Origin of the sequence: Flavobacterium sp., assembly GCF_044349645.1 — a bacterium.
Taxonomy (GTDB): domain Bacteria; phylum Bacteroidota; class Bacteroidia; order Flavobacteriales; family Flavobacteriaceae; genus Flavobacterium.
On the sequence record NZ_JBIKQP010000009.1, the window covers coordinates 1 to 57,671 of the forward strand.

Annotated in this window: 49 protein-coding genes (1 of these 49 running past the window's edge); 24 read left to right on the plus strand and 25 right to left on the minus strand. The window is 32.6% G+C overall.

Translation table 11 applies throughout. From position 1 onward, the window contains the following. Window positions 1-145: 145 nt before the first annotated feature. The 4 genes from purN (at window position 146) to AC9UFV_RS03125 (ending at window position 4,183) form a co-directional block, all read left to right on the plus strand. Window positions 146-715, plus strand: a complete 570-nt coding sequence (gene purN / locus AC9UFV_RS03110) for a phosphoribosylglycinamide formyltransferase (protein WP_509572665.1) — start codon at window positions 146-148, stop codon at window positions 713-715. A gap of 8 nt (window positions 716-723) precedes the next feature. Beyond that, on the plus strand, window positions 724-1,203 hold the full coding sequence (gene rnhA, locus AC9UFV_RS03115) for a ribonuclease HI (RefSeq protein ID WP_509572667.1): 480 nt from the start codon (window positions 724-726) through the stop codon (window positions 1,201-1,203). Window positions 1,204-1,295: 92 nt separating this feature from the next. Further along, on the plus strand, window positions 1,296-2,222 hold the full coding sequence (locus AC9UFV_RS03120) for a PfkB family carbohydrate kinase (RefSeq protein ID WP_509572670.1): 927 nt from the start codon (window positions 1,296-1,298) through the stop codon (window positions 2,220-2,222). Between the two features lie 62 nt (window positions 2,223-2,284). After that, window positions 2,285-4,183: an amidophosphoribosyltransferase gene (locus AC9UFV_RS03125; protein ID WP_509572672.1), complete on the plus strand. Its 1,899-nt coding sequence runs from the start codon at window positions 2,285-2,287 to the stop codon at window positions 4,181-4,183. 325 nt (window positions 4,184-4,508) lie between these two features. On the opposite strand, the gene AC9UFV_RS03130 is transcribed toward AC9UFV_RS03125, so the two are convergent. Beyond that, complete coding sequence (locus AC9UFV_RS03130; protein WP_509567476.1) at window positions 4,509-5,117, minus strand: superoxide dismutase; 609 nt, start codon at window positions 5,115-5,117, stop codon at window positions 4,509-4,511. A 283-nt stretch (window positions 5,118-5,400) separates the two neighbouring features. Between AC9UFV_RS03130 and AC9UFV_RS03135 the strand changes: the two genes are divergently transcribed. The 6 genes from AC9UFV_RS03135 (at window position 5,401) to AC9UFV_RS03160 (ending at window position 15,177) form a co-directional block, all read left to right on the plus strand. Then, the gene (locus AC9UFV_RS03135) at window positions 5,401-5,928 is read left to right on the plus strand and encodes a GNAT family N-acetyltransferase (RefSeq protein WP_509572674.1); all 528 of its coding nucleotides are present in this window, start codon (window positions 5,401-5,403) and stop codon (window positions 5,926-5,928) included. A 7-nt stretch (window positions 5,929-5,935) separates the two neighbouring features. Further along, entirely contained in the window at window positions 5,936-9,121 is a 3,186-nt protein-coding gene (locus AC9UFV_RS03140) for a UvrD-helicase domain-containing protein (protein ID WP_509572676.1), read from the plus strand. A gap of 25 nt (window positions 9,122-9,146) precedes the next feature. Continuing rightward, window positions 9,147-10,337: a glycine C-acetyltransferase gene (gene kbl, locus AC9UFV_RS03145; RefSeq protein WP_509572678.1), complete on the plus strand. Its 1,191-nt coding sequence runs from the start codon at window positions 9,147-9,149 to the stop codon at window positions 10,335-10,337. Between the two features lie 107 nt (window positions 10,338-10,444). Further along, on the plus strand, window positions 10,445-11,845 hold the full coding sequence (locus tag AC9UFV_RS03150; protein WP_509572680.1) for an OmpA family protein: 1,401 nt from the start codon (window positions 10,445-10,447) through the stop codon (window positions 11,843-11,845). Between the two features lie 62 nt (window positions 11,846-11,907). Next, window positions 11,908-14,679 (plus strand): PD-(D/E)XK nuclease family protein, encoded by a 2,772-nt coding sequence (locus AC9UFV_RS03155; RefSeq protein ID WP_509572682.1) that lies wholly within the window; start codon window positions 11,908-11,910, stop codon window positions 14,677-14,679. An 81-nt stretch (window positions 14,680-14,760) separates the two neighbouring features. Next, window positions 14,761-15,177, plus strand: a complete 417-nt coding sequence (locus tag AC9UFV_RS03160) for a GxxExxY protein (protein ID WP_509572684.1) — start codon at window positions 14,761-14,763, stop codon at window positions 15,175-15,177. A gap of 44 nt (window positions 15,178-15,221) precedes the next feature. On the opposite strand, the gene AC9UFV_RS03165 is transcribed toward AC9UFV_RS03160, so the two are convergent. The 3 genes from AC9UFV_RS03165 to AC9UFV_RS03175 all read right to left on the minus strand — a co-directional run bounded on the left by AC9UFV_RS03165 (window position 15,222) and on the right by AC9UFV_RS03175 (window position 18,789). Then, window positions 15,222-16,004 carry an alpha/beta fold hydrolase gene (locus tag AC9UFV_RS03165; RefSeq protein WP_509572686.1) on the minus strand — a complete coding sequence of 261 codons (783 nt, stop codon included), beginning with the start codon at window positions 16,002-16,004 and terminating at the stop codon, window positions 15,222-15,224. Between the two features lie 106 nt (window positions 16,005-16,110). Next, entirely contained in the window at window positions 16,111-17,403 is a 1,293-nt protein-coding gene (locus tag AC9UFV_RS03170) for an aminopeptidase P family protein (protein WP_509572688.1), read from the minus strand. 24 nt (window positions 17,404-17,427) lie between these two features. Next, a complete protein-coding gene (locus tag AC9UFV_RS03175) occupies window positions 17,428-18,789 on the minus strand; it encodes a hydroxymethylglutaryl-CoA synthase family protein (protein WP_509572691.1) in 1,362 nt (453 codons plus the stop codon). Between the two features lie 198 nt (window positions 18,790-18,987). Between AC9UFV_RS03175 and AC9UFV_RS03180 the strand changes: the two genes are divergently transcribed. The 9 genes from AC9UFV_RS03180 to mgtE all read left to right on the plus strand — a co-directional run bounded on the left by AC9UFV_RS03180 (window position 18,988) and on the right by mgtE (window position 29,714). Beyond that, a complete protein-coding gene (locus AC9UFV_RS03180; RefSeq protein WP_509572693.1) occupies window positions 18,988-19,839 on the plus strand; it encodes a ChaN family lipoprotein in 852 nt (283 codons plus the stop codon). Window positions 19,840-20,030: 191 nt separating this feature from the next. After that, window positions 20,031-20,699, plus strand: coding sequence for a succinate dehydrogenase cytochrome b subunit (locus AC9UFV_RS03185; protein ID WP_509572695.1), 669 nt, complete (start codon window positions 20,031-20,033; stop codon window positions 20,697-20,699). Between the two features lie 11 nt (window positions 20,700-20,710). Then, window positions 20,711-22,711 (plus strand): fumarate reductase/succinate dehydrogenase flavoprotein subunit, encoded by a 2,001-nt coding sequence (locus AC9UFV_RS03190; RefSeq protein ID WP_509572697.1) that lies wholly within the window; start codon window positions 20,711-20,713, stop codon window positions 22,709-22,711. A gap of 69 nt (window positions 22,712-22,780) precedes the next feature. Further along, complete coding sequence (locus tag AC9UFV_RS03195; RefSeq protein WP_509572699.1) at window positions 22,781-23,527, plus strand: succinate dehydrogenase/fumarate reductase iron-sulfur subunit; 747 nt, start codon at window positions 22,781-22,783, stop codon at window positions 23,525-23,527. A gap of 512 nt (window positions 23,528-24,039) precedes the next feature. Beyond that, window positions 24,040-25,311 (plus strand): serine--tRNA ligase, encoded by a 1,272-nt coding sequence (serS, locus tag AC9UFV_RS03200; RefSeq protein WP_509572702.1) that lies wholly within the window; start codon window positions 24,040-24,042, stop codon window positions 25,309-25,311. Window positions 25,312-25,393: 82 nt separating this feature from the next. Then, a complete protein-coding gene (locus AC9UFV_RS03205) occupies window positions 25,394-27,175 on the plus strand; it encodes a tetratricopeptide repeat protein (RefSeq protein WP_509572704.1) in 1,782 nt (593 codons plus the stop codon). A gap of 73 nt (window positions 27,176-27,248) precedes the next feature. Further along, on the plus strand, window positions 27,249-27,560 hold the full coding sequence (locus tag AC9UFV_RS03210; protein WP_509572706.1) for a DUF4286 family protein: 312 nt from the start codon (window positions 27,249-27,251) through the stop codon (window positions 27,558-27,560). A gap of 32 nt (window positions 27,561-27,592) precedes the next feature. Then, window positions 27,593-28,372, plus strand: coding sequence for a 16S rRNA (adenine(1518)-N(6)/adenine(1519)-N(6))-dimethyltransferase RsmA (gene rsmA, locus AC9UFV_RS03215; protein WP_509572708.1), 780 nt, complete (start codon window positions 27,593-27,595; stop codon window positions 28,370-28,372). Beyond that, window positions 28,362-29,714 (plus strand): magnesium transporter, encoded by a 1,353-nt coding sequence (mgtE, locus tag AC9UFV_RS03220; protein WP_509572710.1) that lies wholly within the window; start codon window positions 28,362-28,364, stop codon window positions 29,712-29,714. Before rsmA ends, mgtE begins: the two co-directional genes overlap by 11 nt. Before the next feature lie 63 nt (window positions 29,715-29,777). Here the strand turns inward: mgtE and AC9UFV_RS03225 are convergent, their stop codons facing one another. From AC9UFV_RS03225 to AC9UFV_RS03250, 6 genes are all read right to left on the minus strand, one after another. Next, window positions 29,778-30,533 carry a TlpA family protein disulfide reductase gene (locus AC9UFV_RS03225; protein WP_509572712.1) on the minus strand — a complete coding sequence of 252 codons (756 nt, stop codon included), beginning with the start codon at window positions 30,531-30,533 and terminating at the stop codon, window positions 29,778-29,780. Window positions 30,534-30,614: 81 nt separating this feature from the next. Beyond that, window positions 30,615-31,214 (minus strand): nicotinate (nicotinamide) nucleotide adenylyltransferase, encoded by a 600-nt coding sequence (nadD, locus tag AC9UFV_RS03230; protein WP_509572714.1) that lies wholly within the window; start codon window positions 31,212-31,214, stop codon window positions 30,615-30,617. A gap of 101 nt (window positions 31,215-31,315) precedes the next feature. Next, complete coding sequence (gene gmk, locus AC9UFV_RS03235; RefSeq protein ID WP_509572716.1) at window positions 31,316-31,888, minus strand: guanylate kinase; 573 nt, start codon at window positions 31,886-31,888, stop codon at window positions 31,316-31,318. Between the two features lie 20 nt (window positions 31,889-31,908). Further along, complete coding sequence (locus AC9UFV_RS03240; RefSeq protein ID WP_509572718.1) at window positions 31,909-32,769, minus strand: YicC/YloC family endoribonuclease; 861 nt, start codon at window positions 32,767-32,769, stop codon at window positions 31,909-31,911. Window positions 32,770-32,815: 46 nt separating this feature from the next. Beyond that, complete coding sequence (locus AC9UFV_RS03245; protein WP_509572720.1) at window positions 32,816-33,739, minus strand: DMT family transporter; 924 nt, start codon at window positions 33,737-33,739, stop codon at window positions 32,816-32,818. Further along, complete coding sequence (locus AC9UFV_RS03250) at window positions 33,732-34,091, minus strand: arsenate reductase family protein (protein ID WP_509572722.1); 360 nt, start codon at window positions 34,089-34,091, stop codon at window positions 33,732-33,734. The genes AC9UFV_RS03245 and AC9UFV_RS03250 overlap by 8 nt, the downstream gene beginning before the upstream one ends. A 107-nt stretch (window positions 34,092-34,198) precedes the next feature. Here AC9UFV_RS03250 and AC9UFV_RS03255 point away from each other — a divergent pair, with 107 nt between their 5' ends. The 4 genes from AC9UFV_RS03255 to recO all read left to right on the plus strand — a co-directional run bounded on the left by AC9UFV_RS03255 (window position 34,199) and on the right by recO (window position 40,088). Continuing rightward, window positions 34,199-35,344, plus strand: a complete 1,146-nt coding sequence (locus AC9UFV_RS03255; RefSeq protein ID WP_509572724.1) for a cystathionine gamma-synthase — start codon at window positions 34,199-34,201, stop codon at window positions 35,342-35,344. A gap of 224 nt (window positions 35,345-35,568) precedes the next feature. Continuing rightward, on the plus strand, window positions 35,569-36,912 hold the full coding sequence (gdhA, locus tag AC9UFV_RS03260; protein WP_509572726.1) for an NADP-specific glutamate dehydrogenase: 1,344 nt from the start codon (window positions 35,569-35,571) through the stop codon (window positions 36,910-36,912). Window positions 36,913-37,027: 115 nt separating this feature from the next. Next, window positions 37,028-39,331 carry a type IX secretion system anionic LPS delivery protein PorZ gene (gene porZ / locus AC9UFV_RS03265; RefSeq protein WP_509572728.1) on the plus strand — a complete coding sequence of 768 codons (2,304 nt, stop codon included), beginning with the start codon at window positions 37,028-37,030 and terminating at the stop codon, window positions 39,329-39,331. A 43-nt stretch (window positions 39,332-39,374) separates the two neighbouring features. Further along, window positions 39,375-40,088 carry a DNA repair protein RecO gene (gene recO / locus AC9UFV_RS03270; protein ID WP_509572730.1) on the plus strand — a complete coding sequence of 238 codons (714 nt, stop codon included), beginning with the start codon at window positions 39,375-39,377 and terminating at the stop codon, window positions 40,086-40,088. On the opposite strand, the gene AC9UFV_RS03275 is transcribed toward recO, so the two are convergent. Beyond that, window positions 40,089-42,359, minus strand: a complete 2,271-nt coding sequence (locus AC9UFV_RS03275; protein WP_509572732.1) for a cation:proton antiporter — start codon at window positions 42,357-42,359, stop codon at window positions 40,089-40,091. Between the two features lie 185 nt (window positions 42,360-42,544). On the opposite strand from AC9UFV_RS03275, the gene AC9UFV_RS03280 reads away from it, so the two are divergent. Then, a complete protein-coding gene (locus tag AC9UFV_RS03280) occupies window positions 42,545-44,893 on the plus strand; it encodes an efflux RND transporter permease subunit (RefSeq protein WP_509572734.1) in 2,349 nt (782 codons plus the stop codon). On the opposite strand, the gene AC9UFV_RS03285 is transcribed toward AC9UFV_RS03280, so the two are convergent. The 14 genes from AC9UFV_RS03285 to AC9UFV_RS03350 form a co-directional block, all read right to left on the minus strand. Continuing rightward, window positions 44,894-45,352 (minus strand): DUF1569 domain-containing protein, encoded by a 459-nt coding sequence (locus tag AC9UFV_RS03285; RefSeq protein WP_509572736.1) that lies wholly within the window; start codon window positions 45,350-45,352, stop codon window positions 44,894-44,896. A 1-nt stretch (window position 45,353) separates the two neighbouring features. Next, a complete protein-coding gene (locus AC9UFV_RS03290) occupies window positions 45,354-45,872 on the minus strand; it encodes a GNAT family N-acetyltransferase (RefSeq protein ID WP_509572738.1) in 519 nt (172 codons plus the stop codon). A gap of 97 nt (window positions 45,873-45,969) precedes the next feature. Continuing rightward, complete coding sequence (locus tag AC9UFV_RS03295; RefSeq protein ID WP_509572740.1) at window positions 45,970-47,340, minus strand: NADH-quinone oxidoreductase subunit N; 1,371 nt, start codon at window positions 47,338-47,340, stop codon at window positions 45,970-45,972. A 73-nt stretch (window positions 47,341-47,413) separates the two neighbouring features. Further along, window positions 47,414-48,856 carry a complex I subunit 4 family protein gene (locus AC9UFV_RS03300; RefSeq protein ID WP_509572742.1) on the minus strand — a complete coding sequence of 481 codons (1,443 nt, stop codon included), beginning with the start codon at window positions 48,854-48,856 and terminating at the stop codon, window positions 47,414-47,416. A 7-nt stretch (window positions 48,857-48,863) separates the two neighbouring features. After that, window positions 48,864-50,747, minus strand: a complete 1,884-nt coding sequence (gene nuoL / locus AC9UFV_RS03305; RefSeq protein WP_509572744.1) for an NADH-quinone oxidoreductase subunit L — start codon at window positions 50,745-50,747, stop codon at window positions 48,864-48,866. 4 nt (window positions 50,748-50,751) lie between these two features. Continuing rightward, the gene (gene nuoK, locus AC9UFV_RS03310; RefSeq protein WP_027310278.1) at window positions 50,752-51,072 is read right to left on the minus strand and encodes an NADH-quinone oxidoreductase subunit NuoK; all 321 of its coding nucleotides are present in this window, start codon (window positions 51,070-51,072) and stop codon (window positions 50,752-50,754) included. 1 nt (window position 51,073) lies between these two features. Then, window positions 51,074-51,586: an NADH-quinone oxidoreductase subunit J family protein gene (locus AC9UFV_RS03315; protein WP_509572746.1), complete on the minus strand. Its 513-nt coding sequence runs from the start codon at window positions 51,584-51,586 to the stop codon at window positions 51,074-51,076. Beyond that, window positions 51,586-52,131 (minus strand): NuoI/complex I 23 kDa subunit family protein, encoded by a 546-nt coding sequence (locus AC9UFV_RS03320; protein ID WP_509572748.1) that lies wholly within the window; start codon window positions 52,129-52,131, stop codon window positions 51,586-51,588. Before AC9UFV_RS03320 ends, AC9UFV_RS03315 begins: the two co-directional genes overlap by 1 nt. A gap of 128 nt (window positions 52,132-52,259) precedes the next feature. Further along, window positions 52,260-52,784 (minus strand): ORF6N domain-containing protein, encoded by a 525-nt coding sequence (locus AC9UFV_RS03325; RefSeq protein WP_509572750.1) that lies wholly within the window; start codon window positions 52,782-52,784, stop codon window positions 52,260-52,262. Between the two features lie 63 nt (window positions 52,785-52,847). Continuing rightward, window positions 52,848-53,900 carry an NADH-quinone oxidoreductase subunit NuoH gene (gene nuoH / locus AC9UFV_RS03330; protein ID WP_509572763.1) on the minus strand — a complete coding sequence of 351 codons (1,053 nt, stop codon included), beginning with the start codon at window positions 53,898-53,900 and terminating at the stop codon, window positions 52,848-52,850. Between the two features lie 3 nt (window positions 53,901-53,903). Next, entirely contained in the window at window positions 53,904-54,947 is a 1,044-nt protein-coding gene (locus AC9UFV_RS03335) for an NADH-quinone oxidoreductase subunit G (RefSeq protein ID WP_509572752.1), read from the minus strand. A gap of 77 nt (window positions 54,948-55,024) precedes the next feature. After that, window positions 55,025-56,392, minus strand: a complete 1,368-nt coding sequence (gene nuoF, locus AC9UFV_RS03340; protein WP_509572754.1) for an NADH-quinone oxidoreductase subunit NuoF — start codon at window positions 56,390-56,392, stop codon at window positions 55,025-55,027. A 1-nt stretch (window position 56,393) separates the two neighbouring features. Next, on the minus strand, window positions 56,394-56,924 hold the full coding sequence (locus AC9UFV_RS03345; RefSeq protein ID WP_509572757.1) for a complex I 24 kDa subunit family protein: 531 nt from the start codon (window positions 56,922-56,924) through the stop codon (window positions 56,394-56,396). Window positions 56,925-57,007: 83 nt separating this feature from the next. Beyond that, window positions 57,008-57,671 carry part of the coding region annotated (locus tag AC9UFV_RS03350; protein WP_509572760.1) for an NADH-quinone oxidoreductase subunit D on the minus strand (this coding region is incomplete at its 5' end). Its footprint extends 476 nt past the window's final position, so 664 of the 1,140 annotated nt are shown.

Genomic DNA, 57,671 nt, shown 5'->3' on the forward strand with positions numbered 1-57,671 from the left:
GGCAAAAATAAAAAACTTTATTTTAATTCCACGCATTAGTTAATAAATAAGGGGCGAAATTAAAAAAATATTTTAATAAAGACGCTAATTTTCTATTATTTATCGTTTTTTATTCTTTTTTTTGTGTCAAATTAAACAGTACAACATGAAAAAAATAGTGATTTTTGCATCTGGTTCGGGGACAAATGCCCAAAACATTGTACTTCACTTTAATAACTCCTCAAAATTACATCAATTTCATATTTTTTCAAATAATCCTAATGCAAAAGTCCTGGAAAAAGCTCAAAATTTATCTGTTCCAACAAAAATTATTTCTAAAGACGATTTAAATTCAGATGTTTTACTTAAAAATTTAAAAGAAATTCAACCTGATTTAATCATTTTAGCTGGGTTTTTATTAAAATTTCCAAGTAATTGTGTCGAAGCATTTCCAAATAAAATTATCAATATTCATCCCGCACTTTTACCAAAATATGGAGGAAAAGGAATGTATGGGATGAATGTTCACCGAGCTGTAGTTGAAAATCGAGAATCAGAGACTGGAATTACAATTCACTATGTAAATGAAAATTACGATGAAGGAAATATAATTTTTCAAGAAAGCATAAATTTAACAGGAACCGAATCACCTGAAGACGTAGCCGAAAAAATTCACGAGCTGGAACAAACACATTTCCCATTAATTATCGATAAAATCTTAAATCTTAAATCTTAAATCAAAAATTGGAACACCAAGTACATATTTATACCGATGGTGCCGCGAAAGGCAATCCGGGCCCAGGAGGTTATGGGATTGTAATGGAATGGGTTGGAAAAACTTACCGCAAAGAATTTTTTGAAGGATTTAGACATACTACCAATAATAGAATGGAATTATTAGCGGTAATAGTAGGTCTTGAAAAATTAAAAACAGAAAACACGAAAGTATTAGTGATTTCTGATTCAAAATATGTGGTTGATTCTGTTTTAAAAAAATGGGTTTTTGGATGGGAGAAAAAAGAATACGTTGGCAAGAAAAACCCTGATTTATGGAAACGATTTTTAGTAGTATTTCGAAAACACCATGTCGATTTTAAATGGATTAAAGGACATAATAATCACCCTCAAAATGAAAGATGCGATGAATTGGCCGTTATGGCTTCAAATCAAAATACACTTTCTGTAGACACTTTTTACGAAAAAGAAGACGACAAACTTTTCTAAATATTGCCATTAAATCACTTTGCAACTCTGCAACAAAAAACTTACCTTTGCCTCTTAATTTGAGATTACTTCAAATCTCCTAATGACAAAATATGAATAAATTATTGATTGTTGGAACCGTGGCTTTCGACGCAATTGAGACTCCATTTGGGAAAACAGATAAAATTTTAGGGGGAGCTGGTACGTATATTGGGCTTTCTGCTTCTCATTTTAATTTACAATCTGCTATAGTTTCAGTTGTTGGCGACGATTTTCCACAAGAATATTTAGATTTATTATCAGATAGAAATATCGATATTTCAGGACTTGAAGTAGTAAAAGGTGGAAAAACTTTCTTTTGGAGTGGTCGCTATCATAACGATTTAAATTCAAGAGACACACTTGATACACAGTTAAATGTATTAGCTGATTTCCAACCAAAAGTACCTCAGAATTATAAAAATGCTGACGTAGTTATGTTAGGAAATTTGCATCCATTGGTTCAAAGCAGCGTTTTAGATCAAATGGAAGTAAAACCTAAATTGGTTGTTTTAGACACCATGAATTTCTGGATGGATTGTGCTTTGGAGGAATTATTAAGCGTAATAAAAAGAGTGGATGTAATTACCATTAATGATGAAGAAGCACGTCAATTGTCAGGGGAATATTCATTAGTGAAAGCGGCGGCAAAAATTCATACAATGGGACCTAAATATGTTGTGATTAAAAAAGGAGAACACGGAGCCTTATTGTTTCATAATAAAGACGTTTTCTTTGCGCCAGCATTGCCATTAGAAGAAGTTTTTGATCCTACTGGAGCGGGAGATACATTTGCAGGTGGTTTTGCAGGATTTATTACTCAAAGTGAAAATGTAACTTTTGAAAATATGAAAAGCGCAATTATATACGGTTCTAATTTAGCTTCTTTTTGTGTGGAGAAATTTGGAACTGAAAGAATGCTAGGGCTTAAAAGCGATGAGGTAAATGCCAGATTACAACAATTCAAATCTTTAACACAATTTGATATAGAAATACAATAAAATTATGCCTCGAAATTCCGGGGCTTTTTTTATTTTTACATAACTACAATACAACAACTACAATGAGCGACGCATTACAACACGAATGTGGAATAGCATTTTTAAGACTTTTAAAACCGCTTGAATTTTACAAGGAGAAATACGGAACGGCTTTTTATGGCATTCAAAAAATGTATCTCCTAATGGAAAAACAGCACAATCGTGGACAAGACGGAGCTGGTTTTGCAAGTATAAAATTAGACATGGAGCCTGGTGAAAGATACATCAGCAGGGTACGTTCTAATGATCCTCAAGCCATTCAAGATGTGTTTTCACAAATAAACGATCGCATCAATGATGAAATGACGTCCCATCCAGAATTTACCAATAATGTAGCGCTTCAAAAAAAGAACATTCCTTATATAGGAGAAGTATTTTTAGGTCACGTTCGATACGGAACTTTTGGAAAAAACAGCATAGAAAGCGTTCACCCATTTCTTCGTCAAAATAATTGGATGCACCGTAACTTAATTGTTGCAGGAAATTTCAATATGACCAATGTAAAAGAACTTTTCTCTAGCTTAATTGAATTGGGGCAACACCCAAAAGAAATGGCCGATACCGTAACAATTATGGAAAAAATCGGACATTTTCTGGACGATGAAGTAACCGATTTGTACTTAGAATGTAAAAATAATGGTTTAACAAAAAGAGAGGCTTCTCCTGTAATTGCTGAAAAATTAGAAATTTCAAAAATCCTTCGTCGCGCCTCAAAAGGTTGGGATGGTGGCTATGCAATGGCCGGTTTATTAGGACATGGTGACGCATTTGTATTTAGAGATCCAGCTGGAATCCGACCTGCCTATTTTTATCAAGACGATGAAATAGTAGTGGTTGCCTCTGAACGTCCTGTAATTCAAACCGTTTTTAATGTCGACTTTGATAAAGTTCAAGAATTGACACCTGGCAACGCTTTGATTATTAAGAAAAACGGAAAGGTTACAGAAGAAGAAATTATTGTTCCAACTGTAAAAAAGGCATGTTCATTCGAGAGAATTTATTTTTCAAGAGGGAGCGATGCAGAAATATATCAAGAACGTAAAAACCTTGGAAAATTAATTTTACCAGCTGTTTTAGAAGCCATCGATAACGATACCGATAACACCGTTTTTTCTTACATACCAAATACTGCCGAAACTTCGTTTTACGGAATAGTAGAAGCGGCTCAAGATTTTTTAAATCAAAGAAAAAATAATTTTATTCTTGAAAATAGAAATACATTAACAAAAGAAAGCCTGCAAGAATTACTTTCTGTAAAAATTAGAACCGAAAAAGTAGCTATTAAAGATGCTAAACTTAGAACGTTTATTACTGAAGACAGCAGCCGAAACGATTTGGTTGCACATATATATGACGTTACTTATGGAGTTATAAAACCAACAGATAATTTGGTAATCATTGATGACAGTATCGTTCGAGGAACGACCTTAAAGCTGAGTATCATCAAAATGATGGATCGTTTAAATCCAAAAAGTATTGTGATAGTTTCAGCAGCGCCGCAAATTAGATATCCTGATTGCTATGGAATCGACATGGCAAAACTAGAAGGACTTATTGCTTTCCAAGCGGCATTAGAATTATTAAAAGAAAGAAATTTATATGGAATTGTAGATTCTGTTTATGAAAAATGTAAGGCGCAAGAAAACTTGAAAGACAGCGAAGTCGTAAACTTTGTTACCGAAATTTATGCGCCATTTAAGCCACAAGAAATATCAGATAAAATTGCACAAATGCTAAAAGATTCTTCGGTAAAAGCCGATGTTAAAATTATTTTCCAAACCGTTGAGAACTTACATATTGCGTGTCCTAAAAACCTAGGTGATTGGTATTTCACCGGAGATTATCCAACGCCAGGAGGAAACCGAGTAGTAAATCGTGCCTTTATGAATTTCTACGAAGGCAAAGACGCAAGAGCTTATTAATGATTTTTATTGATAGCTGAAAGTAAATTATTCAATTTAATATTTAGTAACATTGTATTCTGAATAATAATTTTAACGCTTTGATTTTAAACTCTTTAAATTATATTTAGACTTTATTTTTAGTATGTATCTATGAAATAAAAAATTTGCCACAGATTTAACGGATCTAGCTGATTATGACAGATTACATCCTCATAATCCGTTAAATCTGTGATAATCTGTGGCAAAAAACCTAAAGATTTATAATAAAAAATGCAATTCTGATAATTAAATCAAAATTGTATTTTTTTGTTTTATAAGCTAATTCCCTTTTGAGATTAAATGACTATTTCTCTAAAGCGTATCTTCTTGAAACTTCTACCCAGTTAATCACATTAAAGAAAGCTTCAATATAATCCGGTCTTCTGTTTTGATAGTTTAAATAATAAGCATGTTCCCAAACGTCCATTCCTAAAATTGGAGTTCCACCGCAACCCACGCCTGGCATTAAAGTATTGTCCTGATTTGGAGTTCCGCAAACGTCTAACTTTCCTCCTTTGTGAACGCAAAGCCATGCCCATCCTGAACCAAATTGAGTCGCTCCCGCTTTTGCAAACTTCGCTTTAAATTCTTCAAATGTTCCAAAAGCACTTTCAATAGCAGCTAATAAATCTCCAGTTGGAAGTCCACCGCCATTTGGAGACATCACCGTCCAAAACAAATTATGATTGTAAAAACCACCGCCATTATTGCGAACAGCCGCATTTTTCATATCAAGATTTATTAAAATATTTTCAATCGTTTTACCTTCTAAATCTGTTCCAGCAATTGCCGCGTTCAAATTTGTTGTGTAAGCATTATGATGTTTCGAATGGTGAATTTCCATCGTACGAGCATCAATATGTGGTTCCAAAGCGTCATACGCGTAAGGTAATTGTGGTAATTCAAATGCCATAATAGTATAGTTTATTTGTTAATTATATTTATTTCAAAAATAAACAATTAACTTTGGAAATGAAAATTCTATTTTGTTATTTTCCTATCAAATAAATCTATAGTCCAATTGTCATTACAGAAACGGAATTTTTGGAGCTTTTTCCTGCTTTCATTCCAAATCTCGCCAAAAAAAGGCGAGGATTTTCCCTTCAATCAGGGCTAGGAAATTTAGGAAATAATCACTTTTAGATTTAATAATTCCGTTCTTCAGAAACTAGAAAATCAATCAAGCCGCATTACAAATGACGTTCACTATTCAACCAAATAATCTAAAATCAGATTTAATCATCCTAAAACCGTTGCAAGAAACCGATTTTGATAGATTATTTGAAATCGCTTCCGACCCTTTATTATGGGAACAGCATCCCAACAAATTCAGGTATAAAAAAGAAGAATTTACTACTTTCTTTAAAGGAGCAATGCTTTCAAAAGGGGCTTTTATTGTTTTAGACGCCAAAACAAACGAGGTTGTTGGATGCAGTAGGTATTATGATTACAATCAAGAAGACAACTCCATATTAATAGGATATACTTTCATCGGAAGAAAATTTTGGGGCAAGGGGTACAATGAATCTCTAAAAAATACTATGGTCAATTATATTTTTCAATATGTTTCGTGTATCTATTTTCACGTTGGAAATCAAAATTTTCGTTCTCAAAAAGCAATCGAAAAATTTGGCGCTCAAAAAGTAGGAGAACAAGAAGTAGAATATTATGGAGAAACACCAAAAATGAATTACATTTATAAAATTAAAAAATTAGAAAACTAAAATCTAAATGCAAAGACCTTCATTCTCCATATACGACGCATCGGCAGGCTCAGGAAAAACCTATGCACTGGTTAAAGAATACCTGAAAATTATTTTGGTAGCTAAGAAAAACGACGCCTATAGAAACATACTCGCCATAACGTTTACCAATAAAGCGGTTCACGAAATGAAAAGCCGAATTGTTTGGAATTTATCAGAGTTTGCTGAGAAAATTCCCGATCCAAAAGCGGCAGAATTAATGGATATTCTGTCAAATGGTAGAAGAAAAAAAGACAATCCTCAAGAATGGCAAGACGAACCAATTGGGCTTTCAATTATCCAAATACAAACAAAAGCGCAACAAATCATAAAGCATATTATTCATAATTATGCCGCTTTTGATATTTCAACCATCGATAAATTCACGCACAAAGTAATTCGTGCTTTTGCCCACGATTTAAATTTGCCGATGACATTTGAAGTGACTTTGGACACCGAAAACCTTTTAACAGAAGCCGTTGATGCCATAATCGCTCAAGCCGGCGAAGACGATGTATTAACCAAATTACTCATCGATTTCACCATGCAAAAAACCGACGAAGATAAAAGTTGGGATATTTCTCGTGAAATTTTAGATACCGGGCGCCTACTTTTAAATGAGAATAATCGGGAAGAAATAACTCATTTTCAAGATAAATCCATCTCAGAATTCATCGAAATAAAAAATAAAGTTGCCGAAGCTTGTCAGGTTATCAATAAAGAAAATTCAGCATTAGCTAAAAGCTTATTGGCTCTAATTGAAAAAAACGGAATCGATACTAAATCATTTTCTGCAGGACATTTTCCCAATCATTTGAATAATATAGCTGTTGAAAAATTCAATCCAAACAATAAAACGTACCATGAATTTGAGGATATCAAAATCAATAAAACTGCGAAAGACAAATTAGAAATAGAAGCAATTATTCCGGAATTATTAAGTGTTTTAGAAACGATTTATACTAAATTTGAAAAAAGAGAATTTTATAATGCCTTCCTAAAAAATATTACGCCACTTTCGTTGTTAAATACCGTTAGCAACGAATTGGCAAAAATTCAGAAAGAGCAAAATGTACTTTCTATCGCCGAGTTCAATGCGATTATTTATAATGAAATTCAAAACCAACCGGCGCCATTTATTTATGAAAGATTAGGGGAACGTTACCGACATTTTTTTATAGATGAATTTCAAGACACTTCCGAAATGCAATGGCAGAATTTAATTCCGCTAATTGATAATGCCACTTCAAGTGAAATTGAAGGTGAAAAAGGAACTTTGATGATTGTGGGCGATCCAAAACAATCTATTTACAGATGGCGAGGTGGAAAAGCAGAGCAATTTATCGAATTGAGTAAAGATAAAAATCCGTTCAATAATCCTGACAAACAATTATTTACATTAGATACCAATTACAGAAGTTATTCTCAAGTAATCGATTTTAACAATAAGTTATTTTACTATTTGTCATCTGAATTTAACAATGCAGATTACAAAGATTTATACGAAAATCACAGTCGCCAAGAAGAAAATAATAAAAAAGGAGGCTATGTAAATATTTCGTTTATTCCAAAAATGGAAACTTCTTCAGAGGATGAAGAGTCATTGGATAAAATTGAAATGTACTTAAAGGCTACATTAAAGACAATTGAAAAAGTAAAAAACGAAAGATTTGAATACCAAGAAATTGTAATTCTAACCCGAAAAAGAGCACAGGGAATTGCTTTAGCCAATTATCTAATTGAAAATAACATTCCAATTATTTCATCTGAAACGTTGATGATCAAGAATTCAACCGACGTTCAAATGATTATCAATGTATTGAGATATTTACATAATAACTCTGATATAAAAGCTAAAGCAGGATTCTTACTTTATATCGCAAATCAGTTTCAAACCAATATGGCCGTTCATGATTTTATTGCCAAAGGGAAAGAAAAAGTAAAGGAAAATGAGTTTGAATTGTGGTTATCGGAATTTGATATTTCACTTTCATTTCAAGACATTAGAAAAAAATCATTGTATGAAGCGGTAGAAATTATTGTGAGTAAATTCCAATTAAAAAGTCACGCCTATGTTCAATATTTCATCGATATAGTTTTAGAACGAGATATAAGAAATCAAGCTGGAATTGCAGATTTTTTAAGTTATTGGGATAAAAACAACGATAAATTTAGCATACCATCTCCTGAAGGGAAAAACGCAATTCGAATCATGACCATTCATAAATCAAAAGGATTAGAATTTCCGGTTGTAATAATGCCTTTTGCGGATGAAGATTATGTTCGAAAACCAAAAGATAAATTGTGGCTTGATGCCGAAGAAGAAACCTTTGGCTTGCCAAAAGTATTAATAGACAATAGTAGTTCTGTAGAAAATTTTGGAGAGGAAGCTGCAGCGGTATTCCAAGAAAAAAAACAAGAGGAATTGCTTGATAACATTAATGTTTTGTATGTTGCATTGACTCGCGCCGAGGAACAATTGTATGTAATTTCACAATATTTAGAACCAAATAAAGAAGGACAATATCCTTACAATACGGCGTCGTTTTTTATTGAATATTTAATTGCGATTGAAGTTTATAATCCAAGTATTTTAGAATACGAATTTGGAAACAAAGCGAAATTGTCTAAAGTAATTTCATTCAATGATGAAACCAATACTATCCCAACAATTAGTAATGTATTGGACCCTAAAGATATTAAAATTGCTCGACGCGAAGCATTAATGTGGGGAACAAATCAGCAAAAAGCAATTGAATACGGAAACATAATTCATGAAATTTTATCTTTTGTAAAAACGGCATCTGATATTGATTTAGCAATACAAAATGCAATTGAAAATGGATTAATTACCCTAAATCAAAAGGAAGTTGTTTTGAAAAGTATTCAAGAAATTGTAAATAATAAAGAACTTGAAAGTTATTTTTCGAGTGCAAATGAAATCTTAAATGAGCAAGCAATAATCCAAAAAGAAGGAAAAACGATAAAGCCAGACCGAATGGTTTTGACTAAAAATAAAGAAGTATATCTTTTAGATTATAAAACGGGAACTCACAATCAAAAGTACCAACTCCAATTGGAAAATTATCAAAATGCAATTGAAAAAATGGGATTAAAAGTCACGAAAAAAGCGTTAGTTTATATTGGAGAAGAAATTAACGTTGTAAATTTGTAAAAAACTAAAACTAAAATTATAAAAAATGTACGGTAAAATTCAACAATTTCTTCAATCAGAATTAGCTACAATTGAAGAAAACGGGATATTTAAAAAAGAGAGAATTATAACTTCCACGCAAGGAGCAGAAATAACTGTTAATGGAGAAACGGTATTGAATTTTTGTGCCAACAACTATTTGGGACTTTCTTCCCATCCAGAGGTTATTCAAGCCGCAAAGGACACTTTGGATTCTCACGGATTTGGAATGTCATCTGTTAGATTTATCTGTGGAACTCAAGATATTCACAAAACATTAGAAAGAAAAATCGCTGAATTTTATGGAACAGAAGACACGATTTTATATGCTGCTGCATTTGATGCCAATGGTGGAGTTTTTGAACCTTTACTAGGAGAACAAGACTGTATAATTTCTGATAGTTTGAACCACGCTTCTATAATTGATGGTGTTCGATTGTGTAAAGCCGCTCGTTATCGTTATGAAAATAGCAATATGGAAGATTTGGAGGCGCAATTAATTAAAGCTACCGAAGTAGGAACGCGTTTTAAATTAATTGTTACCGATGGCGTTTTCTCAATGGATGGTGTTGTAGCTCCGCTAGATATAATTTGTGATTTAGCTGATAAATATGATGCTATGGTGATGGTTGACGAGTGTCATGCTGCTGGATTTATTGGCGCAACAGGAAAGGGAACGCCAGAAGCAAAAGGCGTTATGGGTCGTGTGGACATCATCACAGGAACTTTAGGAAAAGCCCTTGGAGGAGCAATGGGAGGTTATACAACTGCAAAAAAAGAAATTATTGAAATATTAAGACAACGTTCTCGTCCATATTTATTTTCTAATTCTTTAGCTCCTGCAATAGTTGGGGCCTCAATAAAGGTATTTGAATTATTAGAGAAAGATACTACTTTAAGAGATCAATTGGAAGAAAATACTAATTATTTCAAATCTGGAATGAAAAATGCAGGTTTTGATATTGTTGAAGGCGATTCTGCAATTGTACCAGTAATGTTATATGACGCTAAGTTAGCCCAAGTAATGGCTGATGAGTTATTGAAAAAAGGAATTTATGTAATAGGTTTCTTTTTCCCAGTGGTCCCAAAGGAGAAGGCAAGAATCAGAGTGCAATTATCGGCTGCCCATACTAAAGCTCATTTAGACAAGGCTATAGTAGCTTTTATTGAGGTTGGAAAACAATTAAATGTGATTTAAATGTGTAAATAATGCCCTTTTAATCAGATTTTTAACAAAACCCTTTGTAGTTTAATAATAAGATATTACTTTTGCGATAGATTAATTCAAAATTAAAACAAACAAATATGAAACATCTAAACAAATTAATTACAGCTGTTGTGCTATTAGTGGGATTATTATCTCAAGCTCAAGACGTAAACAACACATGGGCTATATCTTTTGGAACAAATGCTGTTGACACAAGAGTAAGCGCAGCTTCTAGTATCAAAGATCAATTTTCAAATTATTTTAATAAATCGGATAACTGGAATGTTTTACCTTCTTTATCTTATTTAAATGTAACAAAATATGCTGGAGATAATTTCTCATTTGGTCTTACAGGATCTATCAACAAAATGTCAAAATTTGTAAACACTCAAACTCCAACTGGAGATTATTTTGTTACAAATCCTGGAGATTTAAACTATTATGCATTTGATTTAGACATTAAATATAGCTTCATGAAAATGATTGGTTCTAAATCATTCGAGCCAACTGCACACATTGGTGGTGGTTATACTTTCTTAGACAAAGTAAGTTCAGGAACAATGAATACAGGTTTAGGATTAACATATTGGATGACTGAGTTAGTTGGACTTTCTGTTCAATCTACTTACAAACATTCATTTGATGATGCTAGAATACCAGGTGTAGATGTACCATCTCACATGCAACATTTTGCTGGTCTAATATTCAAATTTGGAGGTAAAGATACAGACGGTGACGGAATCTACGATAGAGACGATGCTTGTCCAGAAGTTGCTGGTTTAAAAGAATTCAAAGGATGTCCTGATACTGACGGTGACGGAATTGTTGATGCAAGTGATGCTTGTCCAGATGCCGCAGGAACTGTAGCTATGAATGGTTGTCCTGATACTGACGGTGACGGAGTTGCTGACAAAGAAGATTCTTGTCCAGAAGTTGCTGGTTTAAAAGCATTAAAAGGTTGTCCTGATACTGACGGTGACGGAACTACTGATAAAGATGACAAATGTCCAAACATTAAAGGACCTAAAGAAAATGCAGGTTGTCCTTGGCCAGATACTGATGGTGATTCAGTTTTAGATAAAGATGACAAATGTCCTACTGAAAAAGGAACTGTTGCTAACAATGGTTGCCCAGAAATTTCTCAAGTAGCTATGAATACTTTAGAAGGATATGCTAAAACAATTTTGTTTAATACTGGAAAATCTTCATTCCAAAAACAAACTTTACCAGTATTGAAATCTATTATTGCAATCTTGAAAGAAAACCCAACTGCAAAATTCAATATTGCAGGTCATACAGATTCAACTGGTAATACTGCATCTAACATGGTACTTTCTAACGAAAGAGCCGCAGCTGTTAAAAACTACTTAGTTTCTAATGGTGTTGCTGCTGATAGATTAACTTCTAACGGTTATGGTGATACTCAACCAATCGGTGATAATAACACTGAAGAAGGTAGATCTAGTAACAGAAGAGTAGAAGTGAAATACGTTAAATAATTCACTTAAAATATTTTTAAAAACGCCTCGATTTATCGGGGCGTTTTTTTTATATTTATAAAATGATAGAAGAAACTTTTTTAGATAAAATAGCACAAGTAATAATTAGAGATTATTCCGATAATCTTTCAAATACTGTTGTGATCTTGCCAAATAAAAGAGCAAAAATATTTTTAATTGAAGCTTTAAAGAATCAAATTCAGAATAATATTATTTGCCCTAAAATTATTAGTATAGAGGACTTTATTCAAGAAATTTCAGCAATTAGATCAATCGATTCAATAGAATTGGTATTCGAATTCTATGAAGTATATTTAAAATTAACCGATGTAAAAAGCCAACAATCATTTGATTTATTTGCCAATTGGGCAAAAATGCTTTTACAAGATTTTAATGAAATAGACCGCTATTTACTAGATTCAAATCATGTTCTTTCGTATTTAAAAGATATTGAAGACATAAAAAAATGGGGAATTGAAGTTCAAAACAAAACAAAATTATTAGAAAATTATATCGACTTTTGGAAGTTACTGCCAAATTATTACCAAACGCTTTACAGTCATTTATTAAAAAAAGGAATTGGATATCAAGGATTAATCTATAGAGAAGCGGTTAATAAAATAAATGCATTTTCTAAATCTGTCCCAGACACAAACTATATTATTGCTGGCTTTAATGCCCTAAATGCTGCTGAAGAAAAAATCGTGCAAAGTTTGTTAGCGTCCAATCAAGCAAAAATTTATTGGGATATAGACCAAGCATTTTTAAATGATCCTTATCATGATGCTGGATTATTTATTCGAAAATTTAAAGAAAAGTGGTCCCACTACAAGTCCAATCCCTTTGAATGGATTGCCGATGATTTTCTTAAAGATAAAAAAAACATCAATATTATTGGAACTCCAAAATCCATTGGCCAAGCAAAAATTGCTGGAGGTATAATTGATGATTTGATTGAAAATGATCCAACCATTTCTTTGGAAAAAGTAGCAATAGTTTTAGGTGATGAAAATATGCTGATTCCATTGCTTTATTCTCTTCCATCAAGTGTAAAATCATTAAATATCACTATGGGTTTTTCAAGCAAGAATAACCCTGCACAAATATTAATTTCTAAGTTATTTAAAATGCATACCGCAGCCATGTCAAGAAATGGCAAAAACTATGTATTTTACTATAAAGACGTCCTTGGAATATTAACCCACCCATTAATTGAACCCTACTCAAATACAAATGCATTAGTGAAAACTATAATTGAATTCAATTATACCTTCATTACTCATCAAAAAATAATGGAATTAAATCCTAATCCTAGTGATTTATTCCTTTTGTTGTTTGGTAAATGGGAGAATGGTAGTTTAAGTGCACTCGAAGGGATTTCTCAATTATTGCAAATCATAAAAGGAAATTTAAGTAATGACAATGAAGAAGAAAAAATTACAAAAGCATTTGTTTTTTCGATTTTTAAAGTAATCAATAAACTGATCAGTTATTATTCAAAATACGATCACATCAATACTATTGAAACGCTTTACGCGATTTACAAACAAGTAATCGATCTTGCTGAGGTTTCATTTGAAGGAGAACCATTAAAAGGATTGCAAATTATGGGTGTATTAGAAAGTCGTGTTTTAGACTTTGAAACTGTTATTATTACTTCTTTGAACGAAGGCAAATTGCCAGCAGGAAAGTCGCAAAATTCTTTCATTCCTTATGATGTGAAAAGAGAATTAGAACTACCTACTTTCAAAGAGAAAGATGCAATTTATACGTATCACTTTTATCATTTGTTACAACGTGCAAAAAACGTGTACTTACTTTATAATACTGAAAGTGATGGAATGGATGCTGGCGAAAAAAGCCGATTTATTACACAGTTACAAGTCGAATATAAAGATAAAGATGTCCATAATATAAATCCTTCAATTTATAACGCAGTAGTTCCAGAAAAAGCGAACCAACCAATGGTTATCCCAAAATCGGAATCAGTGATGGCACGTTTAAAAGAAATTGCCGAATCTGGCTTTTCTCCAACCGCTATAACAAGTTACATCCGGAACCCAATACAATTTTACTATGACAAAATTTTATCAATAGGTGGAGTAGATGAAGTAGAAGAGAATATTGCAGTAAAGACATTAGGGATAATAATTCATGAAACTTTGGAAGCTCTTTATTTACCTTTTATAGGAAAATTTATTTCCGAAAGCGACATTCTAAATTGTATTAAGCAAATAGATTCTGAAGTGTTGAACCAATTTAAAAATGTCTATAAAGAAGGAGAAATCAAGAAAGGTAAAAATTTACTCACTTTTGAAGTTGTAAAACGAAATGTATATAACTTCCTAAAAGTAGAATTGGAATCTATTGTTTCAGGTGATTCGGTTAAAATAATTACTCTTGAGCAACGATTTGAACGAACATTTGAGCATCCAAGCTTGCCATATCCTGTTAAAATTGGCGGTTCTGTAGATAGAATTGAATTGCGAAATGGAGTTCTAAGAATTATTGATTATAAAACGGGAAAAGTTGATAAAGGAACGGTGACATTAAGCACTTGGACAGATTTAACTAAGGACATTATCAACGAAAAAATTATACAAATTTTAGCCTATGCCTTTGCATGTGAAGAGCTGGCGATTGATCAACCGATGGAAGCGGGTATTATTTCTTTCAAGAATTTAAAATCTGGATTTTTACCATTCACTTTTAAAGAAGGTAAAGAGCTGAACACAATAATAAGTAAGGAAACTATCGATCAGTATTTAGAACAAATTACTATTTTATTGGTTGAAATTTTAGATGAAAATATTCCTTTTGAGGAGAAAGTTTAGGTTTTTTTCACCACAAAAGAATCAAAAGAATTACAAAAGAATCAAATAATTAATATACAATCCACTCAAAATGAATATAATATGCCAAATATCACCAAAAGTTATTTAACTGACTTGACTTATCAAATAAATGGAGCAGCAATCGAAGTGCATAAATTTCTTGGGCCAGGTTTATTAGAAAGTGTATATCATAAATGCCTAAAAAAAGAACTAAATTTGAGGGGAATCTCTTTCAAATCAGAATTATTAGTTCCAATAGTTTTTAAAGATCTTGAAATTGAAACAGAATTGAGATGCGATTTATTTATTGAAAATTGTATCGTATTAGAATTAAAAGCAATTGAAATTATTTTACCAATTCACCATGCTCAATTAATGACTTACATGAAATTATTAGAGTCACCAAAAGGAATTCTATATAATTTTCACTCGGTTAACTTGTACAAAGACGGTCAAAAAACATTTGTAAACGAATATTTCAGACTTTTAGAGGATTAATTTGTGACTTTTGCCTTTTCTTTATTTCTTTTGTGGTGAAAAGTTTAAAGTCCTTTTAAAAAACCAACTATAACTTTTTCCAATTCCTCTTTGTTTTCAATATGACTCATATGACCATCAGGGAAAGAAATTAATTCGGTATTGGTATTTTTAATTTGGGCCAAATTGTCTTTATATAATAAAACTCCGTCTTTTTCTCCAAGAATTAACATTTTAGGGAAATCAGTTTCTTTAAGAATAAATTGTCTGTCTTTTCTAATTTTCATTCCTTCCAACGATGCAACTATTCCTTGTAAAGGGGTTTTTAAAGCCTCTAATTTTACGTTTTCAATTTCATTTTCTAGTCGGACACGATTGTTTTCACTAAATAAATTAGCAATCGACATCCTAACAAAATTGATGTAATTCTGTTTTACAGCTTTAATCGCTCGATCCCTATTTGTTTTTCGTTCTTCACAATCTTCTTTAGCAGTTGAATTTAACAAAACAAGCCCTTTTATAAATTGTGGAAATAATTCTGCAAAAGCCAGTGCAACATATCCTCCCATAGAATGCCCTACAATTATAGTTTTTCTAATTTTAAGATTAGATAAAATAGCTTTTACAATTTCAGCATTTTCTTCCATTGAATGAACATATCCAAGGCATTCGGATTGCCCGTGACCCAATAAATCAATTGAAATAACTCTATTTTTTTTAGCCAATATTGGGGACAAATCCTTCCACATTGTTTTGTTTTCCAAAAACCCGTGAAGTAAAACCATAGTAGTTCCTGTTCCAATATCGGAATAAGAAATCGCAGTGTTTTTATAGATAAATTGTTTCATTGATATATTTAGTGCAAAAATAAGGCTAAAATTTCTACAAAATAAAAAACGGTTTACATTTCTGCAAACCGTCTTTTATCTATTTGTCTATAGTATTTTAAAAAAATTATGCATTCATAATTGTTTCAATTTCTTCAATTTCAATTGGAATATTCTGCATCAAATTAAATGGATTCCCTTTTTCTTGAATTACAACATTGTCTTCTAATCGAATTCCGAAACCTTCAGCAGGAATATAAATTCCAGGTTCAACTGTAAATACCATATTGGCTTGCATTGGCTCAGTCAAAATTCCATAATCGTGAGTATCTAAGCCCAAGTGGTGTGAAGTTCCATGCATAAAATATTTTTTATATGCTGGCCATTCAGGGTTTTCATTTTGAACATCGGCTTTGTCAATTAATCCTAAACCTAATAATTCTGAAGTCATTATTTTACCAACTTCAACATGATATTGCTTCCAAAGTGTCCCAGGAGTTAACATTTTTGTAGCTTCATTTTTCACATTTAAAACAGCATTATAAACTGCTTTCTGTCTTTCAGAAAAACGACCAGAAACCGGAATCATTCGCGTCATATCACTAGAATAATTAGCATATTCAGCAGCAACATCCAATAATATCAAATCACCCGCTTTGCAAACTTGGTTATTCTCTATATAATGCAAAACATTAGCATTATTTCCTGAAGCAATTATTGGTGTGTAGGCAAAACCTTTTGATCTATTTCGAATAAATTCGTGAATAAATTCGGCTTCAATTTCATATTCAGTAACATTTGGTTTTACAAATGACAATACTCTACGAAATCCTTTTTCGGTAATATTACAAGCATTCTGAATTAATTCAATTTCTTCCTTTTCCTTTACAGATCGAATACGTTGTAAAATCGGATTGCTTTTTGCAACTGCATGAGCTGGATATTTCTCTTTCCACCATTTTACAAAACGGGCCTCGCGAGTTTCTGTTTCCACAGTCGCACGGTAATGCTCATTAGTATTGATATAAATAGTTTCAGAATGGGTCATTAATTCGAATAAAATTTTCTCGAAATCTTGAAGCCAATATACCGTTTTTATACCTGAAACCTCAAATGCACGATCTTTAGAAAGTTTTTCACCTTCCCAAATCGCAATATGATCATTAGTTTCTTTTAAGAATAATATTTCTCTTTGGTGCTCGTAGGGTGCATCTGGGAATAGTAATAAAATACTCTCTTCTTGATCTACTCCCGACAAATAAAAAATGTCGCGGTGTTGTGCGAATGGCAAAGTGCTATCAGCAGAAACTGGGTAGATGTCATTAGAATTAAAAATCGCCACACTTTTAGGCTTCATTTGAGCCGTAAATTTTGATCGATTTTTTACAAATAAATTACTGTTAATTTGATGGTATTTCATAATGCAATAAATTAGATTACAAATCTAATCAATCCATTTGTAATATCTAGCACCTATTAGGTTAGGATTTTCATTTTCTATTTTATCCAATATCCACTCACTTTTTGGCGGCTGAACACTTGATTTTTGCTCTTTTTTGTGTAATTTTTCATACGTTTCAAATCCAATTTCATGACTTTTTTCTAATGTTCCAAACAGATTTACATTTGAAAGTGCAGTTGCCCAATTGGGCTGAATCGTTCCTTCAAATACTTTTGATTTTGAACCACTTCCGTAAGCTAGGAAACCAAATTTTTTATTTGAAATATCTGTTTTTGAATCATAAAAATGAGTCAAAGTGGATAGGAATCCCATAAAAATTGAACCTGTATATAAATTACCAATTAACGAAGAAGCAATTTCTGCAGGTTGTAATTTTTCGTTTACAAAGTTTTTGTATTCCTCCGATTTACTGATTTCTTTCAGTTTGTTTTGGTATTCTGAAGCGTCTTCTTTTCCATTTATTATTTTGTTTTCATGATCCAAACAATAGATTTCTGACAACATTCTTCTTCCTTGAAATGAGTATGGAAGGTGCATAATTATACTTTTCCAAGAATTATAAATTGAACTTTCAGAACCACTTTCTTTTTTGAATGAAAAGTAGGCATTTCGAGTTCTATCCATATAACATTGATTGGAATATTGCCCTTCAAAAACAGGTTGGTCTTTGTGGATTTCAATTTCAGCTTCTAAATTATCGAACCAGATTTCGTTATTCGAATTTCCGGTAATTGCTTCTTTTGATATAGATCGGTAAGGCTTGAAAAAATCAAAAACGCCTTTTGTACTTGTTGCCCAATTGTTTTCAAATGCTATGATTCTAGGATTTTGAGATATCAGTAAAGCAACGGCTCCAGCTCCTTGAGTGTATTCTCCAGTTGAATTTAAATCGTATTTTGCAATGTCAGATGTTACTACAATTGCTTTTTTATTTGGATTTACCCTTACAAAATCAATACAATTTTGCATCGCATCAACACCACCAATACATGCAAAAGTAAAATCGACAACGTCACATTCTGCCAATCGGTTTTCACCAAATTTTTGTTCCATTAGTGAAACCAAAAACGAAGCAATTGGTTTTGAACTGTCAATAGCACTTTCGGTTCCAACATAAATTCGAGAAATTTCTTCTAATTTAATTGAATTATCAACAATCAATTTAGTCAATGCGTTAGCCCCAAAAACCACCGTATCTTGATGAGTATCAGGCAAAGTCATTTTCAGTAATCCCAGTCCTTTTTCCAATTTTTCAGGATCGATATTTCTATTATTTGCCAATGTGTTTATTGGTAAATGTATTTTTGCAACATCAAATGCGATAGCGTCTATTCCGAAGTTCATTGTTATTCTATTTTTGGTAAAATTACAAAGTGAGTTTGATGTTTTATAGAATTTTGCCTTTAAAAATGCTACTAGAATTCATTTTTACGATATTTAAAATAAACGGTAAGTTCTAATAGGAATTCAATAATTATATAATCAATCCTGAGTTATTTTACTTAATTTAGCAGAAATAATAATTTAACAACTGTTTTTTATATGAGATCTATTTTCGTGCTTTTGATGGCTAGTTTTTTTCTTTTTTCAAGTGCTCAAAACAAGCAATCGTATAAGATATTTAATAAAAATGGAAAAAAAGCAAGTTATAAAGACATCATAAACAGTTCTCAAAAATCAGACGTTCTTTTGTTCGGAGAATACCATGATAATTCTGTGGTACATTGGCTTGAATTAGAAGTTTTGAAAGATTTATCAGACAAAAGGAACTTAGTACTAGGGGCTGAAATGTTAGAAGCCGACAATCAAAAACAAATAAACCAATATTTAAATGACGAAATCAATCAGAAAAAGTTAGATAGCACGGCCCGACTTTGGCCAAACTATAAAACAGATTATAAACCACTTGTTGATTATGCCAAAGAATTAAAGATTGATTTTATAGCAACCAATATCCCACGAAGATTCGCAAGTTTAGTATTTAAAAACGGTTTTGAAGCGCTTGATAAATTGTCAAATGAAGAAAAATCCTGGATAGCGCCACTGCCTTTAAAGTACGATGCAGCCTTGCCAGGATATAGTAAAATGATTCAAGAAATGGGCGGTCATGGTGGTGAAAATTTACCAAAAGCTCAAGCTTCCAAAGATGCTACAATGGCTCATTTTATAATTAAAAATCGAAAAGAAAACTCTTTATTTATTCATTTCAACGGTTCCTACCACAGTGATAATTTTGAAGGAATTAATTGGTATTTAAAACAAGAAAATCCTTCGATAAAAATTGTTACCATAGCGACTGTTTCTCAAAATGACATCTCAAAACTAGAGCCTGAATATTTAGGCAAAGCCAATTTTATTATTGTAATAGACGAAGACGTAACCAAAACGTATTAATTGAACAAAATGAAATTTCATATTTTGCATATTATTCAAAATTTCATTGAATTATTTTAATCGGATTCAACAATAATTAAACAATTGTCAAAATCACCTTAAAATCATTATAAATTACAACGAAAAGGTTGTAGTATGTTCTATTAATGATTATTTTTGTGCATTATTAAAAAATAAAAATTGATTTTATCATGGCCAATTCTTCATTTCTAAAGTCTTCAATTGCAAAGAAAGTTGCAATGGCGCTTTCGGGACTTTTTTTAATTTCCTTTTTATCACTACATTTTTTCATCAATTTTACTTCTATTTTTAGTGAAGAGGTATTCAATATGATGTCTCATTTTATGGGTTACAATCCGATAATTCAATTTGTAATGCAGCCAATTTTGGTAGCAGGAGTTGTTTTTCACTTTGTAATGGGAATGGTATTAGAAATAAAAAACAGAAGTTCTAGACCTGTGTCATATGCAAATTATAATGGAGCAGCCAATTCCTCTTGGGTTTCTAGAAATATGATTATTTCTGGATTAGTGGTTCTAGCATTTTTAGGTTTGCACTTTTACGATTTTTGGGTTCATGAAATTAATTATAAATACATCAACGTAAACGAAATTAATCCAACAAGATATTACGAAGAATTAAATCACAAATTTGAGAGTCCAGTTCGAACAGGATTATACGCTTTGTCATTTATTTTATTATCAATGCACTTATGGCACGGTTTCAACTCGTCTTTCCAATCGGTTGGATTTAATAATAAATATTCAAAAGCACTTCACAAATTAGGATATGCATTTGCAATTATTGTCCCATTAGGATTTATAGTTATTGCTTTATTCCATCATTTTAATCAAATTTAATACAATTTATAATGGCATTAGATTCAAAAATACCAGAAGGTTCAATTTCGGACAAATGGACAAATTATAAAGATCATATTAATTTAGTAAACCCTGCAAACAAGCGAAATTTAGATGTTATTATTGTGGGAACTGGATTAGCAGGTGGTTCTGCTGCTGCAACTTTAGCAGAATTAGGCTACAATGTAAAAGCATTTTGTTTTCAAGATTCACCGCGCCGTGCACACTCAATTGCTGCACAAGGTGGAATAAATGCTGCCAAGAATTATCAAGGCGATGGAGATTCAACTTTCCGATTATTCTACGATACTGTAAAAGGGGGAGATTATCGTGCACGTGAAGCAAATGTTTACCGATTGGCAGAAGTTTCAACTAATATAATCGACCAATGTGTGGCTCAAGGGGTGCCTTTTGCTCGTGAATACGGCGGTTTATTAGACAACCGTTCTTTTGGTGGAACTTTAGTTTCTAGAACGTTTTATGCAAAAGGACAAACAGGACAACAATTATTATTAGGGGCGTATTCAGCAATGAACCGCCAAATAGGTCGTGGAAAAATCAAAATGTTCAACCGTCACGAAATGCTAGATTTAGTTATCGTTGATGGAAAAGCAAGAGGAATTATAGCACGTGATTTAGTAACAGGAAAAATTGAAAGACACTCTGCACACGCTGTAGTTATTGCTTCTGGAGGATATGGAAATGTTTTTTTTCTTTCTACCAATGCCATGGGAAGTAACGTAACCGCTGCATGGAAAATTCATAAAAGAGGCGCTTTTTTTGCAAATCCTTGTTACACACAAATTCACCCAACTTGTATTCCAGTTTCTGGAGATCACCAAGCAAAACTGACATTAATGTCGGAATCTTTGCGTAATGATGGACGTATTTGGGTTCCTGCAAAATTAGAAGATGCAAAAGCCATTCGTGAAGGAAAATTAAAACCAACACAAATTGCAGAAGGCGATAGAGATTATTTTTTAGAAAGACGCTACCCAGCTTTTGGAAATTTAGTACCTCGAGATATTGCTTCTCGTGCTGCTAAAGAAAGATGTGATGCTGGATTTGGGGTTAATAAAACTGGCGAAGCAGTTTATCTAGATTTTGCTGCAGCAATTCAAAGATACGGAGTAGATCAAGCAAGATTGAAACACTTAGATGAAAATGATACTGCGATAGTTACCAAATTAGGAACGGAAGTAGTCGCTAATAAATACGGTAACTTATTTCAAATGTATGAGAAAATCGTTGACGAAGATCCATACACAACACCAATGATGATTTACCCAGCGGTTCACTATACAATGGGTGGAACTTGGGTAGATTATAACTTACAAACTACAATTCCAGGTTGTTTCTCAATTGGAGAGTCCAACTTTTCAGACCATGGAGCCAACAGATTAGGAGCTTCAGCACTGATGCAAGGATTAGCTGATGGATATTTTGTTTTACCTTACACAATTGGTGATTATTTAGCTCCAGATATCAAAATGGGTAAAATTTCTACCGATTTACCAGAATTCGAAGAAGCTGAGAAAAATGTAATTGCCCAAATAGATCGATTAATGAATAATGGCGGTTCTAAACCAGCAGATTATTTCCATAAGAAATTAGGAAAAATTATGTGGGATAAAGTTGGAATGGCACGAAATGAAAAAGGGTTAATTGAAGCGCAAGCCGAAATTGCACAAATCAGAGAAGAATTCTATAAAGAAGTAAAAATCCCTGGAACTGCGGATAGTTTCAACCCTGAATTAGCAAAAGCACTTCGTGTTGCCGACTTCCTAGAATTAGGAGAATTATTCGCAAAAGATGCATTACATAGAAACGAATCTTGTGGTGGGCACTTCCGTGAAGAATACCAAACTCCAGAAGGAGAAGCACAACGTGACGACGAAAACTTCGCATACGTAGCTGCCTGGGAATACAAAGGAAATCCGAGTGATGCAGTGCTTCACAAAGAAGAGTTGAAATTTGAAAACGTTAAATTAGTTCAAAGAAGTTATAAATAATAATTTGTCAAATGTCCAAAGTCCAAATGTCAAATGCCTTTCGACTTAAAGACCTTCAATCGAAATAATATGAAATTAAATTTGAAAATATGGCGTCAAGAAAACGCTAATGCTGCCGGTAAAATGGTAGATTATACTGTTGATCACATTGAACCAGACATGTCATTTCTTGAAATGCTTGACATTTTAAACGATCAATTAATTGTTAAAGGACAAGATACTGTAGCTTTTGACCACGATTGTCGCGAAGGAATTTGCGGAATGTGTTCGCTATATATCAACGGTGAAGCACACGGACCAGACCGATTGGTGACAACTTGCCAATTGCACATGCGTAAATTTAAAGACGGCGATACGATATATATCGAACCATTTAGAGCAAAAGCATTCCCGGTAATTAAAGATTTAGTTGTTGATAGAAGCGCATTCGACAGAATCCAACAATCTGGTGGATTCGTATCTGTAAATACCTCTGGAAACACAATTGACGCGAATTCTATTCCAATTCCTAAAGCCGATGCCGACAGAGCCTTTGATGCTGCAACTTGCATTGGATGTGGCGCTTGTGTGGCGACTTGTAAAAACTCATCAGCAATGTTATTTGTATCTGCAAAAGTGTCTCAATTTGCATTATTGCCTCAAGGAAAAGTGGAAGCTACCGACAGAGTTTTGAACATGGTTGCACAAATGGACGCCGAAGGTTTTGGAAATTGCACCAATACTGGAGCTTGCGAAGTAGAATGCCCTAAAGGAATTTCCCTTGACTATATCGCTCAAATGAACAGAGAATATTTAGCTGCAAGCTTAAAAGGATAATATTTTTTTTAGAATAATAATAAAAGACTGTTCTGTTGAGCAGTCTTTTTTGTTTTCTTGAAGCAGGCGTTTTGTATTTCTTTCACTATTCCTCCCGCCATTCGCTATATCTCTTGTGGCGAACCCCGCCACAACAGGATGCCGCTGCTGTCGGGGCTAGGAATTATGTTTTGTTTTATTAAATCACAACCATAAAGCATTTCGAGTGAGTTTGAGTGTTCTTTGAGCGCTTTGTAAAAAAAACTCTTTCACAAAGGTTAACAAAGGTTCTCAGAGATTCACGAAGTTTTTGAATCAAATAAAAGCATTTCGTGTGACCTTGAGCCTACTTTGAGCGCTTTGTGAAATAGTTAATTAATATATATGGGCTAGCTAGCAACATTCTAATGAGCAGTCTTTTTTGTTATAACTATTTAAAAATTACCCTAATTTTAAAATAGCAACATTAGAAACAAATGATTAAATTTGCCACTTAATCTTAAAATTAATTTTAGATTTATAAAAATTACAATATGTTACAAATAGGATTTATTAGAGAAAATCAGGAAAAAGTAATCAAAGCGTTAGCAAAGAGAAATATCGATGCAAAAGCTACCGTTGATAAAGTAGTTCAATTAGATGAAAAACGTCGTTCTACACAAGTAGAATTGGATAACATTTTATCTGAATCTAATAAATTGTCCAAACATATTGGTGATTTAATGAAAGCTGGTGAGAAATCCAAAGCTACAATTCTAAAAGAAAAAACAGTTCTTCTTAAAGAAAAAAGTAAAGAACTTGCGGAAAAAGCAGATGCTTTGGCAAATGAATTACTAGAAAAACTATATACACTTCCTAATCTTCCTGCAGCTATAGTTCCTGAAGGTAAAACTCCGGAAGAAAACGTAACTGTTCTTCAAGAAGGTGCAATTCCTGTTTTACATGAAGGAGCGCAGCCTCATTGGGAATTGGTTAAAAAATACGACATCATCGATTTCGAATTAGGAAATAAAATTACAGGTGCTGGTTTCCCAGTTTATAAAGGAAAAGGAGCCAAATTGCAACGTGCTTTAATTACTTATTTCTTAGATAAAAATACTGATGCCGGTTATAAAGAATACCAAGTTCCTCATCTAGTAAATGAAGCGTCAGCTTATGGAACGGGGCAATTACCAGACAAAGACGGTCAGATGTACCACGATGCAACCGATAATTTATATCTAATTCCAACCGCTGAGGTTCCAGTTACGAATTTATTTCGCGATGTGATTTTGAATGAAAATGAGTTGCCAGTTTTAGCAACAGGTTACACACCTTGTTTCCGAAGAGAAGCGGGTTCCTATGGTGCACATGTTCGAGGATTGAACCGTTTGCATCAATTTGACAAGGTAGAAATCGTGAGAATTGAGCATCCTGATAAATCATATGAAGCTTTGGAAGGAATGGTAGAACACGTAAAAACGATACTTCAAGAATTGAAATTACCATACAGAATTCTTCGTCTTTGCGGAGGCGATATGGGATTCACATCTGCATTAACCTATGATTTTGAAGTGTTTTCAACTGCTCAAGATCGTTGGTTGGAAATTTCATCAGTATCGAACTTTGAAACTTTTCAGGCCAATCGATTAAAATTACGTTATAAAGATAAAGAGGGTAAAAACCAATTGGCGCACACCTTAAACGGAAGTTCATTGGCATTACCAAGAGTTCTAGCAGGAATATTAGAAAACTATCAAACACCAGAGGGAATTGTGATTCCTGAAGTTTTGAGAAAATATACAGGTTTTGATTTGATCGACTAAAATTAGTTTGTCACTGAAAATAATGTACTAATATGACACAAAAAGGGTTGTTTTAGTACATTGTTTTTTTAACACATTTTGAATGAAAAAAATAATTTTTCTTTTTTCTCTGTTTTATTCCCTAATTGGTTTCTCTCAAAACGACCAATTAGCGATGAACTATTTTGACAAAGGAGAATTTGAAAAAGCGCTAGTTTCATTCCAGGATTTATTAACTTCTCAACCTGGAAATGGATTTTATTTCCAAAAAGCAATTGAATGCTACCAACAATTAAAACAATATGACGTTGCTGAAAAAGCAATTTTAAATCGTTATGACAAATACAAACAAAGTTCCCTATTAGTAGAATTAGGATCCAACTACCAGCTACAGAAAGACGATAGCAAAGCCAAAAAATATTTTGAGCAAGCACTAGATAAAATCAAAAAAAATCCTTCAGAAGTATATGGAATTGCTGCTGTTTTTGAAAAGAAGGTATTAATTGATTATGCTTTACAATCCTATGAAATTGCATTGGAAATGGATCCGAATATGAATTTTAATTTTCAAATGGCCGTTTTATATGGGCAAAAAGGGGAAACCGATAAAATGATTGAAAAGTTCTTGGAGGAATCCTACAAAAATCCTCAAAATCTGATTTTAATTCAAAATCAATTCACCCGGTTTATGTCTGAAACTGCTGATTTGACTTTCACCGAAGCACTTCGTAAAGCACTATTAATCAGAATCCAAAAAAATCAAGATGTCTTTTGGAATCAATATTTGAGTTGGTTTTATGTTCAACAAAAAGAATTTGGAAAAGCATTCATTCAAGAAAAAGCCATTTATAAAAGAAATCCAGAATCACTTTCTAACATTGTAAATTTAGCTCAAATTTCTATTGAAGAAGAAGAGAATGAAACCGCTAAAGAAATTCTTGCCTTCATTTTAGAAAATTCAAAAGACACCGATTTACAAATGCAGGCGCATTATTTTCTTACGGAAATGAAAATTAATGATCCCGCAATAAAAGACCTTTCTGAAATTGAAAAAGACCTGGTTTCCTTATTAAATCAATATGGAATTACACCCTATTCAATAAAATTACAAATTTTGAAAGCGCACTTTGATACTTTTCAAATGAAAAATCCAACTCAAGGTAAGGCGATTTTAAAAACCGCTTTGGAACTTCCTTTAAATGAATTTCAAAAAGCTGATGTGAAGATGGAATTAGCAGACATTTTTTTATTTGAAGAAAAATTCAACCAAGCCTCGTTGTATTATTCTCAAATTGAAGAAGACCTAAAAAATGATGTTATCGGCCACGAAGCCACATTAAAATCTGCAAAAACAAGTTATTTTAAAGGAGATTTTGTTTGGGCATTGAAACAATTTAAAGAATTAAAAACGGTTTCCTCTCAATTAATTGCCAATGATGCTTTAGAGTATTTCCTGTTAATAAATGACAATACCGTTGCTGATTCCACTCAAACGGCTTTAAAACAATTTGCTCGAGGCGATTATTTGAATTATCAAAATAAACCACAAGATGCGTTATTGCAATTTCAAGATATTTTAAAAAACTTTAAAGGAAAGGAAATTGAAACAATAACTTTATATCGATTAGGTAAAATTTATGAAAAATTAGGCGATTATCAATTGGCTTTAAGCCAATATCAAAAAATTATCGACCAACATTCAGAAGAAATTTATATTGATGAAGCTTTGTTTTTTACAGCCGAGATTTACAATAAAAAACAGATCGATATAGAAAAGGCGAAAGCGTTTTATGAAAAATTGGTATTTAATCACCAAGACAGTATTTATTTTGTAGATGCTAGGAAAAAATACAGGGAACTTCGGGGTGACAATAAAGAATTATAATAATTTTTAGGTAAATCGTTTAATCGTAAATTCGGTTAAATGGTTGAACAAAATAACGATTAAACACTAAAAAATGATAATATACAACGTAACAATTAATATTCACGAAAGTGTTCACAACCAATGGATGACTTGGATGCAACAAAAACATATAAATGATGTATTGGCAACTGGTAAATTCACGTCTGCAAGAATGGTAAAAGTGCTTATTGAAGAAGAAATGGGAGGAGTTACTTATTCCATACAATATACTACAGAAAATAAGGAGATGTTACAAAAATATTACGAAGAGGATGCTCCAAGATTGAGAGAAGAAGGAGCAGTTTTATTTGGCGATAAAATGTTGGCTTTCAGAACGGAATTGGAATTAATTTCTGAACATTAGTTGTTGGCAAACAACAAACAACAACTTGAATTATGGAAAAAGTAAAAGCAAAAAAACACCTAGGACAGCATTTTTTAAATGATGAAAGTATTGCTGCTGCAATTGCTGGTACTTTGAATTTTGAAGGTTATGATGAGGTTTTGGAAATTGGCCCAGGAATGGGAGTTTTGACGAAATATTTATTGGAAAAACCAATTACAACTTATGTGATTGAAATCGATACCGAATCGGTGACCTATTTAGAAAAAAATTTTCCAAAATTGAGAGGAAAAATAATTTCAAAAGACTTTTTGAAATACGATATAAACGAAACTTTTGGAGGTAAACAATTCGGGATAATTGGGAATTTTCCTTACAACATTTCTACGCAAATTGTATTCCGAATGTTGGAATATAGAAATCAAATTCCTGAATTTTCTGGGATGTTTCAAAAGGAAGTTGCTGAGAGAATTTGTGAGAAAAAAGGAACAAAGGCATACGGGATTTTATCCGTTTTAGTACAAGCATTTTATCAAGCAGACTATCTTTTTACCGTTGACGAACATGTTTTCAATCCGCCACCAAAAGTAAAATCGGGGGTGTTGAGATTAAGACGAAAAGAAGATTTTAGTTTGCCTTGCGGAGAAAAACTATTCTTCACCGTAGTAAAAACAGCTTTCCAACAACGCAGAAAAACATTGCGAAATAGTTTAAAAACACTAAATTTGTCGGATAATTTGCGAGAAGACACTATCTTTGACCTTCGTCCAGAGCAGTTGAACGTGCAACAATTCATTGAACTCACTCAAAAAATAGAAGACGATGCAGTTTAAAATCAGTAAAGAGCTTATAGTTCAAATAGAAGAACTAATCAAAAGTAAGGACGATCACCAACTAGAATCCTTACTTAATGATTTGCACCATGCTGATATTGCCGAAATTCTTGACGAGTTAGATTTTAACGAAGCTACCTATATTTTCAAGGTATTAGATAGCGATAAAACTGCAGAAATATTACTTGAGTTAGATGACGATTTAAGAGAAAACATCTTAAGCCGATTGTCCCCAAAAGAAATCGCTGAAGAGCTTGACGAATTAGATACTAACGATGCTGCCGATATTATTGCCGAACTTTCTCAAAGTAAAAAACAGGAAGTAATTTCGGAACTTCAAGACGTTGAACACGCAAAAGACATTGTCGATTTATTGCGTTACGACGAAAATACCGCTGGGGGATTAATGCACAAAGAGTTGGTTAAAGTTAACGAAAATTGGAACGTTTTAACCTGCATCAAGCAAATGCGAATCCAAGCGGAAAATATTTCCAGAGTGCATTCCATTTATGTTGTTGATGAGCAGGAGAAATTATTGGGTCGACTTTCTTTAAAGGATTTGCTTACAACATCGGCTAAAACGCCAATTAGTGAAGTCTATATTCGTAAATTAAATTTTGTTAAAGTCACTACTGAAGACGTTGAAGTGGCAAGAATTATGCAAAAATATGACCTGGAAGCTATTCCAGTTATTGACGAACTAGATCGTTTAGTAGGTCGAATTACCATTGATGACATCGTAGATGTAATTAAAGAAGAAGCCGATCAGGATTACCAATTGGCAGCAGGTATTTCTCAAGATATCGAAGCCGACGATAGTATTATAGAACATACCAAAGCGCGATTACCATGGTTAGTCCTTGCACTTTTAGGCGGATTTATTTCTGTGAAAGTATTAGGATTATTTGAAGGCGCAATGTTACTTCACGGGAATTTATTCTTTTTCACCCCTTTAATTGCCGCTATGGCGGGTAATGTTGGAGTACAATCTTCGGCAATTATAGTACAAGGTCTAGCCAATGATTCCTTAAGTGGTACATTATTTAACAGATTAATAAAAGAGGTTTCCTTGAGTTTATTGAACGGAATTATTTTAGCTACTATTTTATTTATTGGCAGTCATTTTCTTCTAAATGTTGAAGTAATTATTGGAGTTATTGTTACAACGGCATTGATTTCTGTAATAATAATAGCCTCATTAATTGGAACATTTATTCCATTATTGTTAAATAAATTTAATATTGATCCTGCGTTAGCAACAGGGCCGTTTATCACTACAAGTAATGATATCTTCGGAATTCTTATCTATTTCTCTATCGCAAAATTAATATTGGGATTTTAAACTAGCTTTTAAGGAAAACTATTTTTAAGATCTACTAAGTAAACCAAAGTAATCGAGTTTAAATTATTGTAGTAATAGTTCTTCTAAAATTTCAATAAAATTTTTACCATCTCCCATTATAAGTTCCTCTTTATCATTCATTTCATAAGGAATTCCATTTTTTATTTCTCTAGCTATTCCATTTTTGTCTAAAAAAACATTTATTGGAAAAGAATTCATTTTCAATTCGTCTGTAAATTTTCTAGCATCTACTATTTGAATAAAAGTATAGTTGTGCTTTTTTAAAAAATCTAATACTTTCTCTTTTGTCTCATAGGTAATTGCAATAAAGTTTACTCTATCTTTAAATTTCTCTTTAATTTTATTTAAAATAGGCATTTCTTCTATACAAGGCATGCAATTAGCAAACCAAAAATTAATTAATGTGGGCTTTCCTTTTAAGGCATTAATTGTTACAGTCTTGTTGTCCAATGTTTGTAAACTAGTAAGTGGAAATTCTTTGTCAATATAATCATCGGAATCAAACTTAATTTCTCCGACCACCTTTTTTTCATGAATTTTTACTTCAAATTTATAAGAGTAAATGATACTGTCTTTTGTTCTCTTAATTTCTTTAAAATTCTCTTTAAATAAAATTTTTCTATCACTTTGTTGAACTTTTAATTTAAAAACAAAATCATAATAATCCGCTTTTAATTTTGAATATTCGAAATTATCAATAATTTGTCCACTTGGAGTTTTGTAAAACTTGGTTTGACCGTAAGAAATAAAAGTGGTCAAAACGCAAATAATTGAATAGTGAATTAGGTTTAATCTCATAATTAATTTCATTTAGTTGGTTGATAATAATATATTCTTTGGTTCATAGGTAAGGTTTTGTTATCGAATTTAATGACTAAATTACTTTCTATACAAATTGTTGTGATCAATATATTCCCAAACTTTATTAGGTAAAAGCGGCTGAATGTTCTTCTTATTTTTAATTGAATTTCTAATAAATGTAGCCGAAATTTCCACAATTGGTGCGGCTATAAAGTGAACTTTAGGATGGTTTTTAAAACCGTATTTTTCACCATTATTATTAGTCTGTCCATTTTCATCAACCCTTGGATATACATAAATGTCATGATTTTTAAGAATCACCTCGTAGTTTTTCCATTTGTGAAAAGATTTCAAATTGTCTTCTCCCATAATTAAGGAAAACTCATTTTTAGGATATTTATCTTGTAAATGCGCTAAAGTATTTACGGTATAATTCGGCTGAGACAAATGAAATTCGATGTCGCAAGGTTTAATCATTGGGTAGTCTTCTGTTGCTAGAAAAACCAATTCTAAACGAGTCGAATCTTTTAATAAAGTGTCTTTATTTTTCAATGGGTTGTGCGGAGTAACCACCATCCAAACCTGATTTAAATCAGTGTGCTCCGCAAAGTGATTGGCAATAATTAGGTGCCCAACATGAATAGGGTTGAAGGTTCCAAAATAAAGTCCAATTTTCATAGTTGTTTTGTTTCACTAAGATTCACGAAGTTTTTTACGAAGATAAGAAAAGAATATTGTGCGTCTCTGTGTTTTTTTAAGTGAATCTTTATGTAATACTTTTAATCTTTCACAAATGCTTTCACCAATTGATAAGCGTCTTCTTTAGCAACATCTAAATCGTAATTTTTTATGATTTTGTCAAATTGTGGTGCAGTTGCCAATTCCACCGAAGCCTTTGCAATTCGCATGTTTATCTTATCATCGCTTTCTGTAGAACGTTTTTTAAGACGGATTTTAAGCTCGTCAATACTGGGTGGTTTTACAAAAACAGCCAACGTTTGCTCTGGAAATTTGTTCTTAATTCTCAGTCCGCCAGCCACATCAATATCAAAAATCACATTTTTTCCTAAAGCCCAAATGCGCTCTACTTCACTTTTTAATGTGCCGTAAAAATTATCGCGGTACACTTCTTCCCACTCAATAAAATCTTCGTTTTTAATGTGTTTTTTGAACTCTGCAGTGGAAATAAAATAGTAATCTTTGCCATTTACTTCTTCGCCTCGAGGTTCACGAGAAGCTGCCGAAATAGAAAATTCCAAATTCAAATCTTCTAATCCAAGTAAGTGTTTTACAATCGTGGTTTTTCCTGATCCTGAAGGTGCCGAAAAAACGATTAATTTTCCTTGTTTCATGATTTTTTGCTTAAGCTATCTTATAACACGTTCAAAACTTGTTCCTTGATTTTTTCCAATTCATCCTTCATCATCACTACTAATTTTTGCATTTGCGCGTGATTGGATTTAGACCCCATTGTATTTATTTCACGTCCCATTTCTTGAGTAATGAATCCTAATTTTCTACCATTGGCTTCTTTACCTTTTATGGTTTCAAGGAAATAATCCAAGTGGTTGGTCAATCGCACTTTCTCTTCAGTAATATCTAATTTCTCTAAATAATATATTAATTCTTGCTCGAAACGATTCTCATCTACATTTACTTCCAATTCTGAAATTGCTGTTTGCAAACGATCTTTAATTGTTTGAACTCTTTCTGGATCAAGAGCCAAAGCTTCGTTCATATAGCTTCTGATATTACCAATTCTCAATTGAAATTCATTTTCTAACGAAACCCCTTCCGCTTGACGGAAATTCAAAATATTAGAAATCGCTTCATTGATTACTTTTTGAATTTCAAGCCAATCATTTTCATCAATTTCTTCTCGCTCAATTTTCATTGTATCTGGCATTCTCACTGCCATTTTCATCAATTCTGTTTCATCGGCATCGCTATATACTTCGCGAAGTTGCGCCATGTAGGCTTTTACAATTGGAACATTTACCTTGGTAGAGGTTTGTTCGGCAGTACTTTCAATATAAATAGAAAAATCAATTTTTCCTCTTTCCAATGCCAATGAAATTTCGTTACGCAAAACCAATTCCATTTCTCTATAAACGGAAGGCATTCTCACGCTTAAATCCAAACCTTTACTATTTAAAGATTTAACTTCAACGGTTATTTTTTTTGTTGGTAATTGCAATGTAGCTTTCCCAAAACCAGTCATTGATTGTATCATATTGCTATTAAAATGTGTGTAAAGATAATGAAAAAGTTTTCAGTGTTTATTTTGCTTCATCCCGTAGTTGCTCACTTTTTTTATCGGTAACCAAATAAACTCCTGTAAAGATTAAAATTGCTGAGCTTATTTTCACCCACGACAATTCATCTTTTCCTAAACTAATTGCAAAAACTGTTGCAAAAAGAGGTTGTAAATAGATGAATACCGCTACTAAAGTGGGCTTTAATTCCCGCATTGAAAGTAGGTTTAATAGGTAAGTAAAAAAAGTTGAAAACAAGACTACAAATCCAATTTTCCATTCAATATCTGAGGGTAAAACTTCCCAGTTAACTATTTGGAATTGGCTCCAGCCAAAAGGAACTACCATAAAAAAACCGAATAAATAAATCCATTTTACAAAGGTAAAAGCATTGTATTTATCCATCAATTTTTTTACAATTATTAAGTAATACCCATAAGAAATAGCATTGACTAAAACCAAAAAATTCCCCAAACTAGTATTCGAGTTATTTCCAACTTTTTTCCCGTATAAAATTAAAAATGACGTTCCAAAAAGCCCCAATAGTATTCCTAGGATTTTCCTTTTTCGCATGTTTTCCTTGATAATAATTGCCGATAATATCAATACAATTAATGGAGTGCAAACCATAATTACAGCTGCTGAAATTGGCGAGGTCATACTCAAACCTTTAAAAAAAGTCAACATATTTAATGCAACTCCGAAAAAAGCACAGGCAATAATTCTAGGAAAATCATTAAGAGCAATTTTTTCGTTAGGGCCTATTTTTAGTATTCTCATTATTAGCCAAACACACCAAAATAAGATTGCAGAACCGCCTACACGAAGGAAAATGAAGCCGTAAGCATCAATATAATGCGGCATAACATCCTTGGCGATCGTGAAGGTTACGCCATAAATTAAGGATACTAAAGTCGCGCCAATTAACGCAATATTTCTTTTAGACATTATTTAAAACAGTATTAACCTTAAGAATATTTTGTTGGCTATTGCCAATGTAAATTTCATCATTTATAATAAAAACAGGGCGACTCAAAAAGGTATAATTTTCTAAAATCAAATTTTTATAATCGGATTCTGATAATTGCTTGTTTTTTAAATCCATCGTTTTATACAAAATTGCTTTTTTGCTAAATAACGATTCATAGCTTCCTGAAAGTTGGTGCATTTCTTCTAATTGCCCTTCTGTAATAGGATCTTGCTTGATGTCGTGAAATACTAATTCAACTCCTTTAGGTAAGGATTTTATTATTTTACGACAAGTATCACAGGTTCCAAGGTAATAAATTTTGTTATTCATAAGTAGCTTATTTCTTTATGCAAAGAAAATTCATTTGAAGTAAAAAAGGGCATTTTTAATAAAAAATAAAGAGTTACAATTTATATCTTTACAAAAAAATAGCATTTATGAAATTCAATACGAAAACCATTCACGGCGGACAACACCATGATCCTGCAACTGGAGCAGTAATGCCTCCAGTTTATCAAACATCAACATATGTTCAAACAAGTCCTGGACAACCTTTGAATCCTGATTATGAATACAGTCGTGCTGCAAATCCAACACGTTCTGCTTTGGAAAACGCATTGGCAAGTATTGAAAATGGAGCACGCGGTTTGGCATTTTCATCAGGTTTGGCAGCTACTGATTGTTTAATAAGAACCTTTAAATCGGGGGATGAAATTATTGCGATGGATGATTTATATGGCGGAACTTATAGAATGTTTACACGCATTTATAAAGATTCAGGAATAATATTTCATTTTGTTGACATGAACGATTTGGAGAAATTCAAATCATTAATCAACGAAAAAACCAAATTAGTTTGGGTGGAAACCCCTACAAATCCTTTGATGAAATTAGCAGATATTCAAGAAATAGCAAAAATCACTAAACAACATAAAATCATTTTTGCAGTTGATAATACTTTTGCTACTCCTTATTTACAAAAACCTTTGGATTTAGGAGCCGATATTGTGATGCATTCTGCAACAAAATACCTTGGAGGACATTCTGATGTAATCGCTGGAGCTTTGATTATCAAAGACGAAGAATTGGGAAATCAATTGCATTTTCAACAATTTGCAACTGGAGGAACATTAGGACCAATGGATAGTTTTTTAGTTTTAAGAGGAATAAAAACGCTTCATTTACGTGTTCAAAGGCATTGTGAAAATGGCGCAAAAGTAGCTGATTTCTTAAATAATCATCCCAAAATAAAAACCGTTTTTTATCCTGGTTTGCCAAGCCATCCGTATCATGAAATTGCCAAAAAGCAAATGAGTGGTTTTGGAGGAATGGTTTCATTTACTTTTGTTTCAGGGAAAAAAGAAGATTCGATTCATTTTCTTGAAAAGTTGAAAGTGTTTACGTTGGCTGAATCGTTAGGTGGTGTTGAATCATTAGCCAATCATCCTGCATTAATGACTCACGCTTCAATTCCTGAAGAAAAACGCAAAGAAATTGGAATTTCCGATGATTTAGTTCGTTTAAGTGTTGGGATTGAAGATATTGAGGATCTAATTGAAGACCTGATTCAAGCGTTGGCTTAATTTATTTGAATAATAGTAAAATGATATTAATATACTATTTTACTTAATAATAAGTTAGCTTTCCATTATAAATTGATGAATAAAATTCACAGTTTTTCAATTTATCTTATAATAAAGATAATTCTATTATCAAATTGAAATAGATTTCGATTATTATTGATTAAAATGTATATTTGTATCAAAATACGAAAACGTTTTCTTAAACCGTTAAATAAAAAAATAGTATGTCAGAAAGTATTAAATCTTTTGTTGAAGCTGTAGCTAAAAGAAATCCGAACGAGCCAGAATTTATGCAAGCCGTTCATGAAGTTGCTGAAACAGTAATTCCATTTATTGAAGAAAATAAAAAATACCAAAACAAAATGCTTTTGGAGAGAATGGTCGAATCTGAGCGAATCATTACTTTCCGTGTAGTTTGGACCGATGATAAAGGTGATATCCAAGTGAATAGAGGTTATAGAATTCAAATGAATTCTGCTATTGGACCTTATAAAGGAGGAATTCGTTTTCACCCTTCAGTAAATTTAAGTATTTTAAAATTTTTAGCTTTCGAGCAAACTTTCAAAAATAGTTTAACCACATTGCCAATGGGTGGTGGTAAAGGAGGAGCAGATTTTGATCCTAAAGGAAAATCTGATAATGAAGTAATGCGTTTTTGTCAAGCATTTATGACAGAATTATCAAAACATATTGGAGATAATACAGACGTTCCGGCCGGAGATATCGGTGTTGGAGGGCGTGAAGTAGGATATATGTTTGGACAATATAAAAGATTAAGAAACGAGTTTACAGGAGTATTAACAGGAAAAGGAATTTCTTTTGGAGGTTCATTAATTCGTCCTGAAGCTACTGGATACGGCGATGTATACTTTGCACAAAGTATGCTAAATACTAAAGGAGATAGTTTTACAGGAAAAACAGTTGTAATTTCTGGATCTGGAAATGTAGCTCAATATGCTGCTGAAAAAGCAACTCAATTGGGTGGTAAAGTAGTTACTTTATCAGATTCTTCAGGATACATTTATGATGCTGATGGAATTGACGCTGCTAAATTAGCCTACGTAATGGAGATTAAAAATGAATTACGTGGAAGAATAAGCGATTATTTAACTAAGTATCCAAATGCAAAATATGTTGCTGGAAAACGTCCATGGGAAGTTAAATGTGATGTTGCGTTGCCTTGTGCAACTCAAAACGAATTGAACGAAGAAGAGGCTAAAATGCTTGTTGCAAATGGTTGTATTTGTGTGGCTGAAGGCGCAAACATGCCTTCCACTCCAGAAGCAGTAATTGTTTTCCATAAAGCAAAAATATTATTTGCACCTGGAAAAGCATCAAATGCTGGTGGAGTAGCAACTTCAGGATTAGAGATGTCTCAAAACTCATTGAGATTAAGTTGGACAGCAGAAGAAGTGGACGAGCGTTTGAAAAAAATCATGCTTGACATTCATGCTTCATGTGTTAAATACGGTAAAGATGCAACAGGGTACGTGGATTACGTAAAAGGAGCAAACATTGCTGGATTTGTTAAAGTTGCTGACGCGATGTTGGCTCAAGGTGTAGTATAAAACCAACCACTATAATAATTAAATGCCTCACAATTTGTGGGGCATTTTTTTGTTTGCATATGAAAACGATAATAATTCCGTTTTATAGTATATTTGTAGTTGTAACAGAATTAAAATGAAATACCCTTTAGCATTATTCATTGCTTTATTTTTTATTCAAATTGGCTTTTCCCAAAACAGTCAATTTTGGAAGGGCTATTTTTCTTATAAAGAAATTAAGGACATTTCTCAATCGCCAACAGTTTTTTTTGCAGCAGCTGAAAATGCTTTGTTTTCAAAAAATCTTACTACGAATTCAATAAAAACAACCAATACTATCGACGGACTTTCAGGGCAAACGATTACTTCAATGTACCACAGTACTGCTTTTAATAAAACTATTATTGGTTATGAAAATGGTTTAATTATGATTGTGAATGATGCCGATGGATCCATGCTAAACATAGTTGATATCATTACCAATGGCGTTAATCAAAATTTAAAACGCATCAATCATTTCATGGAATACAATGGTATTCTATATGTATCCTGCGATTTTGGAATTGTACAATATAATTTAGCCACTTCAGGCTTTGGGGACACCTACAGAATAGGAGATTTAGGTGCTGAAATTAAAGTATCACAAACCGCTATTAGCAATGGAATAATTTATGCGGCAACCATAGCAGGTATAAAAACCGCTAGTATTTCCAATCCTAATCTGAATGATTACAACCAATGGACGCAAGTAATAGGCGGCGGTTTTACAGGAGTTGAAACCTTTGGAACGCAAGTAGTTGCTACTACAAATTGGGGTGCGGTTTTTAAACTTGATGGTTCTATTTTTACCTCATTTACAACACTTCCTCTAGGCGCGATTGATTTAAGAGCTAGTGGAAATTATGTTTTAATTTCTACACAAACAAGTGTTTCCATTTACAACCAAAATTTGACTTTGCTGTTGCAAATAAGTAGCAATCAAATTCCAAATATTTCAGCAAAATTTACCTGTGCAACTCTCATTGGAAATGTAATTTATTTAGGCACATTAGAAGATGGAATAATTATTACAACGCTTGATAACCCAACTACTTTTAACTTTTTAAGTCCCGACGGACCTTCTAGGAATGCATTATTTGCTATAAATGCTTCTACAAAAAATGTATGGGCAGTTTATGGCGGATATTCTCCTGATTACAATCCATATACTTATGATAATAATGGATTAAATACTTATGGGTATAGTAAATTTACTGAAAACGGATGGCAAAACACTCCTTATTCAGCTGTATTAGGAGCAAAGGCACTTTCTAAAATTACCATAAATCCAAATAATAGCAATCAAGTTTATATAAGTTCCTTTTTCTCAGGATTGTTAAAAGTTGAAAATGATATTCCAACCGTTTTGTATGATGAGAGCAACAGCTCATTAGAGTCATTAATTTTAAATCCTCCAAATCCAAATTATAAAGATTTACGAATTAATGGTGCGGCATTTGACAAATCCGGTAATTTATGGGTTGGAAATGGGTGGTCAAAAAATGGGTTAAAGAAACTCTCAACTCAAGGCTCCTGGTCAAGTGTAAATATTGAACCTATTTCCCAAAGGTATTATGAAAATAGTTACGGAGAAGTCTTAGTTGATAAAAACGGAACAAAATGGATGGCATCAAGTTATGATGGTGTAATTGCCTACAATGAAACAGGAAATGTTTTTAAGAAAATATCTCGGGGTGCAGATTTAGGTAATTTACCAGTTGTTGATGCTAGGGTAATTGCAATAGATAATAGAAATCAACTTTGGATAGGAACCACCAGTGGATTAAGAGTACTTTCAAGCGTTGATCGTTTTTCAACTGATGATCAATTAACATCAAATCCTATAATTATTTTAGAAAATGGATTGGCGCAAGAACTATTATACGAACAGTTTATTACTGATATTGTTGTGGATGGAGCCAATAATAAATGGGTAGGAACTGCCGATTCCGGAGTTTTCCAATTTTCTTCAGACGGTCAACAAACCCTTCGCCGTTTTACAAGTAGTAATTCTCCATTGCCAAGTAACGCTATAAATGATATTGATATTAGCCCAACAACCGGTGAGGTTTTCTTTGCTACTGACAAAGGTATGGTTTCCTATAAAGGAACTTCCACTATAGCAAGCACCGATTTAAGCAATGTAAATGTTTATCCAAATCCAGTACGACCAGAGTTTGAAGGTACTGTAAAAGTGAGCGGATTATCGAATAAATGCAATGTTAAAATCACAGACATTGAGGGAAATTTAGTTTATGAAACTATTTCTCAAGGCGGAACAATAGAATGGGATACCAAAGCTTTTGGAAACTATAATGTGGCTTCAGGTGTTTATATGATATTTATTTCTTCACAAGATGGAACGGATACTACAGTTAAAAAAGTAATGATAATTAGGTGATTTACTTTGAGTTTTATTAATCTCTAGAATTATAAACAAAAAAATGGTAGTAAAAACCAGAGCGATTGTAATTTCATCAATAAAATATCAAGAGAAAAGCTTAATTGTAAAATGCTTTACACTCTCTGATGGGCTTAAATCGTACTTTGTTCGTGATGCATTTTCATCAAGAAAATCAAATCAGAAAATCGCGTACTTCCAGCCATTTTCATTATTAGAAATTGAAGCTGTTCATAAGAATAAGGGAACACTCGAAAATTTTAAAGAAATAAAACTTGCGGTTCCATTTCAAACTATTCATAGCGATGTTGTAAAAAGTACTATTGTACTATTTTTATCCGAAATGATGCATTATTCTATTCATGAAGAGGAAGAAAATGAGGCCCTATTTACTTATCTTGAGACTTCTTTATTATGGCTTGACGCTCATGAAGACATGGCTAATTTTCATCTTATTTTTTTATTAGAAGCATCTAAGTACTTGGGATTTTATCCTGATATTTCCGAAATGGAATTTCCGTTTTTTGAAATGAAAGAAGGTAATTTTTCACCTTTTAGCGCTGTAAGTTCTTTATCTGAACACGAAACTTTGCTTTTCAAAAAATTAATAAATTTAAAATTGGAAAGCGATATCAAAACATTTCATGTAATTGAAAGACAGCTACTATTAAAAATTCTAATTGATTATTACAGTTATCATTTAGAAGGATTCAGAAAACCAAAATCGGTAGAAGTTTTGAAAGAAGTTTTTTCGTGATTACGGTTTTACTATCAATACAGAAGGAATATCACTCAACCAATCACTTTGAGAATCTACCAGTTTTTTCCAACTTTCTAGACTAATAACCATTAAATCATGTTGTTTTAACAATTCTTTTTCAATGACTTTATTAGTTAATATAGTCATATTACTGGGATAGTTATTTTCTAAAGAATCAACAGCATTTGCAATTATAAAGTTATTTTTTAATTGACCATTGCAATCCAAAACAGCAATTTTAGAATCGTTATTGTAGATTAATTTTTGTGCATAATCCAATAAAAATCCATCTTCAGCACTAAATATTGGAATAAAAACTTGATTTACATTTTGTAGATCTTTGTTGATTAATATTCCTAATGGCATTTTAGTTTTTGAGATAATTTGTCTTGTTCTTTCATCAAAAGGCGAGTTTTCAAACAACCCTTCTTTTCCTGTAAACTTGTCAATTAAACGATCTGGATTTATAATTCTTGTCGTAAATCCTAGTACTTTTCCTAAAAGTGTTCCTTCGAAAATTGATTTCCCAAGCCCTACCAGAAGCAAGTCATATTCTCCTTGATTTGCAATTTCTACTATATCAGTTTCTACGTCAACAGTAGTTTTGAAAACTGTAGTAATTTGTTGGTCTAAAATTTTTGATTCATTTAAAATGGGAAGGAAACTATCAGTTTCATATTCCTCCATATTATTAACGTGCATTTCGTCACTTAATACCAAGTGCATTGCAGTAATGTTTACATTTTCTTTTTGTTTTCTCACCAAGCTGCTTGCTAATCTAAGCAAGGATTTCCCTTTTTCATTATTTCCAAAAAACAATAAAATCTTGAATTTACTTTTGCTATTGATTTCCTCTGGAACAAATTGATTTTTAGATTTAAATGCCCAATTTATCAAATTCAATGCTGGACCAGTCATAAAAGTGGTAACTAAAGCCATGATAACCATCATGGTAAATACTTGAGGAGTAAGTACTTTAAGGTCCAAACCTATATTTAAAACTACCAATTCCATTAACCCACGAGTATTCATTAAGGCCCCAATTGTAAGACTGTCTTTCCAACTTTGTCCTACAAATTTTGCAGCTAAAGCACTTCCAAAGAATTTTCCTACTACCGCTACCAAAATAATGAAACCGGTAACTTGCCACATATAAGGATCGTTAATCAATCCGATTTGCGTTCTTAAACCTGTAAAAACGAAGAATAATGGCAATAATAAAATTACAGATACATCTTCAACTTTTTCAATAAATATACTTCTGAATTTTGAAATATCCGGCATAATTACACCGGTCATAAAGGCACCAAATAAGGCGTGTATTCCGATTATATTTGTTGCATAGGAAGATAAAATCAGTGTAAGAAAGAATATCGCAACTACTGGTTTACTTAAATTTTCACTTTTTGAATATAAATCACCTACTTTTTTCAAGAATGGTTTTACTATAAAAAGCATCATAAGAACATAAAGGATAGAAAGCCCAATTACATATAAAGCACTTTCAAATGCGCCTGCTTTTACAATTGCGATTACGACCGCAAGTAAACACCAAGCTGTTATATCATCTGCGGCAGCACAAGTAATTACAATAGCACCCAACCTAGTTTTATGAATTCCTCTTTCTTGTACAATTCTTGCTAATACTGGAAATGCAGTAATACTCATAGCAATACCCATAAATAGACTGAAAGATAAAAACGAAATTCCTTCAGGAGCAAAAGTTTGATATACATAAAATGCCAATCCAATTCCTAATGCAAAAGGGATTACGATACTTGCATGACTAATTACTACTGCTTCGTTTGCTTTGTTTTTAAGTACTTTCAAATCCAATTCCATACCTATTACAAACATGAAAAGAATCAAACCTATTTGACTTAAGAACGATAAATTTCCTAAAGATTGTGTAGGAAATAATACGATAGAAAACTCCGGAAAATACATTCCTAGTAATGAAGGTCCTAAAAATATACCTGCAATTATTTCTCCGATTACAGAAGGTTGACCGATTTTTCTGAAAATCCACCCAAAAAAGCGTGCAACTATAATTATGGTAATTATTTGTGCCAATAAAATTGCTAAAGGATCATTGAAATTGATAACCATAGAATTGATAAATTCATTCCAATGATCAGAGGGAGTTAAAACGATAGAAGCCGTTTTAATAGATTCTAAAAACTTACCTTTTGAAATAATCCAATAAATTAACGCAGTGAAACCTCCAGTTACAATAAGGTAAAAGAAAGTGTTTTTAAAGTTTTTCATATGCTAATATGCAGTAATTATATGCAAAGTTTCAAAAATCAAATATATGAATTATTACAATTCATAATTCATTACAAATAGTAAAATTCGGTTTTTATTTATTTACGAATTTTTAATTAAATAATTATTTGATTCACTTTAATTTTTCTATGTTTTAATTACCTTTGCTCGCGTTAATATCGAATATGAAAAAGAAATTAAAAGTTGGTTTTTGGGAATACATCGCCCGTTTGATTCTTACCAATAGAATTACCATTTTAATTGCCATTATTGTCATTACTATTTTCCTAGGTTTTCAATGGAAAAATTTAAGCATGACTTATACCGAAGCAAACTTGCTTCCAAAAAAACATATCGTTAACCAACAGTATGATGACTTCCTGTCAAAATTTGGTGAAGAAGGGAATTTAATCGTAATTGGTTTTCAAGACCCAAAATTTTTCACTCCAAAAGCCTTTTCCGAATGGAATGAATTGATGTCAGGGCTAAAATTATCTAAGAATGTAGAATTGGTGGTTTCTATTAGCGACCTAAAAAAACTACAAAAAGACACCCTTGCTCAAAAATTTGAATTGGTTCCACTTATTGATAACAATCAGAAAAGTGATCAAGTTTATTTACAAAATATTAAAACGGAATTATTTACTAATTTACCTTTTTACGAAGGGCTTTTATTCAATAAAAAATCAGGAAGTATTCGATCTGCAGTTTACTTAAAAAAAGAGATAGTTAATACAGCAGAGAGGAAAACGTTTATAATTGAAACGCTAATTCCAAAAATTGATAAGTTTGAAAAAAGTACTGGAATAGATCTTCGAGTTTCAGGAATGCCCTATATTAGAACTATAAATGCCGAGAACATGAAAGGGGAAATCGGTCTGTTTATTGGTGCGGCATTATTAATTACTTCACTCATCTTTTTCTTCTTTTTCCGTTCGTTTAGAGCAACATTTATATCTATTTTTATTTTACTTTTTGGAGTAATGTGGTCCTTTGGAACCTTAGGATTATTTAATTATAAAATAACAATTTTAACAGCAATAATTCCGCCTTTAATAATTGTAATTGGAATTACAAACTGTATATTTCTTATCAATAAATACCAACAGGAGATTAAATTACATAAAAACCAAGCCAAAGCTTTGCAACGAGTAATTTCTAAAATTGGAGTTTCTACTTTAATGACTAATCTTACTACAGCAGTTGGTTTTGCAACCTTCATGATTACCGGAAATGAACTCCTTTATGAATTTGGTTTAGTAACTTCAATAAACGTGATTACAGTTTATTTATTGACGCTTTTAATTGTGCCAATAATGTATAGTTTTATGTCAATGCCAAATGAAAAACACCTTTATCATTTAAGTAAAAACTATTTGTCTTCTGTTTTAGGTTGGGTTGAAAACGTCGTGAAAACCAAACGGAATTATATATATACGGTTTATGTTTTATTCCTTTTATTCAGTATTGTTGGGGTAATGCAAATGAAAGTTTCAGGAAGTTTAATTGGCGAAATGCCAAAAAGTGCTTCGTTTTTTAAAGACATTTTATTTTATGAAAAAGAATTCAACGGGGTAATGCCGCTTGAAATAATGATTAACACCAAACAAAAAAAAGGGGTTATGAAGTTATCGACCATGAAGAAAATGGACGAATTACAAAAAACAATCGAACAAATTCCAGAACTTTCAAAGCCAGTTTCAGTGGTGAATTTAGTGAAATATTCTAAGCAAGCATTCTATAATGGTAATCCTGAATATTATGAATTACCTACTTCACAAGAGCAAGCTTTTATACTTTCGTATGCGAAGAATGCATCTAAAAATACCAAGGACAACTTGATGAAAACTTATGTTGATTCAACTGGTCAATATGCAAGAATCACTACCTATATGAAAGATATTGGCACTAAAGAAATGGCTAATATTGAAGAAAAATTAAAAACAAAAATTGAGGAAATTTTCCCTGAGGAGCGTTATGAAGTTACATTAACCGGTAAAGCATTAGTATTTCAAAAAGGCACTTCTTATTTAATTAATAATTTAATTGAGTCATTAATTTTTGCAATTTTATTAATAGCTGGGTTAATGGCTTATATGTTCCGTTCAGCAAAAATGATTTTTGTATCGGTTATTACCAATATTTTACCGCTTTGTATTACTTCGGGATTAATGGGTTATTTGGGAATTCCTTTAAAGCCATCTACCATTTTAGTATTTAGTATCGCTTTTGGAATTTCTGTTGATAATGCCATTCAGTTTATGGCAAAATACCGTCACGACCTAATAATGAATAACGGAAAAATCAAAAAATCGGTGTTTAGCGCTTTGCAAGAAACGGGGGTAAGCACTTTTTATACTTCTATCGTTTTGATATTTGGTTTTGCTATTTTTACCCTTTCAAGTTTTAGCGGAACGGTAGCTCTTGGTGGATTAATTTCCTGTACTTTACTTTTTGCAATGTTTGCTAACTTATTAGTATTACCAGCATTGGTATTAACATTTGAAAAAAAGAAAGCGATACAAGAAGAATAGTTATGACTTCAAAATGTCATCAATAATTTTCAAATGATGGTTCGTATGAATTTCTAAAAAACGAATAGTGTCCTTTTTTTTCAATTTTCCTAAATAAGGATGTTCAAAATAATGTTTATTTGAAACGGATTTTAATTCCAAAATCAATTTTCTAGTTAATTCTATATTTGATAACAATTGAGTCTCTGTAATTTCATTTTTTGGAACCACTACATCGGGCGCCTTTACTTTTCCTCTTGAAATTTCACCAAAAGTAAATATTAAAAAACGACTCAATTTAAATTTCCATTTATAATTTAATGGGTTGGATCGTAAAACAACTTTTGTTACCCCCATTATAGTTAAAAGGGAATGTTCAATGTGCCACCCAACATTTGATTTAGAAATTTCAGAATTTTCTTTTGCATAAAGCGGAATTCTAGATTCAAATTGGTTCAAAAGTGTTTCTAAATTCTTCATATTATAATTTTAATTTCATTAATAAATCGGTTTGTTTGTCATTACCAAAAATAAATAGATGTTCATCAAATACTACAAAACCATTTTTCTCATAAAACCGAATGGCTCTTTGATTTTTCTCCCAAACTCCCAACCAAACAAAATCTAATTTATTATCATTTGCAATAGCAATAGCTTTCCCTAAAAGTAACTGGCCAACTTGCTTTCCTAGATATTCTTTGGAAACATATATTCGTTCAATTTCAAGTGAGTTTTCATTTTGCAATTCCTTTTGAGCTATGCCAAAATTGAGTTTTAAATAGCCTATAACTTGTTCACCAATACTTGCAAAATAGTATTCGATATTTGGATTATTTAATTCTGAAGATAATTTTTCTAAAGAGAATTCTTCAGCTAAATAGGAAGCCATGTTTTCCGTGGTGTTTACCTCGGCAAAGGTTTCAATGAATGTTTGACTACTAATGTTTTGCAATGCTACAACATCGTTTGACGCAATTCTTTTAATCTCAATGGGCTTCATAATTATTTTATATGGGATTTAATTTAAGTAAAGATATTAATTTCCATAAAAAAACCATCAAGCAATTGATGGTTTTTTTATATTATTTAAATGACTATTAACTTAACAATTGCATGATTAAAGTTGGATATAATCCAATAACTAAGTTCATCACTATTGATAGAACTGCAACTGCATAAAATGCAAATGGTGTTTCTTGTTTTTCTTCAGTAGCGTCTTTTGTGTACATTGCCAAAATTAATTTGAAATAGTAACCAATGCTAATAATCGAGTTGATAACAGCTGCAATAACTACGATTAAATAACCCGATTGAATGGTTTGTGTAAACAACATTAGCTTAGCGAAAAATCCTGCAAAAACTGGAATACCCGCCATAGATAATAAAGAAGCCGTAAGTACAGCTGCTAGAATAGGATTGGTTTTTCCTAATCCATTAAAGTGAGAAATTTCTTCGTTCCCTTTGTCTTTACAAACGTATAGCAAAACTGTAAAGGCAGCAATTCCAGCAAGTGAATAAGCGGTTGCATAATACAATAAACTCCCCGCCGCTGTTGTAGCACTTAATAATGTCATTAGCATAAATCCTGCGTGAGAAATACCTGAAAAAGCCAACATACGTTTTACATTCGTTTGCTTTAATGCCATGATATTTCCAACGGTCATCGAAGCAATTGCAATAACTACAATTACAATCTGAAATCCGTAAGTAATTTCTACGTTCATTGCAGTTAGTAATTTATATAAAGACGCCATTGCAACTACTTTTGCTAGTGTGCTCATCGTAGCTGTTGTTAATGCTGGAGCCCCTTGATACACGTCTGGAGCCCAAAAGTGAAACGGTACTGCTGCAATTTTGAACAACATCCCAATAGTTAATAATATAATTCCAATGAAAAACCACGAAGGCAATTCGGCAGATCGGGTATATTCACTAATTTCAGTAATATCAAAAGTTCCCATTGCGCCATAAATTAAGCAAATTCCAAAAAGTAATATCCCTGATGCAAAAGAACCCATTAGGAAATACTTTAATCCGGCTTCGTTACTTTTTATATTCATACGATCTGAAGCCGCTAAAACATAAAGTGAAATGGATAGAATTTCTATTCCTAGGAAAAACATTGATAAGTTCCCAAAGGATACCATGGCAACTGCTCCCGACAATAAGAATATTTTTATAGCAATATAATCGGAGATTTTTGTTTGGTGTTTTTCGTAAAAATTATCACTAAGTGCTACCAAGAAAATAGTTAATACGATGAATAAACTCGTGAAAGCAACAGAGAACTTATTGACCACAATCATATTGTTATAGTAGGTTGCTGGCGAATTTAATTCGGAAAGTGTTAGGCCTAATATTCCCATTAATCCAAGAATTGTTACTGGAATAATTGCTTTTCTGAAATTCATGATTTCAAATAAAAGGCATAAAACACCTAATCCTATTGTTGCTATTAATGTATTCATTTTTTAAATTTTAGATTGTAAACTGAAAGCGAACTTTAGTTGTAAATCGTTATATTATTATTAATTTAATTTCTTAACCAAATCTATTGATACTTACTAATATCGATTCTAATGACGGTGTAATTAGCTCTATTATAGGTTTTGGATACAATCCAAAAAAGAATAAAACTGCCACAATTATTGATAATGAAATTCCTTCATTCCAAGTAATATCAGAAAATACTTTAGTATTTGTCTCTCCCAACATTGTTGTTTGAAACATTTTCAACATATAATAAGCTCCTAAAATTATTGTTGTACCACCTAAAACTGTGAACCAAAGATTAATTTGAGAGATGCTATAAAGAACTGTAAATTCCCCAATAAAATTAAAGGTAGGAGGCAAGGCTACCGAAGCCAAAACTAAAATCATGAATAGAGAAGTAAATTTTGGCGCATGGGTGCGAATACCACCTAGTTCTTCTATTGTATTTGTTTGGTACCTGCGATTGATGATTTCTGCAGCAAGAAATAATCCTACAATTACAAATCCGTGGGCAATCATTTGTAAAACCGTACCAATTAAACCATCAATATTTAAAGTATAAGCACCTGCTGTAATTAATCCAACGTGAGCTAATGAAGAATAAGCTAATAGTCGTTTTAGATCTTTTTGGCGCAAAGCCACGATAGATCCATAAATAGTTCCCGCAATTCCGATAGCTACGAAAACAAAAATGTAAGTTTTAGCTGTAAGTGGAGCTATTTGTAATTGCCAACGAAGCACGCTGTACAATCCCATTTTCAACATAATTCCAGAAAGCAACATGGTTCCTACAGTTGGTGATTTTTGATACACATTGGCTTGCCAAGAATGAAAAGGTATTAATGGAATTTTGATTGCATATGCTAAAAAGAAGGCGAGGAAAATCCAAAATTGTTCATTTATTGTCAAATTCAATTTTGCAAAATCTACCAAAAGGAAATTGTTTGTTTTGGTATATAAGTAAGCGAAAGCGGCCAACATGAATAGCGATCCTGCAATAGTATAAATGAAAAATTTAACTACCGCTTTTTTACGTTCTTCGGCATCACCGTTACCCCAAATTAATGCTATAAAATAAATCGGAATTAATGATAATTCCCAAAACATATAGTATAAAATTCCGTCACCAGCTAAGAATGTACCACACATTGCAAAAGCCATGAACAAAATTAAAGCATAGATAGTTTTGCTATTATTGAAGTTGTTTGCAAATGATGAATAGATAATAATTGGTGTTAAAGCTAAAGTTAATAGCACCATTGCCATTGACAATCCATCTGCTTCAAGAATCATGGAAACATTAGGATTTACAATCCAAGGAGTTAAATAACTAATATCGAAACCAATGTTAAATCGGTTCAATAACATTAACGCATATCCGAAAATGGTTACACTAAAAAATAAAGCAACTTTTGAGGCTAATTTATTACCTGAAAAAAAGGTAGCTACCGCGCCAACCAAAAGTAAAATTAAAAGTATCGATACATTCATAGTATAATTATTGAGCTATAAATAAACAGGTTAATATCACGCAAACACCCAAAACGAAAGCAAAAAGATACAATCCAATACTTCCACTTTGAATTTTTCTTCCTTGTATTCCAATTGCCTCTGTTGCTTTTCCAAAACCGAATACCAATTTCGATAATCCGGTTTCAAGTTTGTCTCTAAAGAAACGAGAAATAGCATTTAATGGGTTTACAATTAGTATTGTATAGGCTTCATCTACGTAATATTTATTGTAAATTATTTTTGAAATACCAGCGATATTCTCATCTTCTGATGGTAATTCACTTTTCTTAATGTATTTAATATAAGCAACTGTAATTCCAACAATTGCTCCTACTAATGCAATTCCCATTAAAATATAGGAAGTAGAATTTAAAGCTTCTTCGTGACTTACTTTACTAATAATAGGTTGTAAATAGTGGTTCAACCAATAGCTTCCTGGGAAATTAATTAACCCTCCAAAAGTAGCTAATATTGCTAGTACAATCAGTGGAATTGTAATCAATGAAGGAGATTCGTGTAAATGACTTTTTTGGTGCTCAGTACCTCTAAATTCTTTGAAGAACGTAAGATATATTAATCGGAACATGTAAAAAGCAGTCATAATAGAAGCTACTGAACCAATAATCCAAAGTGGTAAATTCTCATGGAAAGCAGTCATTAATATTTCGTCTTTAGACCAAAAACCTGCAAAAGGGAATATACCAGAAATAGCCAACGAAGAAATTAACATGGTAATAAATGTAATTGGCATTACTTTTTTCAATCCTCCCATTTTACGCATGTCTTGTTCGCCATGAAGAGCATGTATTACAGATCCTGAACCAAGGAATAAACAAGCTTTGAAAAACGCATGTGTAATTACGTGGAAAACCGCAACCTGATAAGCGCCAAGACCTAAAGCTAGGAACATTAAACCTAATTGAGAAACGGTAGAATAGGCCAATACTTTTTTGATATCGTTTTGTAATAATCCAATTGTAGCAGCAACAAGTGCAGTAATTGCTCCAATTATAGCGATTATGCTTTGAACTTCTGGAGCTAAATCAAATAGGAAGTTTAATCTTGTAATCATAAAAATACCCGCAGTTACCATCGTTGCAGCGTGAATTAATGCTGAAACCGGAGTAGGTCCCGCCATCGCATCTGGCAACCAAGTATACAATGGAATTTGAGCTGATTTTCCTGTTGCACCAATAAATAAAGCAAAAGTTGCAATGCCAACCCAAAATAGAGTTGCTGGATTAGTACCTTCTAAAATGCGTTCGTGAATTCCAATAAAATCGGATGTATTGAACAAACTTGCAATGATAATTATACCAACAAGCAATCCTAAATCACCAATACGGTTCATGATAAACGCCTTTTTAGCGGCATCGTTATAGTCTTGGTTTTTATGCCAAAATCCAATTAGCAAGTAAGAGCAAAGTCCAACGCCTTCCCATCCGATAAACATAATTAGTAAATTACTACCCATTACAAGAGTAATCATGAAAAAGATAAACAGATTTAAATAGGCGAAAAATTTATGTAAGTTTTCATCGTCGTGCATGTAACTGATAGAATACATATGAATTAAAGAACCTATTCCAGTTACAAATAATAACCATAAAAGTGATAATTGGTCCAAAAGGAAACCAAATTTCACACTGAAATTACTGAATTTAATCCAATCAAATAAGTTAATTACAATGGCTTGGTGCGTTTCATTTACCTTAAGAAAAAAGTAAATTGAAATAGCAAAAGAAACCACAACTGTAAAAGTTCCGATTGTTCCAGAAAGTGTTTTCCCCATTTTTTTCCCGAAGAAAACATTGAATAAAAACCCTATAAAAGGTGATAATAGTAAGGCTAAAGCTAAATTGGTATCCATTAAATTATCCTTTTAAATTTTTTAAATTATCGATATCAATCGAACCTAAATTTCTAAATATTGAAACCAATATTGCCAATCCTACAGCTACTTCAGCCGCTGCAACTGCCATTGAGAAGAATACAAAAACTTGTCCTTGTGCATCTTGGTGATAAGTTGAAAAGGCTACAAAAAGCAAATTCACCGCATTTAGCATGATCTCAATTGACATAAATACAATAATGGCATTTCGTCTGTACAATACTCCAAAAACTCCAATACTAAAAAGTATTACAGCAAGGAAAATATAGTTTTCAATCCCTATTTGATTTAAAACATTGTTCATATTATTTTTGTATTTTTTCTTTCTTAGACAATAAAACAGTTCCTATCATAGCTACTAAAAGCAGAATGGATGCAAATTCAAAAGGCACCATATATTCGTTTAGTAAAACGTTTCCTAACTTATTAATAGATTGAAAATCTTCACCAGTTGCATCATATTCCCCCATAATTGGTTTTGAATTCACAAAAAGTGCGATTAAAATAGCACAAGTTAAACCGAATAAAATGATCGCGCCCAAACGGGTTACACGAGGTTTGTGAACTTCATTTTCTTTGTTCAAATTCATTAACATGATAGTAAAAAGGAACAAAATCATAATCGCTCCAGAATAGACTATAATATGAACTACAGCCAAAAACTGAGAATTCAATAATAGGTAATGTCCCGCAATTGAAAAAAAGCAAATCACCAAATAGATAGCACTATGAATTGGGTTTTTAGTGAAAACCGTCAAAAAAGCGGTCGATAATGTTATCGCTGCTAATACACAAAATATAATTAGAAATGGAGTCATTAGTTAGCCTTGTTAAGTTGAGCGTTTTGCATAGCAACGTCTAAAGGCATCACTAGGCGATCTTTTCCAAAAATAAAATCTTCTCTTTCGTAGCTTGCAGGAACCAATTCCTTTGAAATAGTAAGATAAATCGCATCTTTCGGACACGCTTCCTCACACAATCCACAGAAAATGCAACGCAACATATTGATTTCATAAATCGAAGCATATTTTTCCTCGCGATACAAATGCATTTCGTTGGCTTTGCGTTCTTCCGCCTTCATTGTAATTGCTTCTGCTGGGCACGACAATGCGCACAAACCACAAGCAGTACAGTTTTCACGACCTTGCTCGTCGCGTTTCAACATATGTTGACCACGATAAACAGGGCTCATTTCTCGAATTTGCTCTGGATATTGAATCGTTACTTTTCTACGAAACAAGTGTTTGATTGTAATAAACAAACCTTTAATTATCGCAAGCAAATACATGCTTTCCAAAAAAGTCATTTTCTTATTAGAAACTTCCTTTTTTCTTCCCGATAAGGACATACTTTGTATTGACATTTTTATTTTTTTATTTGAAGCTTAATCCTGCTTTCCGTTTCAATCTTTGTTTCACTGCGTTTCACAAAGGATTTACACTGCAATCAGGGCTAGGGCTTTCGGGTATTTATTATATTTTTCTTTTGTAATTATTTTTTGTAACCAATTTTGTTTCTCTCGACTTTATTTTCTTGCTTTTCAATCATTTCATCCAAGTAGTTAAAAACCAATTCAATGTTTTTATCATGATTTATTAGCTTCTTTTTTATTTCTTCAATCTCAAGTTTTACACTTAAAGATTCAGTTAGCAACTCTCTAATTTTAGTAAATACTCGAATAATTTCAATATTAACCTTAATTGCCGCCGGACTATTTAATACACTAGAAAGCATTGCCACACCTTGCTCTGTAAATACCATTGGCATGTATTTTGAATGTTCCCCTTGTTTAAAGGTGCCAAATTGGCTCCTTAAAATTTCGTTTTCTGACTTAGTTAATTCAAACATAAAGTCATCAGGGAATCTATCAAAATTTCTTCTAACCTGTCTTTTTAATTGTTTTGTTTCAACTCCATAAAGCCTTGCTAAATCTGAATCTACCATTACTTTTTTATTTCTAATAAGCAAGATTTTGCTCATTATGAATTCTTCCGAAATGATTAATTCTTGGCTCATATATTCTAACAATGTTAATTTAATTTGGCTTGTATGGGTTTATTACTTCTTCTGAATTTATTTTTAAAATCCTAAATAAGCAATTATTTCGTGTCTTAAAATTACAATTCCTGTAATCATAATATTCACAATTGATAAAGGAATCAAAATTCTCCATCCCAAATTCATCAATTGATCGTATCTAAATCTTGGAATCGTCCATCTCACCCACATATAGAAAAATATGAATCCACATATTTTTATAAATAAGGCAACAATTCCTAAAATATTTGCAATATTAACTCCCCAATTTTCAACCGCCCAACTCATTCCAGGATAATTATATCCGCCGAAGAATAAAACCGCCAAAATAGTAGAAGAGATAAACATATTCGCATATTCAGCAAACAAGTAGAATCCCATTTTCATTGAAGAATACTCGGTGTGATATCCACCAATTAATTCGGTTTCACATTCCGCTAAATCAAAAGGTGTTCTATTGGTTTCTGCAAATGCACAAATTAAAAAGATTAAGAACGATAACGGCTGGTAAAAAACATTCCAGTTCATTCCTTCTTGTTGAGCCGAGATTTCTCTTAAACTCAATGTTCCTGTCATCATTAATAATGCAATTATCGAAAGCCCCATCGCAACTTCATAAGAAATCATTTGAGAAGCAGCACGAATAGCTCCAATCAATGAAAATTTATTATTGGAAGCCCAACCTCCAATCATAATTCCGTAAACTCCTACTGAAACTACCGCGAAAACATATAAAACAGCTACATTAATATCTGTTGCTTGAAGTAAAATATCTCTACCAAAAAGATGTAATTTATCTCCCCATGGAATTACAGCACTGGTCATTAACGCCGTACTCATTGCAATTGCTGGGCCAACTACAAAAAGGAATTTATTAGGTGTGTTTGGTTCAAATTCTTCTTTAGAAAATAATTTTAATCCATCGGCAAGCGGTTGGAATAATCCAAGTGGACCCGCTCTGTTTGGACCAACCCTGTCTTGCAACCAAGCAGCCACTTTACGCTCTGCCCAAGTAGAATACATAGCCATCAACATTGTAATTGCAAAAACAACTAAAATGATGACACTTTTTTCGATTATAATAGTATTATCCATCATCTAAAGATTACCTTTTTGAAATTCTTGTTCTTCCTCTTTACTCAATGGCACCTCTGGCATACTGATTTTTTTACGGTCTTGGTCTCTTCCTTTAAGAATTCCCACTTCCGTAGCAATATGCACTGGTTGTAATTTTCTGTTGTATTTGTTTTGATTGATTACAGAATCTTTTTCAAATTTTCTAGGTCCTTCAATTACCCAATCAGAAACTTCTTTATGATCAAAACGACATCCGTTGCAAATGAATTCTTCCACTTCATGGTACTCGTCTTTTCTTCCTGTTACTCTTTGAATTTCGTCACCAAACATCCAAACAGTAGTTTTCCCACAACATTTATCGCAATCTCTGTGCGCATTGTAAGGTTTGTTAAACCAAACTCTCGATTTGAATCGGAAGGTTTTATCGGTTAAAGCTCCTACAGGACAAACGTCTATCATGTTTCCAGAAAATTCGTTGTCAATTGCTTTTGATATGCAAGTTGAAATATTGGAATGATCTCCTCTGTCCATAACTCCGTGAACACGATTGTCGGTCAATTGATCGGCAACCATCACGCAACGGTAGCAAAGAATACAACGATTCATGTGCAATTGAATATTTGGACCAATATCTTCCGGCTCAAAAGTTCTTTTTTCTTCAATGAATCTCGTTTCAGATTTTCCGTGTTTAAAACTTAAATTTTGTAAATCACATTCTCCTGCCTGATCGCAAACTGGGCAATCTAAAGGGTGATTTATCAATAAGAATTCGGTCACCGATTTTCTTGCTTCCGTTACTCTTTCAGATGAGTTACTGTTTACTTCCATACCGTCTTGGCAACCTGTTACACAAGAAGCCACTAATTTTGGCATCGGTCTTGGATCTGCTTCGCTACCTTTTGCAACTTCGACTAAACAACAACGGCATTTTCCGCCGCTTCCTTTTAGTTTTGAATAATAGCACATTGCTGGAGGAACACTCTCCCCACCAATCATACGCGCAGCTTGCAGGATTGTTGTTCCTGGCTCTACTTCAATCGCTTGACCATCTATAGTTACTTTCATAATATTGGTTGTTGGTTGTTGGTTTTTGGTTGTTAGTTTTAGAAATCCATTAACTATCAACCATCAACTATCAACTTTTATACTGTTATTTTAGAAACCAAGTGTTTTACCTTTTCAAAAGGTTCAGCAACAAAGTGATCTCTATTTTTTATTTTTTCTGGGAATCGAATATGGTATTCAAACTCGTCTCTAAAGTGACGTATTGCAGAAGCCACTGGCCAAGCTGCAGCATCCCCTAAAGGACAAATGGTATTACCTTCAATTTTACTTTGAATGCTAAGTAGCAAATCAATATCTTCTTCACGTCCGTGACCGTTTTCTATTCGGTGCAATACTTTTTCCATCCAACCCGTACCTTCACGACAAGGAGAACATTGACCACAACTTTCATGATGGTAAAAACGAGAAAAATTCCATGTATTTCTTACCATACAAGAAGTGTCGTTGTAAACAATAAATCCTCCTGATCCCAACATTGAACCGGAAACAAATCCACCGTCACTTAATGATTCGTAGGTCATTAATCGATCTTCACCATTTGCAGTTTTGTAAATTAAATCAGCTGGTAAAACCGGTACCGAACTTCCTCCTGGTACAAATGCTTTTAAAGGACGATCAGAACTCATTCCGCCTAAATATTCATCTGAATTTATGAACTCGTATACGCTTAATCCCAATTCAATTTCATAAACTCCTGGATTTTTAATATGTCCTGAAGCCGAAATTAATTTGGTCCCTGTAGAACGACCAATACCGATTTTTGCATAATCTTCCCCTGAATTATTGATAATCCAAGGCACTGCAGCGATAGTTTCCACATTGTTCACCACAGTTGGATTGGCCCAAAGACCTGAAATCGCAGGAAATGGAGGTTTAATTCTAGGATTTCCTCTTTTTCCTTCCAATGATTCAATCAATGCAGTTTCTTCTCCACAGATATAAGCTCCAGCTCCAACTTGAACATACAATTCTAAATCGTAACCCGATCCTAATATATTTTTTCCTAACCATCCAGCAGCTTTAGCTTCGGCGATGGCTCTTTCTAATATTTTGTAAACCCACATGTATTCTCCACGAATATAGATGTAGGATAAATTTGCACCCAACGCAAAACTTGAGGTTATCATTCCTTCTATTAATAAGTGAGGAATGTACTCCATCAAATAACGGTCTTTGAAAGTACCAGGCTCTGATTCGTCAGCGTTGCATACTAAATGTCTTGGTTTTCCTGATTTTTTATCAATAAAACTCCATTTCATTCCTGCTGGAAATCCTGCTCCACCACGACCACGAAGACCTGAAGTTTTCACTTCTTCAACTACTTCGTCAGGAGTCATTTTTTTTATCGCTTTTTCCACAGAAGCATAACCACCATTTTGACGGTAAACTTCATAGGTACGAATTCCCGGAACATTAATTTTGTCTAATAATATTTTTTGTGACATATTATTTATCGTGTAACGTAATTTTATCTTCTTTACAATCAACAATCAATTGATCGATTTTTTCTTTGGTAAGGTGCTCTTTATAGAAATCACCTAATTGCATCATTGGAGCATAACCGCATGCACCTAAACATTCTACACCACGAACTTCAAAAAGACCGTCAGCAGTTGGTTCACCTACTTTTACACCTAATTTATTGCAAGTGTAATCCATTAAATCTTCCACACCATTCAAACAACAAGGAGAAGTTTGGCAAAATTCAAACATGTATTTCCCAATTGGTCTTTGGTTGTACATTGTGTAAAAAGAAACCACTTCATAAACTTCAACAGGTTTAATATGAAGAATTTCGGCTACTTTATCCATTAATTCTATACTCAACCAATTGTCATGAGCATCTTGAACTTCGTGCAAAACTGGCAACAATGCCGATTTTCTCTTATCTTCAGGATAATGACTGATCAACTCATTGATGCGATTCATCAAAGCATCAGTGATATTAATTTCTTGTTTATAATGTGTATGTTCCATTTTTTTATTATTTTGAATTCTGAATTTTAATTTTGAAATGAAGTGATTCATTTATAATTTATAATTCAAAATTTATAATTTTTTTATGCGTCTAATTCTCCAGCAATAACATTCAAACTTGATAAAATTACTATCGCGTCTGATAATAATGCCCCTTTAATCATTTCAGGATAAGCTTGGTAATAAATAAAACAAGGTCTTCTGAAATGCAATCTGTAAGGCGTTCTACTTCCGTCGGTAACTAAATAAAACCCTAATTCCCCATTTCCTCCTTCAACAGCATGGTACACTTCATCAACTGGAACAGGAACTTCTCCCATTACAATTTTGAAATGGTAAATTAACGATTCCATATCGTGGTAAACGTCTTCTTTTGGAGGCAAATAATAAGCGGGAACGTCTGCGTGGTATTCATTTCCGGCAGGCATTTTATCTAAAGCTTGACGAATAATACTCAAACTCTCCCATACTTCAGCATTACGAACGCAAAAACGATCGTAAGTATCTCCCGATTTTCCTACAGGAACTTTAAAATCAAAATCTTCGTAAGATGAATAAGGCTGTGCTACACGAACATCATAATCAACACCCGCAGCACGTAAATTAGGACCTGTAAATCCGTAAGCCATTGCTTTTTCAGCAGATATTGGACCTACATTTACAGTTCTATCAATAAAAATTCTGTTTCTTTCAAATAGGTTTTCGAATTCTTTCCAAGCAACAGGAAATTCTTCTAAAAACACCTCT

Bases quoted from the DNA above. Each gene is read 5' to 3' on its own strand.
- nadD (WP_509572714.1), bottom strand. From the start codon at position 31,214: ATGAAAATTGGACTTTATTTTGGAACCTTCAACCCTATTCATGTTGGG.
- purN (WP_509572665.1), top strand. From the start codon at position 146: ATGAAAAAAATAGTGATTTTTGCATCTGGTTCGGGGACAAATGCCCAA.
- AC9UFV_RS03325 (WP_509572750.1), bottom strand. From the start codon at position 52,784: ATGAGCCAAGAATTAATCATTTCGGAAGAATTCATAATGAGCAAAATC.
- AC9UFV_RS03295 (WP_509572740.1), bottom strand. From the start codon at position 47,340: ATGAATACATTAATAGCAACAATAGGATTAGGTGTTTTATGCCTTTTA.
- gdhA (WP_509572726.1), top strand. From the start codon at position 35,569: ATGTCAGAAAGTATTAAATCTTTTGTTGAAGCTGTAGCTAAAAGAAAT.
- AC9UFV_RS03155 (WP_509572682.1), top strand. From the start codon at position 11,908: ATGATAGAAGAAACTTTTTTAGATAAAATAGCACAAGTAATAATTAGA.
- AC9UFV_RS03345 (WP_509572757.1), bottom strand. From the start codon at position 56,924: ATGGAACATACACATTATAAACAAGAAATTAATATCACTGATGCTTTG.
- AC9UFV_RS03140 (WP_509572676.1), top strand. From the start codon at position 5,936: ATGCAAAGACCTTCATTCTCCATATACGACGCATCGGCAGGCTCAGGA.
- AC9UFV_RS03225 (WP_509572712.1), bottom strand. From the start codon at position 30,533: ATGAGATTAAACCTAATTCACTATTCAATTATTTGCGTTTTGACCACT.
- AC9UFV_RS03280 (WP_509572734.1), top strand. From the start codon at position 42,545: ATGAAAAAGAAATTAAAAGTTGGTTTTTGGGAATACATCGCCCGTTTG.
- AC9UFV_RS03165 (WP_509572686.1), bottom strand. From the start codon at position 16,004: ATGAAACAATTTATCTATAAAAACACTGCGATTTCTTATTCCGATATT.
- nuoH (WP_509572763.1), bottom strand. From the start codon at position 53,900: ATGGATAATACTATTATAATCGAAAAAAGTGTCATCATTTTAGTTGTT.
- AC9UFV_RS03190 (WP_509572697.1), top strand. From the start codon at position 20,711: ATGGCATTAGATTCAAAAATACCAGAAGGTTCAATTTCGGACAAATGG.
- rsmA (WP_509572708.1), top strand. From the start codon at position 27,593: ATGGAAAAAGTAAAAGCAAAAAAACACCTAGGACAGCATTTTTTAAAT.
- AC9UFV_RS03160 (WP_509572684.1), top strand. From the start codon at position 14,761: ATGCCAAATATCACCAAAAGTTATTTAACTGACTTGACTTATCAAATA.
- AC9UFV_RS03245 (WP_509572720.1), bottom strand. From the start codon at position 33,739: ATGTCTAAAAGAAATATTGCGTTAATTGGCGCGACTTTAGTATCCTTA.
- porZ (WP_509572728.1), top strand. From the start codon at position 37,028: ATGAAATACCCTTTAGCATTATTCATTGCTTTATTTTTTATTCAAATT.
- AC9UFV_RS03275 (WP_509572732.1), bottom strand. From the start codon at position 42,359: ATGAAAAACTTTAAAAACACTTTCTTTTACCTTATTGTAACTGGAGGT.
- AC9UFV_RS03135 (WP_509572674.1), top strand. From the start codon at position 5,401: ATGACGTTCACTATTCAACCAAATAATCTAAAATCAGATTTAATCATC.
- nuoK (WP_027310278.1), bottom strand. From the start codon at position 51,072: ATGAACAATGTTTTAAATCAAATAGGGATTGAAAACTATATTTTCCTT.
- kbl (WP_509572678.1), top strand. From the start codon at position 9,147: ATGTACGGTAAAATTCAACAATTTCTTCAATCAGAATTAGCTACAATT.
- AC9UFV_RS03205 (WP_509572704.1), top strand. From the start codon at position 25,394: ATGAAAAAAATAATTTTTCTTTTTTCTCTGTTTTATTCCCTAATTGGT.
- AC9UFV_RS03300 (WP_509572742.1), bottom strand. From the start codon at position 48,856: ATGAATGTATCGATACTTTTAATTTTACTTTTGGTTGGCGCGGTAGCT.
- AC9UFV_RS03320 (WP_509572748.1), bottom strand. From the start codon at position 52,131: ATGTCAATACAAAGTATGTCCTTATCGGGAAGAAAAAAGGAAGTTTCT.
- AC9UFV_RS03125 (WP_509572672.1), top strand. From the start codon at position 2,285: ATGAGCGACGCATTACAACACGAATGTGGAATAGCATTTTTAAGACTT.
- recO (WP_509572730.1), top strand. From the start codon at position 39,375: ATGGTAGTAAAAACCAGAGCGATTGTAATTTCATCAATAAAATATCAA.
- AC9UFV_RS03210 (WP_509572706.1), top strand. From the start codon at position 27,249: ATGATAATATACAACGTAACAATTAATATTCACGAAAGTGTTCACAAC.
- mgtE (WP_509572710.1), top strand. From the start codon at position 28,362: ATGCAGTTTAAAATCAGTAAAGAGCTTATAGTTCAAATAGAAGAACTA.
- AC9UFV_RS03290 (WP_509572738.1), bottom strand. From the start codon at position 45,872: ATGAAGCCCATTGAGATTAAAAGAATTGCGTCAAACGATGTTGTAGCA.
- AC9UFV_RS03150 (WP_509572680.1), top strand. From the start codon at position 10,445: ATGAAACATCTAAACAAATTAATTACAGCTGTTGTGCTATTAGTGGGA.
- AC9UFV_RS03175 (WP_509572691.1), bottom strand. From the start codon at position 18,789: ATGAACTTCGGAATAGACGCTATCGCATTTGATGTTGCAAAAATACAT.
- AC9UFV_RS03195 (WP_509572699.1), top strand. From the start codon at position 22,781: ATGAAATTAAATTTGAAAATATGGCGTCAAGAAAACGCTAATGCTGCC.
- AC9UFV_RS03240 (WP_509572718.1), bottom strand. From the start codon at position 32,769: ATGATACAATCAATGACTGGTTTTGGGAAAGCTACATTGCAATTACCA.
- AC9UFV_RS03250 (WP_509572722.1), bottom strand. From the start codon at position 34,091: ATGAATAACAAAATTTATTACCTTGGAACCTGTGATACTTGTCGTAAA.
- AC9UFV_RS03285 (WP_509572736.1), bottom strand. From the start codon at position 45,352: ATGAAGAATTTAGAAACACTTTTGAACCAATTTGAATCTAGAATTCCG.
- gmk (WP_509572716.1), bottom strand. From the start codon at position 31,888: ATGAAACAAGGAAAATTAATCGTTTTTTCGGCACCTTCAGGATCAGGA.
- AC9UFV_RS03335 (WP_509572752.1), bottom strand. From the start codon at position 54,947: ATGAAAGTAACTATAGATGGTCAAGCGATTGAAGTAGAGCCAGGAACA.
- AC9UFV_RS03185 (WP_509572695.1), top strand. From the start codon at position 20,031: ATGGCCAATTCTTCATTTCTAAAGTCTTCAATTGCAAAGAAAGTTGCA.
- serS (WP_509572702.1), top strand. From the start codon at position 24,040: ATGTTACAAATAGGATTTATTAGAGAAAATCAGGAAAAAGTAATCAAA.
- AC9UFV_RS03315 (WP_509572746.1), bottom strand. From the start codon at position 51,586: ATGACTCCATTTCTAATTATATTTTGTGTATTAGCAGCGATAACATTA.
- AC9UFV_RS03120 (WP_509572670.1), top strand. From the start codon at position 1,296: ATGAATAAATTATTGATTGTTGGAACCGTGGCTTTCGACGCAATTGAG.
- AC9UFV_RS03180 (WP_509572693.1), top strand. From the start codon at position 18,988: ATGAGATCTATTTTCGTGCTTTTGATGGCTAGTTTTTTTCTTTTTTCA.
- AC9UFV_RS03255 (WP_509572724.1), top strand. From the start codon at position 34,199: ATGAAATTCAATACGAAAACCATTCACGGCGGACAACACCATGATCCT.
- AC9UFV_RS03170 (WP_509572688.1), bottom strand. From the start codon at position 17,403: ATGAAATACCATCAAATTAACAGTAATTTATTTGTAAAAAATCGATCA.
- nuoF (WP_509572754.1), bottom strand. From the start codon at position 56,392: ATGTCACAAAAAATATTATTAGACAAAATTAATGTTCCGGGAATTCGT.
- nuoL (WP_509572744.1), bottom strand. From the start codon at position 50,747: ATGGATACCAATTTAGCTTTAGCCTTACTATTATCACCTTTTATAGGG.
- AC9UFV_RS03130 (WP_509567476.1), bottom strand. From the start codon at position 5,117: ATGGCATTTGAATTACCACAATTACCTTACGCGTATGACGCTTTGGAA.